At 67.5% G+C, this 57,671-nt stretch carries 48 protein-coding genes and 1 pseudogene (1 of these 49 running past the window's edge); 28 read left to right on the forward strand and 21 right to left on the reverse strand.

The features are described from left to right. Positions 1 to 1,495: 1,495 nt before the first annotated feature. Complete coding sequence (locus ACWF4Z_RS27370; protein ID WP_452246006.1) at positions 1,496 to 2,095, reverse strand: hypothetical protein; 600 nt, start codon at positions 2,093 to 2,095, stop codon at positions 1,496 to 1,498. 156 nt (positions 2,096 to 2,251) lie between these two features. Here ACWF4Z_RS27370 and ACWF4Z_RS27375 point away from each other — a divergent pair, with 156 nt between their 5' ends. From ACWF4Z_RS27375 to ACWF4Z_RS27420, 10 genes are all read left to right on the forward strand, one after another. Further along, entirely contained in the window at positions 2,252 to 2,716 is a 465-nt protein-coding gene (locus ACWF4Z_RS27375; protein ID WP_452246007.1) for a hypothetical protein, read from the forward strand. Between the two features lie 10 nt (positions 2,717 to 2,726). Next, the gene (locus ACWF4Z_RS27380; protein WP_452246008.1) at positions 2,727 to 3,476 is read left to right on the forward strand and encodes an acetoacetate decarboxylase; all 750 of its coding nucleotides are present in this window, start codon (positions 2,727 to 2,729) and stop codon (positions 3,474 to 3,476) included. Beyond that, positions 3,473 to 4,399 (forward strand): 3-hydroxyacyl-CoA dehydrogenase family protein, encoded by a 927-nt coding sequence (locus ACWF4Z_RS27385; RefSeq protein ID WP_452246009.1) that lies wholly within the window; start codon positions 3,473 to 3,475, stop codon positions 4,397 to 4,399. Before ACWF4Z_RS27380 ends, ACWF4Z_RS27385 begins: the two co-directional genes overlap by 4 nt. After that, positions 4,392 to 5,900, forward strand: coding sequence for a CoA transferase (locus ACWF4Z_RS27390; protein ID WP_452246010.1), 1,509 nt, complete (start codon positions 4,392 to 4,394; stop codon positions 5,898 to 5,900). The genes ACWF4Z_RS27385 and ACWF4Z_RS27390 overlap by 8 nt, the downstream gene beginning before the upstream one ends. Beyond that, complete coding sequence (locus ACWF4Z_RS27395) at positions 5,893 to 7,191, forward strand: aldehyde dehydrogenase family protein (RefSeq protein ID WP_452246011.1); 1,299 nt, start codon at positions 5,893 to 5,895, stop codon at positions 7,189 to 7,191. Before ACWF4Z_RS27390 ends, ACWF4Z_RS27395 begins: the two co-directional genes overlap by 8 nt. Before the next feature lie 159 nt (positions 7,192 to 7,350). Next, a complete protein-coding gene (locus tag ACWF4Z_RS27400) occupies positions 7,351 to 8,280 on the forward strand; it encodes a helix-turn-helix domain-containing protein (protein ID WP_452246012.1) in 930 nt (309 codons plus the stop codon). A 3-nt stretch (positions 8,281 to 8,283) separates the two neighbouring features. After that, complete coding sequence (locus ACWF4Z_RS27405) at positions 8,284 to 9,561, forward strand: APC family permease (protein ID WP_452246013.1); 1,278 nt, start codon at positions 8,284 to 8,286, stop codon at positions 9,559 to 9,561. Positions 9,562 to 9,667: 106 nt separating this feature from the next. Further along, positions 9,668 to 10,612, forward strand: coding sequence for an ABC transporter ATP-binding protein (locus tag ACWF4Z_RS27410; RefSeq protein ID WP_452246014.1), 945 nt, complete (start codon positions 9,668 to 9,670; stop codon positions 10,610 to 10,612). Continuing rightward, positions 10,612 to 11,973, forward strand: coding sequence for an ABC transporter permease (locus tag ACWF4Z_RS27415; RefSeq protein WP_452246015.1), 1,362 nt, complete (start codon positions 10,612 to 10,614; stop codon positions 11,971 to 11,973). Before ACWF4Z_RS27410 ends, ACWF4Z_RS27415 begins: the two co-directional genes overlap by 1 nt. Positions 11,974 to 11,978: 5 nt before the next feature. Beyond that, on the forward strand, positions 11,979 to 14,723 hold the full coding sequence (locus tag ACWF4Z_RS27420) for a bifunctional YncE family protein/alkaline phosphatase family protein (RefSeq protein ID WP_452246016.1): 2,745 nt from the start codon (positions 11,979 to 11,981) through the stop codon (positions 14,721 to 14,723). An 88-nt stretch (positions 14,724 to 14,811) separates the two neighbouring features. Here ACWF4Z_RS27420 and ACWF4Z_RS27425 read toward each other — a convergent pair whose 3' ends face one another. Further along, positions 14,812 to 15,651: an alpha/beta fold hydrolase gene (locus ACWF4Z_RS27425; RefSeq protein ID WP_452246017.1), complete on the reverse strand. Its 840-nt coding sequence runs from the start codon at positions 15,649 to 15,651 to the stop codon at positions 14,812 to 14,814. Between the two features lie 226 nt (positions 15,652 to 15,877). Here ACWF4Z_RS27425 and ACWF4Z_RS27430 point away from each other — a divergent pair, with 226 nt between their 5' ends. Beyond that, entirely contained in the window at positions 15,878 to 19,438 is a 3,561-nt protein-coding gene (locus tag ACWF4Z_RS27430; protein ID WP_452246018.1) for a choice-of-anchor D domain-containing protein, read from the forward strand. Positions 19,439 to 19,464: 26 nt separating this feature from the next. Here the strand turns inward: ACWF4Z_RS27430 and ACWF4Z_RS27435 are convergent, their stop codons facing one another. The 4 genes from ACWF4Z_RS27435 to ACWF4Z_RS27450 form a co-directional block, all read right to left on the reverse strand. Then, on the reverse strand, positions 19,465 to 20,442 hold the full coding sequence (locus ACWF4Z_RS27435) for a TolB family protein (protein WP_452246019.1): 978 nt from the start codon (positions 20,440 to 20,442) through the stop codon (positions 19,465 to 19,467). Beyond that, positions 20,439 to 21,683, reverse strand: a complete 1,245-nt coding sequence (locus tag ACWF4Z_RS27440) for an MFS transporter (protein WP_452246020.1) — start codon at positions 21,681 to 21,683, stop codon at positions 20,439 to 20,441. Before ACWF4Z_RS27440 ends, ACWF4Z_RS27435 begins: the two co-directional genes overlap by 4 nt. Positions 21,684 to 21,710: 27 nt before the next feature. Continuing rightward, complete coding sequence (locus tag ACWF4Z_RS27445) at positions 21,711 to 22,565, reverse strand: alkaline phosphatase family protein (RefSeq protein ID WP_452246021.1); 855 nt, start codon at positions 22,563 to 22,565, stop codon at positions 21,711 to 21,713. A gap of 172 nt (positions 22,566 to 22,737) precedes the next feature. Next, positions 22,738 to 23,181: a nitroreductase family deazaflavin-dependent oxidoreductase gene (locus tag ACWF4Z_RS27450; protein ID WP_452246022.1), complete on the reverse strand. Its 444-nt coding sequence runs from the start codon at positions 23,179 to 23,181 to the stop codon at positions 22,738 to 22,740. Positions 23,182 to 23,366: 185 nt separating this feature from the next. On the opposite strand from ACWF4Z_RS27450, the gene ACWF4Z_RS27455 reads away from it, so the two are divergent. Both ACWF4Z_RS27455 and ACWF4Z_RS27460 read left to right on the forward strand, forming a co-directional pair. After that, on the forward strand, positions 23,367 to 23,732 hold the full coding sequence (locus tag ACWF4Z_RS27455; RefSeq protein ID WP_452246023.1) for a hypothetical protein: 366 nt from the start codon (positions 23,367 to 23,369) through the stop codon (positions 23,730 to 23,732). 63 nt (positions 23,733 to 23,795) lie between these two features. After that, a complete protein-coding gene (locus ACWF4Z_RS27460; RefSeq protein WP_452246024.1) occupies positions 23,796 to 24,134 on the forward strand; it encodes a hypothetical protein in 339 nt (112 codons plus the stop codon). Between the two features lie 52 nt (positions 24,135 to 24,186). Here ACWF4Z_RS27460 and ACWF4Z_RS27465 read toward each other — a convergent pair whose 3' ends face one another. The 9 genes from ACWF4Z_RS27465 to ACWF4Z_RS27505 all read right to left on the reverse strand — a co-directional run bounded on the left by ACWF4Z_RS27465 (position 24,187) and on the right by ACWF4Z_RS27505 (position 35,949). Then, entirely contained in the window at positions 24,187 to 27,141 is a 2,955-nt protein-coding gene (locus tag ACWF4Z_RS27465) for a helix-turn-helix transcriptional regulator (protein WP_452246025.1), read from the reverse strand. Between the two features lie 133 nt (positions 27,142 to 27,274). Further along, positions 27,275 to 28,147: an amidohydrolase family protein gene (locus ACWF4Z_RS27470; protein WP_452246026.1), complete on the reverse strand. Its 873-nt coding sequence runs from the start codon at positions 28,145 to 28,147 to the stop codon at positions 27,275 to 27,277. Then, complete coding sequence (locus tag ACWF4Z_RS27475; protein WP_452246027.1) at positions 28,144 to 28,959, reverse strand: HpcH/HpaI aldolase family protein; 816 nt, start codon at positions 28,957 to 28,959, stop codon at positions 28,144 to 28,146. Before ACWF4Z_RS27475 ends, ACWF4Z_RS27470 begins: the two co-directional genes overlap by 4 nt. Then, positions 28,956 to 29,693, reverse strand: a complete 738-nt coding sequence (locus ACWF4Z_RS27480) for an ABC transporter ATP-binding protein (RefSeq protein ID WP_452246028.1) — start codon at positions 29,691 to 29,693, stop codon at positions 28,956 to 28,958. Before ACWF4Z_RS27480 ends, ACWF4Z_RS27475 begins: the two co-directional genes overlap by 4 nt. After that, a complete protein-coding gene (locus ACWF4Z_RS27485; RefSeq protein WP_452246029.1) occupies positions 29,690 to 31,507 on the reverse strand; it encodes a branched-chain amino acid ABC transporter ATP-binding protein/permease in 1,818 nt (605 codons plus the stop codon). Before ACWF4Z_RS27485 ends, ACWF4Z_RS27480 begins: the two co-directional genes overlap by 4 nt. After that, complete coding sequence (locus ACWF4Z_RS27490) at positions 31,504 to 32,388, reverse strand: branched-chain amino acid ABC transporter permease (RefSeq protein ID WP_452246030.1); 885 nt, start codon at positions 32,386 to 32,388, stop codon at positions 31,504 to 31,506. Before ACWF4Z_RS27490 ends, ACWF4Z_RS27485 begins: the two co-directional genes overlap by 4 nt. After that, the gene (locus tag ACWF4Z_RS27495; protein ID WP_452246031.1) at positions 32,385 to 33,638 is read right to left on the reverse strand and encodes an amino acid ABC transporter substrate-binding protein; all 1,254 of its coding nucleotides are present in this window, start codon (positions 33,636 to 33,638) and stop codon (positions 32,385 to 32,387) included. The genes ACWF4Z_RS27490 and ACWF4Z_RS27495 overlap by 4 nt, the downstream gene beginning before the upstream one ends. Continuing rightward, positions 33,635 to 34,858 carry a DUF5624 domain-containing protein gene (locus ACWF4Z_RS27500; RefSeq protein WP_452246032.1) on the reverse strand — a complete coding sequence of 408 codons (1,224 nt, stop codon included), beginning with the start codon at positions 34,856 to 34,858 and terminating at the stop codon, positions 33,635 to 33,637. The genes ACWF4Z_RS27495 and ACWF4Z_RS27500 overlap by 4 nt, the downstream gene beginning before the upstream one ends. Continuing rightward, positions 34,858 to 35,949 carry a hypothetical protein gene (locus ACWF4Z_RS27505; protein ID WP_452246033.1) on the reverse strand — a complete coding sequence of 364 codons (1,092 nt, stop codon included), beginning with the start codon at positions 35,947 to 35,949 and terminating at the stop codon, positions 34,858 to 34,860. The genes ACWF4Z_RS27500 and ACWF4Z_RS27505 overlap by 1 nt, the downstream gene beginning before the upstream one ends. A gap of 84 nt (positions 35,950 to 36,033) precedes the next feature. On the opposite strand from ACWF4Z_RS27505, the gene ACWF4Z_RS27510 reads away from it, so the two are divergent. Both ACWF4Z_RS27510 and ACWF4Z_RS27515 read left to right on the forward strand, forming a co-directional pair. After that, the gene (locus ACWF4Z_RS27510; RefSeq protein WP_452246034.1) at positions 36,034 to 36,942 is read left to right on the forward strand and encodes a LysR family transcriptional regulator; all 909 of its coding nucleotides are present in this window, start codon (positions 36,034 to 36,036) and stop codon (positions 36,940 to 36,942) included. 96 nt (positions 36,943 to 37,038) lie between these two features. Continuing rightward, complete coding sequence (locus ACWF4Z_RS27515; RefSeq protein WP_452246172.1) at positions 37,039 to 37,281, forward strand: FAD-dependent monooxygenase; 243 nt, start codon at positions 37,039 to 37,041, stop codon at positions 37,279 to 37,281. Between the two features lie 106 nt (positions 37,282 to 37,387). Here ACWF4Z_RS27515 and ACWF4Z_RS27520 read toward each other — a convergent pair whose 3' ends face one another. Next, entirely contained in the window at positions 37,388 to 40,015 is a 2,628-nt protein-coding gene (locus tag ACWF4Z_RS27520) for a beta-mannosidase (RefSeq protein ID WP_452246035.1), read from the reverse strand. 23 nt (positions 40,016 to 40,038) lie between these two features. Next, on the reverse strand, positions 40,039 to 41,334 hold the full coding sequence (locus tag ACWF4Z_RS27525) for an MFS transporter (RefSeq protein WP_452246036.1): 1,296 nt from the start codon (positions 41,332 to 41,334) through the stop codon (positions 40,039 to 40,041). Positions 41,335 to 41,447: 113 nt separating this feature from the next. Between ACWF4Z_RS27525 and ACWF4Z_RS27530 the strand changes: the two genes are divergently transcribed. Further along, entirely contained in the window at positions 41,448 to 41,996 is a 549-nt protein-coding gene (locus tag ACWF4Z_RS27530) for a TetR/AcrR family transcriptional regulator (RefSeq protein ID WP_452246037.1), read from the forward strand. On the opposite strand, the gene ACWF4Z_RS27535 is transcribed toward ACWF4Z_RS27530, so the two are convergent. Together ACWF4Z_RS27535 and ACWF4Z_RS27540 are read right to left on the reverse strand one after the other, a co-directional pair. After that, entirely contained in the window at positions 41,956 to 43,065 is a 1,110-nt protein-coding gene (locus tag ACWF4Z_RS27535; RefSeq protein WP_452246038.1) for an SGNH/GDSL hydrolase family protein, read from the reverse strand. The two genes, ACWF4Z_RS27530 and ACWF4Z_RS27535, sit on opposite strands and share 41 nt — an antisense overlap. Then, positions 43,065 to 43,769, reverse strand: a complete 705-nt coding sequence (locus ACWF4Z_RS27540) for a cupin domain-containing protein (RefSeq protein WP_452246039.1) — start codon at positions 43,767 to 43,769, stop codon at positions 43,065 to 43,067. Before ACWF4Z_RS27540 ends, ACWF4Z_RS27535 begins: the two co-directional genes overlap by 1 nt. A gap of 82 nt (positions 43,770 to 43,851) precedes the next feature. On the opposite strand from ACWF4Z_RS27540, the gene ACWF4Z_RS27545 reads away from it, so the two are divergent. The 5 genes and pseudogenes from ACWF4Z_RS27545 (at position 43,852) to ACWF4Z_RS27565 (ending at position 49,716) form a co-directional block, all read left to right on the forward strand. Then, positions 43,852 to 44,712 (forward strand): sugar phosphate isomerase/epimerase family protein, encoded by an 861-nt coding sequence (locus ACWF4Z_RS27545; protein WP_452246040.1) that lies wholly within the window; start codon positions 43,852 to 43,854, stop codon positions 44,710 to 44,712. A 27-nt stretch (positions 44,713 to 44,739) separates the two neighbouring features. Beyond that, positions 44,740 to 46,293, forward strand: a complete 1,554-nt coding sequence (locus ACWF4Z_RS27550) for a GMC oxidoreductase (RefSeq protein ID WP_452246041.1) — start codon at positions 44,740 to 44,742, stop codon at positions 46,291 to 46,293. Between the two features lie 50 nt (positions 46,294 to 46,343). Beyond that, positions 46,344 to 47,564, forward strand: a complete 1,221-nt coding sequence (locus ACWF4Z_RS27555; RefSeq protein WP_452246042.1) for an alpha/beta hydrolase — start codon at positions 46,344 to 46,346, stop codon at positions 47,562 to 47,564. A gap of 618 nt (positions 47,565 to 48,182) precedes the next feature. Then, positions 48,183 to 48,494, forward strand: a pseudogene (locus ACWF4Z_RS27560) (LysR substrate-binding domain-containing protein); the annotation flags it as partial. 55 nt (positions 48,495 to 48,549) lie between these two features. Beyond that, on the forward strand, positions 48,550 to 49,716 hold the full coding sequence (locus ACWF4Z_RS27565) for a 4-hydroxybenzoate 3-monooxygenase (RefSeq protein ID WP_452246043.1): 1,167 nt from the start codon (positions 48,550 to 48,552) through the stop codon (positions 49,714 to 49,716). On the opposite strand, the gene pcaD is transcribed toward ACWF4Z_RS27565, so the two are convergent. Then, entirely contained in the window at positions 49,700 to 50,458 is a 759-nt protein-coding gene (gene pcaD, locus ACWF4Z_RS27570; RefSeq protein ID WP_452246044.1) for a 3-oxoadipate enol-lactonase, read from the reverse strand. The two genes, ACWF4Z_RS27565 and pcaD, sit on opposite strands and share 17 nt — an antisense overlap. A gap of 9 nt (positions 50,459 to 50,467) precedes the next feature. Continuing rightward, entirely contained in the window at positions 50,468 to 51,223 is a 756-nt protein-coding gene (locus ACWF4Z_RS27575) for an IclR family transcriptional regulator (RefSeq protein ID WP_452246045.1), read from the reverse strand. Between ACWF4Z_RS27575 and pcaH the strand changes: the two genes are divergently transcribed. The 7 genes from pcaH to ACWF4Z_RS27610 form a co-directional block, all read left to right on the forward strand. After that, on the forward strand, positions 51,224 to 51,952 hold the full coding sequence (pcaH, locus tag ACWF4Z_RS27580; protein WP_452246046.1) for a protocatechuate 3,4-dioxygenase subunit beta: 729 nt from the start codon (positions 51,224 to 51,226) through the stop codon (positions 51,950 to 51,952). Next, positions 51,949 to 52,536 carry a protocatechuate 3,4-dioxygenase subunit alpha gene (gene pcaG, locus ACWF4Z_RS27585; RefSeq protein ID WP_452246047.1) on the forward strand — a complete coding sequence of 196 codons (588 nt, stop codon included), beginning with the start codon at positions 51,949 to 51,951 and terminating at the stop codon, positions 52,534 to 52,536. Before pcaH ends, pcaG begins: the two co-directional genes overlap by 4 nt. Continuing rightward, positions 52,520 to 53,680 carry a lyase family protein gene (locus ACWF4Z_RS27590; RefSeq protein WP_452246048.1) on the forward strand — a complete coding sequence of 387 codons (1,161 nt, stop codon included), beginning with the start codon at positions 52,520 to 52,522 and terminating at the stop codon, positions 53,678 to 53,680. Before pcaG ends, ACWF4Z_RS27590 begins: the two co-directional genes overlap by 17 nt. Before the next feature lie 2 nt (positions 53,681 to 53,682). Further along, entirely contained in the window at positions 53,683 to 54,048 is a 366-nt protein-coding gene (locus tag ACWF4Z_RS27595) for a carboxymuconolactone decarboxylase family protein (RefSeq protein ID WP_452246049.1), read from the forward strand. A 116-nt stretch (positions 54,049 to 54,164) separates the two neighbouring features. Continuing rightward, on the forward strand, positions 54,165 to 55,841 hold the full coding sequence (locus ACWF4Z_RS27600; protein WP_452246050.1) for a tannase/feruloyl esterase family alpha/beta hydrolase: 1,677 nt from the start codon (positions 54,165 to 54,167) through the stop codon (positions 55,839 to 55,841). An 82-nt stretch (positions 55,842 to 55,923) separates the two neighbouring features. Beyond that, positions 55,924 to 56,880: an AraC-like ligand-binding domain-containing protein gene (locus ACWF4Z_RS27605; protein ID WP_452246051.1), complete on the forward strand. Its 957-nt coding sequence runs from the start codon at positions 55,924 to 55,926 to the stop codon at positions 56,878 to 56,880. A 139-nt stretch (positions 56,881 to 57,019) separates the two neighbouring features. After that, a protein-coding gene (locus ACWF4Z_RS27610; RefSeq protein ID WP_452246052.1) for a hydantoinase/oxoprolinase family protein crosses the window boundary here: on the forward strand, positions 57,020 to 57,671 show its 5' portion. Its footprint extends 1,232 nt past the window's final position; 652 of the gene's 1,884 nt are visible here — the first part of the coding sequence; it begins with the start codon at positions 57,020 to 57,022; the stop codon falls past the right edge of the window.

The raw sequence follows: 57,671 nt of genomic DNA on the forward strand, positions 1-57,671 counted from the left end.
TTCGGCGTCGCTGCGCGATCTTCGACCCTTGACCCACACCACCGCGACCAGGGAAGGATCGCAGCTGTCCCGGAGCCGCTGACCCGAGTGGTCGCGTGCTGGGTGTGATCACGGGGGCGGAATCTGGTGTGGTCTTCGGGTCCGGGGGGCTGGGTGTGGTGGGGCTGCCGGGTCGGTCTGGTGGCGCCGCGGTGTGATCACAGCAGTGGACCGTGGTGGGGCTGATGCTCGTGGTCGGTGTCGGGTGGGGGGTGATCACGGCGGGGGATATCCCCGCGAGTTGGGGGTTGTCTGCTGGTACTAGAGGGGTGAACCCGCAACTCACGAGGTTATCCCTTGGTAGTGGGCCGGTTGGGAGGTGGATCGTGGTGGGGTGGCGGTCCGGGGTGGCGCTGGCCAGGCCCTCGGGGCGTCGGTCGATGACGTGGTGAGGTTGCCCCGCCCGGGGCGGTGTTCATCTCATGGGTTCTCCGCTGAGTTTGTCCGTTCTCCCACCGGGATTTCACCGGAGAACCGGCCATCTCGTGGGAGAACCCTTGAGGTGGTGGCCGGTCGGCGGCCGGGGGGCGGGGTGGGTCTCGGGATGTGGGCGGGTTTGTCCGGGTGGCGGGATTGGCCTGGCAGGGAAGGGGGCCGGGAGGATCTTCTACCCGCAACGGGAAGAGATCCACCCCAGTCCGCGAGTCGCGGGCTGCTGGACCGGCGGGTGGATGAATCTGCCCGGGTCGTGAGATCCCAAGCCGGGGACAGCCCCTCGCGCGACTGATACGTGCACACCGATAGACCAGGATCGGCCGGTCCACCGGATTCTGCACCGAATCACTCCGAACCTGACCAGCCCGGCACCACACCGACCAACCGGATCCACATCACCTGGCTCATAGCTCCCCGCGGGATCCGCGTAGCTGCGTCTTTGCCTGGTCGCGGTGGTGTGGGTCAAGGGTCGAAGATCGCGCAGCGACGCCGTAGGCGCCCTTGACGCACGCCGCCGTGACTAGCACACTCACGCAGCGGAGACCGCGAACCACAGTTCCTCCGCAAGGCCGCCCGAACCACAGTCCGCTCGGCGCACACCACCTGAGCGGTGGATCCGGGATTCGCGCCCCGCCGAAGGCGGCAACAGGCTGCCGCCGCGAAGCGGTGTCCGCTTCGCCTGTACCTGGCGTGGTCATGCAGCGGGCCGGCGGGGCCACAGTCGCTTCGCAAGGCGGACGACACTACAGGCGTCTGCGCACACCACCTGAGCGGTGGATCCGGGATCCGCGCCTCCGCCGAAGGCGGCAACGGGCAGCCGCCGCGCAGCGGTGTCCGCTTCGCGTGTGTCTGGCGTGATCACGCAGCGGGGCCGGGACCACAGTTGCTTCGCAAGGCGGGCGACACTGCGGGCGTCTCTGCGTACATCGCCGGAGCGGTGGATCCGCGCACCGCTGAAGACGGTAACGGGGAGGCGCCGCGGAGCGGTGTCCGATCTGACGTCGTGCGTTTGACTAGTTGGTTAGTCGCAGGTGTCGCAGATGCCGTTGGCGGGGGTTTGGAGGTTGCACTTGGGGCATTTGTTGATGGGGCGGTCGGCGATTGCGGCCTTGCGGGCTCGGGTGCGGGCGGCGCCGAGCTTCGGGGGGATCACCGCGCTGCCGCCGTCGGCGGGCAGGCCTGCGGCCTCGAAGTGGCGGTACGCGGCCAGGCGCACCTGGGCGGCGTGCGCGTCCGGGTCAGCGGGGTTGGTGCCGGTCGCGGCCTCCACGATCGCTGCGTATCCGTCGAAGACGCTCTCGTCGGGGTTGACGCACAGCGCGGACAGCATCGGCTCGTCCCGCCGCAGGCTCTCTGCGGAGACCTCGGCGAGTACGCCACCGATCCATTGTCGGGCCGGCTGCTTGGTGCGAAGGTGGGTCAGCTCCTGGACACCGGTCGCGATGTCCTTCTGCTGCACGAGCGACTGGTACTTCCTCGCGGCGACCAGCAACATCTCGCGGGCGGCAGTTGCCCATTCGACTCGCGCGGCGGCCACGCCTACTTCGGACACATCACGCCAAGCGCGTTCTTCAAGATCCGACAGTTCGTACTCTGACGCGGCAACCTCAGAAACAGACACACCAGAGACAGTAACCGCCACACCCTGAAGCAGCGAAACCCGGTCAGCGCAAGAGCGAGCGGACTACCCAGATCTTGCCGTTGGGAGCGGCCGTCGTACGCCGTTCCTGACACTCTGCGGCCGACGGGATCGAGTTGACGATGCTGACCTCGATGGGTGAAGTCCGGGGTGGACGACAAGGCGGTGGCGACGCGGTCGGCCAGGTCGACGGCGGAGGTCGCCGGTACGACGAGAACCTCGACGTGGCCGGGGGTGGTCTGGACCAGCCGGAACAGACGCACTCCGTCGACGGGATGGATCAACGAGCCGACCGTGACGGACGCGACCGTCAAGGGTGTGCAGCTGGTCGAGGGTACGGCCGATCACCTGGCTGACGATTTGGGTGCTGAACGTCGTACAGCTGCAGGTGTCGGGGACGATCGCGTCGGTCGAGTGGAGGTGCAGGAAGCCCTCTGGGCAGGTGCGTGCGATTGTGTGGGTCTCGACCGATGCGTGAACTTCGTTGCCCACAGCATCGAAACACTCGAGGACGTCGGCGCGTGCCGCCGGCGTGACCTTCTCGCGGCGAAGATCACGCCGCGTACGTCGTTCGGCCGGTGGTTGGTCACCGCGGTGGCTTAGCATGCGAAATATGGTCATGTCCGAGGACGAGGTCAGAGCCCAGCTCACCACCCCGCTCGCATCACCGGCGTTTCCCCGCGGGCCCTACCGTTTCACCGACCGGGAGTACCTCAACATCACCTACCGGACCGATCCGGACGCGCTGAACGCGTTGGTCCCGGCGCCGCTCAAGGTGGCCGAGCCGTTGGTCCGGTTCGAGGTGATGCGGATGCCGGACGTGACCGGGCTCGGCGACTACACCGAATCCGGGCAGGTCGCGCTGGTCGAGTACGACGGCGAGCCCGGTGAGTTCACGCTGGGGATGTACGTCGACAGCCTGGGCGCGATCGCGAGTGGGCGTGAGTACTCCGGCTTTCCGAAGAAGTACGGGAGCCCGGCGCTGCGGGTCGACTCCGACACCCTGGTCGGCACGCTGGACTACGGGTCGATCCAGGTCGCGCTGGCGACCATGGGGTACAAGCACCGGGCGCTGGACGAGGCCGAGGCGCGCGCCGAGCTGACTGCCCCGACGTACATGCTCAAGCTGCTGCCCGGGTACGACCGGAAGCCGCGGATCTGCGAGCTGGTCCGCAGCCAGCTCAGCGACCTGACCATCAAGGGTGCCTGGACGGGTCCGGCCCGACTGCATCTGGTGCCGCATGCGCTGGCGCCCTTGGCCGATCTCCCGGTGCTGGAGATCATTTCGGCCAGTCACATCCTGACCGACCTGACGCTGGGCCCGGTCGCGGTCGTGCACGACTACCTGGACGGAGATCGATGATGAAGGCAACGATCGTCGGCGGTGGGGTGATCGGGGTTTCGTGGGCCGGCCTGATGGCGGCGTACGGGATCGACGTGGTGATCAGCGATCCGGCTGCCGGCATCGAGGACGTCGTACTGGCCGGGCTGGCCGAGTTGGCGCCGGCACTGGACGAGCTGGGACTGTCCAGCGCCGGATTGACCGACCGGATCAGCTTCGAGGCCGACCTGGCGCGCGCGGTGAACGGGACGGATGTGGTGCAGGAGAACGGGCCGGAGCGGCTCGACCTCAAGCACCAGATCTGGACGACGATCGAGGCTCACGCCCCGGATCACGCGCTCTTCCTCACCTCGACCTCGGGGATTCCGGCGACGGACATCGCGTCGGCGTTGCAGGCGCCCGAGAGGTTGGTGGTCGGGCATCCATTCAATCCGCCGCATCTGATCCCGCTGGTCGAGGTCGTTCCGGGGCAGCTGACCTCTCCTGAGGCTGTGGAGAAAGCCGTCGAGTTCTACCGGTCGCTCGGGAAGAAGCCGATCGTGCTGGCGAAAGAGGTCCCGGGGTTCGTCGCGAATCGGTTGCAGGCGGCAATCTTCCGCGAGTGCGTGAGTTTGGTGGCCGACGGTGTGGTGACCGAGCAACAACTGGACGAGGTGGTGACGTCGTCGCTCGGGCAGCGCTGGGCGGTCAGCGGTCCGTTCCTGAGCTTCCACCTCGGCGGCGGGCCGGGCGGGTTGCCGCACTTCCTCGAGCACCTTGGTCCGGGGTTGCAGAAGCGGTGGGGGCAGCTGGGGACTCCCAATCTCGACGAGCCGACGATCGCGTTGCTGAGCAAGCAGGCGGACGACTTCGGTGGCACTGTCGCAGAGCTCGCCAAGGCTCGCGACAGTGCGCAGATCGCGATCATGAAGGCGTTGGGGACGGCCCCGGTGAAGGATGACTGACGTCACCGCGCGGGTCCGTGCGGCGCTGGACCATCCGATTCGGTCCGAGGCCGATGACCACTTCGACATCCACGCCGCGTTGGGTGAGGTGTTGGCCGACGTCGGCTTCACCGCCGACGACTGTGGGGGCCGGGTCGAGTTCGTCGGAGCCGATCCGATCGTGCCCAGCGCCGTACGACTCGGGGCCGCTCCGGCCATCGGCCTGGTGGCGAAGTCCGTGGGTCTGGCTGCCTTGTGGCGGCATCGGGGTGGAGCCGGCCAGGACATCTCGATGGATCTGCGGAAGGCACCCCATCGGTTGTGCCCGTTCTACGACAAGAAGTGGGAGCTGGTGAACGGCCTCCCGCCGACCAACACCGCCGACCCGGGCAGCCCGCTGACGCTCGCCTTCTACCGCGCGGGCGACGGCCGCTGGGTGATGCCGCTCAACATCTACCCCAAGCTCAAGTCGAAGACGCTGAAACTGCTCCGCACGTACGACGACGCGACGGCGATTGCGACTGCGATCGCGCGATGGGATGCGGCCGAGCTGGAAGAGGCAGGCGCCGAGGCGGGCATCGTGATGCCGATGGTTCGCAGTACAGACGAATTCCTGGAGACCGCGCAGTACCGGGACGTCCTGGCCGGACTGCCGTTGATCGAGATCGAGAAGATCGGTGAATCCGCGCCGGAGCCGTTGCCTGCGGGAGCGCTGCAGCCGTTGGACGGGATCCGGGCGCTCGGGCTCGGGCATGTGATCGCCGGGGCCGGGATCGGTCGCGCGCTCGCGCAGCATGGTGCTGATGCGTTGAATCTGTGGCGGCCTACCGAGTGGGAGAACCCGGTCGTCTACTTGACCGCGAATGTCGGCGTCCGGTCGGCGACTCTCGACTACGCGCGGAATCCGGCCGCTCTCGAGACGGTGCGCGACCTGCTCCGAGGTGCGGACGTGTTCTACGCGAACCGGCGGCCGGGGCAGGTGTCGTCGTTCGGACTGTCGCCGCAGCAGGCGGCGGCGATCCGGCCGGGGATCATCCATACGACGGTCTCGCTGCATGGTGAATACGGGCCATGGGCAACTCGGGTTGGCTTCGATCAGACGGCCGGCTGTGTGACCGGGATGATGACGCTGGAGGGTTCGGCCGATCAGCCGGTGTTGCCGTACATCGGGGTCGTCAACGATTACTTGGTGCCGTGGCTGGCGACTGCGGGGATCTGTTCGGCGCTGATTCGTCGGGCGACCGCGGGCGGCTCGTACCGGGTGCACATCTCGCTGACCCGGATCGCGCTGTGGATCATCAGCCTCGGGGTGTTCGATCAGAACTTCGCGCGCGCTATGGCGGGGAGTGGTGGCGACCATGCCTACCTCGATCCGGACACGTTCACCGCCGAGACCCCACTCGGCTTGTATCAGGGTGTCACCGACCAGGTGCGGATGTCCGGAACTCCCGGCGACTTCCGCACGATTCTCGTCCCGCGCGGCTCCGGCCGCCCCGAATGGCAGGACTTACGTCATGGCTGATATTCCCCAGCTCGTCACCGACCTTCGGGCGACCTTCGAATCCGGTGTCACGCGTCCGGTCGAGTGGCGCCGGGCGCAGCTCGCCGCGCTGAAGTCCATGCTGCTGGAGCAGGACGAGGACTTCGTCAAGGCCCTGTACGCCGACCTCGGTAAGCCGGCCGACGAGGCACGCGGGACGGAGTTGATGTTCGTCGTCAACGAGATCGACCACACTCTGGAGCATCTGGAGGCGTGGCTGGCGCCGGAGCCCGCGCCGCTGCCGTCGAAGCTGCTGCCGGGCACGGCGCAGGTGATCCGGGAGCCGTTGGGGGTCGCGCTGGTGATCGGGCCGTGGAACTATCCGTTGCATCTGGCTCTGGCGCCGATGGTCGGGATCATTGCCGCAGGCAACGTTGCGGTGGTGAAGCCGAGTGAGTTGTCGCCGACCGTGTCCGCGGCGATCGGGCGGCATCTTCCGGCGTACCTGGATGCTTCGGCGTTTGCCGTCGTTCAGGGTGGGATCCCGGAGACAACCGAGCTGCTGGAGCAGCGGTTCGACCACATCTTCTACACCGGCAACGGTGCGGTTGGCACGATCGTGATGACTGCAGCGGCCAAGCATCTGACGCCGGTGGCGCTCGAGCTGGGTGGGAAGAGTCCGGTGATCGTGGATCCTGCTGCCGATCCGGCGTTGGTTGCCGGGCGGCTGGTGCGGGCCAAGTTTCTGAACGCCGGGCAGACCTGTGTTGCTCCTGATTACGTGCTGGCGATCGGGGACTCGGGGCCGTTGGAGGCGGCACTGACGGCTGAGGTACGACGGAAGTTCGGCGACGACCCGTCCGTGAGTCCGGAGTACGGCCGGATCGTGAACGAGCGGCACTTCGATCGGCTCTCGGGGTTGCTTGGCAGTGGCCGCGTCGTGACCGGTGGCGAGACGGACGAGGAGACGAAGTACATCGCGCCGACGGTGCTGGCCGACGTCGCTGCGGACTCGCCGGTGATGGGGGAGGAGATCTTCGGGCCGATCCTGCCGATCCTGACCGTCGCGTCGCTGGACGAGGCGCTCGCGTTCATCCGCGACCGCGACAAGCCGCTCGCACTGTATGCCTTCACCGACTCCGACGAGGTCAAACACCGCATCCTCACCGAAACCTCCTCGGGCGCCGTCGGCTTCGGCCACCCGGTCGTCCACCTCACCGCCACCGACCTCCCCTTCGGCGGCGTCGGCGCCAGCGGAATGGGCCGCTACCACGGCAAATACTCCATAGACACCTTCAGCCACCTCAAAGCAGTCCTAGACCGTCCCCTCTAACACACCGGCCTGCGGCCGGAGTAAAAGGCGGAGGGGTGGTGGGCGGCACCTCAAAGCAGTCCTGGACCGCCCCCTCACCTAACAGACCCCGCGACCAAAGACGAGGGTTGCGCAAGTTTGATCAAGTGGGGGTGGGGGGTGGGGGTGCAGAGTGGGGGCATGGCGGATGTGTTCGAGGAGTTTGTGGGTGTGGTGGCCGAGGGGATGGCCGGTGCGGGGGAGGGGCGGCTCGACGGGGTTGGGTTGGCTGGGCGGATGCATCTGTCGCGGTTTCATTGTGATCGGGTGATTGCGGCGGTAGCGGGGGAGTCGCCGTTCGCGTTTCGGCGCAGGGTGTTGCTGGAGCGGGCGGCGTACCGGTTGCTGGCCGAGCCGGTCGGGGTGCTGGAGGTTGCCGTCGAGGCGGGGTACGGCTCGCACGAGGCGTTCACGCGAGCGTTCGTGCGGGCCTATGGCATGGCGCCGCGGGACTGGCGGCGGGAGGCGTCGCGGGTGTTCTTCCTGGCGGCGCCGAGTGGGGTTCATTTTCAGCCGCCGGCAGGCCTTCGCCTGCCGGCTCGAAGGAAGGTGCGCGGCATGGACGTCTTGGTGAAGATGGTCGAACATCATGTCTGGCTGACCGGCGAGCTGATCGAGCGCGGCGGCCGGCTGGACGCGGCGACGCTGGACCGGCCGATCGAGCTCTCGGTCGAAGGGATCGACGACGACATCTCGATCCGGTACCTGCTGGACCGTCTGGTCTGGCAGGAGGAGATGTGGCTGGCCTCGGTGGAGGACCGCCCGTTCCAGGTACCCGAGTGCGGGCGGCAGGTGGTCACCCCGATCCCCGAACTCCGCGACCGGCACGCGCGGGCCGGTTCGCGTTTCGTTGCCCTGGTCAACCAATTGAACGACGACGGCCGCTTCGACGAGAGCTTCGTCGACACCACCTGTGAACCACCGCGCGTCTTCACGTACGGCGGCATGGTCGCCCACGTCCTCACCTTCGCGGCCCACCGCCGTGCCCTGCTGATCGGCGCCTTCCACACCGCCGGCATCACCGACCTCGGTTTCGGCGACCCCATGCGCTACATCGCCGAAACCGCCTAGATCTTGCCGAGCCCACCGAGTCCACCGAGCCCATCGGGTGCGCGGCTGGAGCGCAGGCTAGGCGTTGTCGATGCCGTGGTGATCGGCCTGGGGTCGATGATCGGCGCCGGCATCTTCGCCGCGGTCGGCCCGGCGGCCGCGGCTGCTGGTTCCGGACTGCTGCTCGGGTTGGCGCTGGCCGCGATCGTCGCCTATTGCAACGCGAACTCGTCAGCCCGGCTCGCGGCACGGTATCCGTCGTCGGGCGGGACGTACGTCTACGGCCGGGAACGGCTCGGCGACTTCTGGGGCTACTTGGCCGGGTGGTCATTCGTCGTCGGCAAGACCGCGTCCTGTGCGGCGATGGCGCTGACCGTCGGCGTCTACGTCTGGCCGGCCTACGCCCACGCCGTGGCTGTCGCGGCCGTGGTTGCACTGACAGCGGTGAACTATCTAGGCATCCAGAAGTCTGCCTGGCTGACCCGGACGATCGTCGCCCTTGTACTCGCCGTACTCGCGGCAGTCGTCGTGGTGTGCCTCACCGGACCGACAGCCGACATCGCCCGCCTCGCCCTCGGCACCGACCTCAGCGTCGGCGGCGTACTGCAAGCCGCCGGACTGCTGTTCTTCGCGTTCGCCGGCTACGCCCGCATCGCGACCCTGGGCGAGGAAGTACGTGACCCGGCACGAACCATCCCGCGGGCCATTCCGATCGCGCTCGCCATCACGCTGCTCGTCTACGCCGCCGTCGCGATCAGTGTCTTGGTAGTCCTCGGCCCACAACGACTAGGGGCGGCAACGGATCCGTTGGCCGAGGCCATTCGCGCGGTCGGGGCGACCTGGATGCTCCCAGTTGTCCGCACCGGCGCCGCCGTCGCGGCCCTGGGATCTCTGCTCGCCCTGATCCTCGGAGTTTCCCGGACGACGTTCGCGATGGCGCGCGACCGGCATCTCCCATCTGTTCTGGCCGCGGTTCATCCACGCTTCGGGGTCCCGCACCGCGCCGAGCTCGCCGTCGGGGCGGTCGTCGCTGTCGTCGCGGCGACGAGCGACGTACGGTCCGCCATCGGCTTCTCGTCGTTCGGCGTGCTGATCTACTACGCGATCGCCAACGTCGCTGGCTCGACCCTCACCGCAGCGGAACGCCGACCGCCTCGAGCCGTGTCGTTCATCGGACTCGCGGGCTGCCTGGTCCTGGCGTTCGCCGTGCCGCTGACCTCGGTCGTCAGCGGACTGATCGTCCTCGCGATCGGCGCCGTTGCCTACGGCGTCCGTCGTGCGGTCGCAGCGCCGAGAGACTGAACCTACAGACTGTCGGAGTTGTTCTTCGATCGTTCAACTTGGCGTTCCTCCTTCCGTTGTATTCCTTTCTAATGTTCTTCTGTTGGGAAACCGCCCGAAGGGAACCATGGACACCTCTCTCGCAGTCCGCGCGCGCGGAATCACCAGGTCCTTCGGCGAGGTGGTCGCTCTCGACGGGATCGACCTGGAGGTCGCGCAGGGGCAGCTGCACGGACTGGTCGGTCCGAACGGCGCCGGCAAGACAACTCTGCTCGGTCTGCTGCTGGGCTTGGCGGTCGCCGACAGCGGCAGTCTGGAGATCTTGGGTACGCCGGTCGGCCGGGCGCTCGCGGTCCCGGAAGGCGTCGCCGGTTTTGTCGACGGTCCTGGGCTTTACCCGTCGTTGACGGCCAAGCAGAACCTGGCGGCACTGGCCGCGCTGCGTGGCGACGCTGCGCACCTGATGGGGATCGACGACGCGCTGCACGAGGTCGGCCTGACCGACGTCGCTGACGACCGCGTGCGTGGGTTCTCGCTCGGGATGCGCCAGCGGCTCGGCCTCGCCGCCGCACTACTCACCAAGCCCCGGCTGCTGGTCCTCGACGAGCCCTCCAACGGCCTCGACCCAGCGGGCAAGAAGCACGTGTACGGCGTACTCACCCGGCTTGCGGCCGATGGTGTGGCGGTCGTGATGTCGAGTCACCGGATGGATGACGTCGAGTCGCTGTGCGACGAGGTCACGATCCTGTCCACCGGCCAAGTCGCCTTCTCCGGACCGCTGGCCAAGCTGGCCGCCGCGAACGACGAACTCGAGTACCGCCTCGCCACCTCGGACTCGGCGGCGGCGAGGAAGTTGGCCGGCGCGACGCCAGGGATCCGAGTCGTCGACGACAGCGACGTACGACGAAGCACCGAGATGCTCGTGGTGAGCGCGACTGTGCCGGCTCTGGACGAGTTGGTGAAGCAGCTCGTCCACGCGGGGATCGCGGTGCGGGAGTTGGCACCCGTGGTGTCACCCCTGGAGGCGGCCTTCCTCGCACTCACCGAACACGACGACTCGGAGCCGAACTGATGACCGCGACCGTCGTCGAGCGAGACACCCCGGTGGTGGTCCACCGGGTGTCGGTAGCTCGCGCCTATCGATTCGAGCTCGTGAAGCTGGTCTCGCAGTGGCGAGTGCGGTTGCTGCTCATCGCGTGCTGGCTCGCGCCTGCGGGCTTCGTCGCCGTGATCAGCCAGCAGGCAGCTCTCCCGGCCGACACCCTCTTCGGCCGGATGATGCACGCAACCGGCTGGGCCGGACCGCTGGTGATCCTCGGGTTCTCGGGTTCGTGGGCGCTCCCGTTGCTGGTGTCGCTGGTCGCGGGCGATGTGTTCGCCTCGGAGGACCGGCTCGGCACCTGGCGCCACCTCCTGGTGGCGGTCCGGTCGCCGCGACGGATCTTCGCGTCGAAGAGCCTCGCGAGTCTGACCGTGATCCTGGTGCTCGTGATCGGGCTGGTCGTTTCGAGCACGCTCAGCGGACTGGCCGTGATCGGCAACCGGCCTCTGATCGGACTCGACGGTCATGTGCTGTCACCCGGGGACACGGCCGGCCGAGTGTTTCTCGCGTGGGCCTGCGCGCTCGCCCCAACCCTTGCGTTGGCCGCGATCGGTCTCCTTGGGTCGGTCGCCTTAGGACGTTCGCCAATGGGTCTGCTGCTGCCCGCGGTGGTCGCGTTGGCGATGCAGATCCTGCAGCAGCTGCCGCTCCCGGTCGCCGTACGCCTGGCCCTGCCGGGCTATGCGTTCATCTCCTGGAACGGCCTGTTCACCAGTCCGACCCAGCTCCGGCCGTTGCTGATCAGTATCGTGGTCAGTCTGGTCTGGGCCGTCGTCGCGACTGCTCTGGCGCTGTTCCTCTTCCTACGTCGCGACTTCACCAACCCGGTCCACGACGGGTCCGGCAGGCTGGCGATCACGGCCGGGCTGGTGCCGCTCGTCGTACTGTTCGGCCTCACCGCGGCGGTCGTCGCTCCGGCGTTCGGGGCCACCGGCTCGGGGATCGATCAGGACAAGGTGCAGCGGTCGGCCGCAACGGCGTTCGCGCACCTGTATCGCTTGCAGACCAAGGAACTCAATCGACCCGAGGTGACCGAGGAGCAGCTGCAAACATCGGCTGCTTGCACCAAGGGTGGCGACCAGGTCGCCGCGCAAGGCCCTGGCAACGACTGGCGGTGCGTCGTGACCTGGCACCTGCCCGGCGTCGAGGCCGCGGGCTCTGCCATCTACCAACTCGACATCAATCCACTCGGCCGGTACGTCGCCGACGGGGACGGACCAAAGGAAGTCAACGGCTTCTTCCTGGTCCGTACGCCGTCCGGTGACGAACCGAACCCACTATGGCAGTTCGACGGCAACATCGAACTGCTCCCGTCCACCTCGAAGGGATAGCCCCCATGCAGGTAACACGCCGCAGGCGTGAGACCAAGGGCCTCACACGGCATCTGCGCAGCCGGCTTGGTTTGGTCACGGCAGGCACCACCGCCTTTGCCGTAGCCCTCGCCGGTACAGCGGTCGCGTCGACGCACCAGTTCGGCAACGACCAGGTCGGCCAGGTCACCGACAAGGGTCAGGTGATCTCCAGCGACCAGTACATCGCGCCGTACGGCGACCGCCTGGTGCTCCAGAAGGGCAAGATCATGTCGTCCGCGGTCAGCCCGGACGGCAGCCACCTGGCCGCCGCCGTGACCGACGGCGGGATGGCGCTGGCGATCGTCGACCTGAAGAATTGGAAGGTCCAGCAGTACGTCGGCAACAACGCCGCCGCGGACCTCAGGATCCCGGGCAACGACATCGGCCAGGAAGGTCCGACGTACTCGCCGGACGGTTCACAGCTGTGGCTCGGGCAGACCGACGGCTACCGCAGGTTCACCGTGAACCCGGACGGCTCGCTCGCGAACCCGACGTTCGTCGCGATCGCCGCCGACGGCGCGAAGCACGCGCTGGCCAGCGAGGCCGTGTTCTCGCCGGACGGCTCGACCGTGTACTCCGCGGTCAACGGCCAGAACCGCGTGGTCGCGATCGACACGGCGACTGGGACCATCAAGCAGAGCTGGGCAGTCGGCAACGCCCCGCGCGACCTGGTTCAGTTCGGCTCGAAGCTGTACGTCAGCAACGAGGGTGGTCGTACGGCGAAGCCCGGCGACCCGACCATCAATTCGTACGGCACCCAGGTGGTGGCGTCGCAGATCACCGCGGCCACGACGACCGGCACGGTGAGCGTGATCGACCTCGCGAAGCCGACCGCCGCTCCGGCGAGCATCGCCGTCGGCCTCCACCCGACCGCGCTGTACGCCAAGAACGGTGCCGTCTTCGTCGCCAACACCGCGACCAACAACGTCTCCGTGATCGACACCAAGCGCGAGCGGGTGGTGCAGACCATCGCGACGCAGCCGTGGCCGGAGGCATCGGTCGGCTACGAGCCGAACGGCGTGACACTCACCGATGACGGGCACCTGCTGGTAACGCTGGGCCGCGCGAACGCGGTCGCCGTCTACAAGTACCGCAGCCCGCTCGAGCCCGTGAGCTACGTCGGCCTGCTCCCGACCGACTACTTCCCGGCCGAGATCGCCACCGTCGGCAAGGACATCGTCGTCTCCAACACCCGCGGTGTCGACGCACGCCGTACGACGACGGCCGCCGGCCACGGCACGCACGACACGACGTCGAGCCTGACCAAGTTCCAGCTGCCGGACGACCACGCGATCAAGGCGCAGACGGCCAAGGTGTTCCAGCAGAACGGCTGGACCCGCGACTCGCTGCAGGCCGCCACCAAGCACGGCCACCAGCCGAAGCCGGTCCCGGTGCCGGTCAAGCTCGGCGACCCGTCGACGATCAAGCACGTCTTCCTGATCGTCAAGGAGAACCGGACCTACGACCAGGTGTACGGCGACATCCCGGAGGGCAACGGCGACCCGGCACTCGCGCAGTACGGCGAGAACGTGACGCCGAACCAGCACGCGATGGCCAAGCAGTTCGGCCTCTACGACAACACCTACGACGTCGGCACGAACTCCGCCGAGGGCCACAACTGGCTGATGCAGGCCGACAACCCCGAGTACACGGAGTCCTCGGCCGGCGAGTACCTGCGCAGCTACGACACCGAGAACGATGCCCTCGGCCACCAGAAGTCCGGCTTCATCTGGACCGGAGCCCAGGCGGCCGGCAAGACCGTCAAGGACTACGGCGAGTTCCAGTCGATCGAGAGCAAGCCGGCCGGCGCGACCTGGCAGAACCTGTACTGCGACACGAAGAACATGGTCGCGACCGGACAGAACACGGCGTACCCGATCCAGACCGGCTCGGCGATTCCGTCGCTGAACGCGGTGTCGGTCCCGGGCTTCCCGCTCTTCGACACCGATGTCCCGGACATCTACAAGGAGCAGATCTGGAAGCGTGACTTCGAGAAGAACGGTCCGGCCAACCTGAACATGTTCTGGCTGTCCAACGACCACACCGGCGGCCCGCCGAGCGGCGCCGCCCAGGTCGCGGACAACGACCTGGCCACCGGCCAGATCGTCGACGAGATCTCGCACAGCAAGTACTGGAAGGACTCGGCGATCTTCATCGTCGAGGACGACTCGCAGGCCGGTCTCGACCACATCGACGGCCACCGGGCGCCGATCCAGATCATCAGCCCGTACGCCCAGCACGGTGTCGTCGACAGCCACTACTACACGCAGATCACGATGATCCGGACGATCGAGCAGATCCTCGGGATGCAGCCGATGAACCAGAAGGACACCGCGGCCACGCCGATGTTCGGCGCGTTCACGTCCCGTCCGAACTACACGCCGTTCAAGGTGCTGCCGAACCGGACCTCGCTGACCGCCGGCTTGTCGACGCTGCCGACCTGCGGTGCGGACGTGCCGGCCGCGCAGAACCCGAATGCGGCGCCGGCGCCGAAGGCCGTCGTACCGGCCGATCAGCAGGCGGTCGCCGCACAGTGGCAGACCTGGGTGTCGCAGCAGCGGACCACCGGCCCGAACGCCAAGGCCGACTTCGCCAACCCGGCCCAGATGAACCACTACGACTGGTACCAGGCCCACGACTGGTCCACGCCGTACCCGGGTGAGACGAAGATCGTCGCCCCGGCCGACGTGCCCGGCGCCCTGATCCCGTCCGCGGAGAACGACGGCTAGGAGCTCGACGGCCAAGAGTTCTACGGCTGGGAGTTCGCCGTACGGCGAAGCGCCGGATCGAGACCCGATCCGGCGCTTCGTCACGGCATCAGGCGGTTGCCTTGGCGGCGTCCAGGATCAGGTCCGCGACGGCCTGCGGGTGACTGATCATCGCGACGTGGGACGACGTACGTACCTCGACGACCTTGCGGAACTTGGCGCGGCTGTACATCCACCGCTCGGCCGCCGGCGGGATCGCCTTGTCCCGCCCCGCGACCAGACCCCACGACGGGATGGTCCGCCACGCCGCGGCCGTGGTCGGGAAGATGAAGGAGTCCGCGTCGAAGGGCCGCTGGGTGGCCTGCAGAACGCGGAACGTCTCGGTGGACACGTCTGCGGCGAAGGCGGCCTGGCCGTCCTTGCTCAGGTAGAGGTCGATCCCGGTGGTGCCGTCGGCCTTCGTGTAGGGGACGCCAACGCTCACCGGCCCGACCTCGCTGCCCGGGAACTTGGTGATGAGCTCGCCCTGCGTCTCGCCGACGTCCGGCGCGAACGCCGCGATGTAGACCAGCGCCTTGACGTTGCTCTTGCCGGCGGCCGCGTTGGTGATGACGGTTCCACCCATGGAGTGCGCGACCAGCACGACCGGCCCGCTGATCGAGTCCAGCAGGCTTCCGATGTACGGCGCGTCGGTGGGGATACCCCGGAGCGGGTTCGAGCCCGCGATCGTGGTGTAGCCCTGGTGCTGCAGCTTCGAGATGACGTCGTTCCAGCAGGACGAGTCGGCGTAGCCACCGTGGACCAGGACGATCGTCGGCTTGACCTTCGACGTCGGCTTGGCGCCCGTGGTCGCTGCCTCCGCGGCGAGCGGACTGGCGATCAACGCCGCCGACCCGGCCGCGGCCGCGCCGGCCGCCAGCACCTGGCGGCGAGTGACATTGGTACCCATGGTGATCTCCTCATCGGTGGTTCGTGCTGGGGATGTCGGTGACGCTAGGCGTGGGACCGCACTCACCACAGGCGGGAAAACCCTCGACCGCCCCGGTCCCGACCCTCGATACTTTCGGCGCTGATGCGGTTGGATTCTTGCAAAGATCGATCGAGATATTGCGTGAATGTGTCCGCAGCGTTACGGTCTGGCCACTGTCCGCCCCTTTGTCGAGAGCGAGCCGCCCATGTTCCGGTCCGTCACATCCTGGCGCGGGAAGCGGCGCCTCGGCGTCCTTGCCGCGTGCGGAGCACTGATCGCCGCCAGTCTTGCCGTGGTCACAGGAGCCCCGGCCTGGGCCGCCGCGTCCGGCGGCGTCGGCGCCACCTTGCCGTACGTCGAAGTCCAGGCCGAGAACGCGTCGACCAACGGGACGATCATCGGCCCGAGCGCCGCCTACAACACGCTGGCCGCGGAGGCGTCGTACCGCAAGGCAGTGACGCTGCAGGGCACCGGCAAGTACGTCGAGTTCACGACGCCCGCGGCGACGAACTCGATCGTCTTCCGCTACAGCATCCCGGACACCGGCGGCGGCTCGGTCTACACGCCGCAACTGTCCCTCTACGTCAACGGGACCAAGCAGCCCAACTTCACTTTGACCAACGCCTACAGCTGGTACTACGGCGGCTACCCGTTCACGAACTCGCCGGGGAGCAACCCGCACCACTTCTACGACGAGGTCCACCGGCTCTTCCCGACCAGCTACCCGGCCGGCACGAAGTTCCGGCTGCAGGTCGACGCCGAGGACACTGCTTCGTCGTACACGATCGACTTCGCCGACTTCGAGAACGTCGCGGGCGCACTGAGCCAGCCGGCCGGTTCGGTGTCGGTGACGAGCCAGGGTGCGGACCCGACGGGCGCCGCGGACTCCACGAACGCCTTCAACTCGGCGATGGCCGCGGCCGGATCCGGTGGCACCGTCTGGATTCCGGAGGGGACGTTCAAGATCCCGGGTCACCTGATCCTGAACAACATCACCTTCAAGGGCGCGGGCATGTGGCGCTCGACCGTGGTCGGTGCGGCGCCGGGCTTCTACGGCAACTACGCGCCGAACGCGAGCACCGGCGTACACCTGTCGGACTTCGCCATCTTCGGCGACGTCCAGGAGCGCAACGACGGCGCACAGGTGAACGGCATCGGCGGAGCGCTGAACAACTCGACGGTCGACCGGGTGTGGATCGAGCACGAGAAGGTCGGCGCCTGGATGGACGGGCCGTTCACCAACCTGGTGATGAGCGGGCTGCGGATCCGGAACGTCACCGCCGACGGCGTGAACTTCCACAACGGCGTCACCAACTCCAAGGTCACCAACAGCGACCTGCGTAACCTCGGTGACGACGGCCTGGCGACCTGGGCGGAGCAGAACGCCGACGCGAACGACTCGTTCGACCACAACACCGTGCAGTACCCGATCCTTGCCAACGGCATCGCGATCTACGGCGGTCACGACAACTTCGTCACCGACAACCGGGTCATCGACGCCGGTCTCACCCAGGGCGGCGGAATCCACGTCGCGCAGCGCTTCGGTTCGACGACGCTCGGGCGGACCGACGTGCTGCGGAACACGATCATCCGGTCCGGGGGACTGGATCCCAACTGGAACTTCGGCGTCGGGGCGCTGTGGTTCGACGCCCGCGACGGTGCGATGACCGGCCTGACCAACGTCGACAACATCCTGATTCAGCAGAGCCCGTTCGAGGCGATCCAGTTCGTCTCGGGCTCGAACATCAGCAACGTCAAGATCAACAACGCGACGATCCAGAACACCGGGACCTGGGTGGTCCAGGAGCAGGTCGGCGGCGCGGCGACCATCACCAACAGCACGGCCACCGGCACGCAGGCACCTGGACCGATCTACAACTGCGGCGTCGGCTTCACGCTCACCGACGGTGGCGGCAACTCGGGGATCTTCGGCGCGAACCAATGCCAGAACATCACCGCGCCCACCTTCCCGCCGTACCTGCCGGACAACGGTTCGCAGATCGCGGTCAGCCCGACTGCCCTGAGCTTCGGCTCGCAGGCGACCAACACGACGAGCACCTCGCAGGCCGTCACGGTGACGAACAGCGGCACTGCGGCAGCTCCGGTCAGCTCGGTGGCGACGACGGGTGACTACAGCCAGACCAACAACTGTGGCAGCAGCATCGCGGCCGGTGGGTCGTGCACGGTCAACGTCTCCTTCCGGCCGACCGTCGCGGGTGACCGAAGCGGCAGCCTGACGGTCGACGCCGCCGGCGTCACCAGCACCGTGGCGCTGTCGGGTACGGGCGTCGCACCCGGCCCGATCCTCAATCCGAACCCGAGCAGCCTCTCCTTCCCGGATACCGCGGTCGGAAGCGCGTCACCGACCCAGGCCGTCACGGTGACGAACTCCGGTACGGCGTCGGCCACCGTGTCCGGCGTCTCCGCGACCGGCGACTTCAGCCAGACCAACAACTGCTCGACCGTCGCGGTCGGCGCGTCCTGCACGGTCACGGTCACCTTCCGGCCGACCGCGTCGGGTTCGCGGTCCGGCAGCGTGACGGTGACGAGCAACGCCAACAACAACCCGACCACGATCGCCTTGACCGGCAGCGGAATCGGGACCGACACCAACCTCGCCCTCAACAAGCCGGCGACGGCTTCGAGCCAGGTCAACAGCACCCAGGCAGCGACCACTGCCACCGACGGAAACGCCAACACCTACTGGGAGAGCGCGAACAACGCCTTCCCGCAGTGGCTGCAGGTCGATCTCGGTTCGGCGCGCAGCATCGGCAAGGTCACGCTGAAGCTTCCGCCGTCCTCGGCATGGGGTACGCGGACGCAGACGTTGTCGGTCCAGACGAGCACCGACGGATCGTCGTTCAGTACGCCGGTGGCCTCCGCGACGTACACGTTCACCTCGCCGACCAACGTCGTGAACATCACCGTGCCGACGACCACCGCCCGGTATGTGCGGGTCAACATCACCGGCAACAGCGGTTGGCCGGCCGGGCAGGTCTCGGAGTTCGAGGTGTACCCGAGCGGCGGTACGCCGATCAACACCCCGATCCTGAGCACCAGCCCGTCGTCGCTCACGTTCGCGTCGCAGGCGCTCAACACGACCAGCGCGGCCCAGGCGGTTACCGTGACCAACACGGGCAGCCTGGCTGCGTCGGTCTCGAGCGTCGCGGTCTCCGGTGACTACACGCAGACCAACAACTGCGGCAGTATCGCGGTCAACGCATCCTGCACGGTCAACGTCAGCTTCCGGCCGACCGCGTCCGGGACTCGCGCAGGGACGGTGACGATCACCAGCAACGCGACCAACAGCCCGACCACGGTCGCGCTCTCGGGCACCGGCGCCGGTAGCACGAGTACCAACCTGGCCGCGGGCAAGCCCACCAGCGAGTCCAGCCACAACGACGTCTACCAGTCGAGCAACGCGACGGACGGCAACCAGGCGACGTACTGGGAGAGCGCGAACAACGCCTTCCCGCAATGGGTCCAGGTCGACCTCGGCGCCGCGGCCAGTGCCGGCCGGATCGTCCTGCAACTGCCCGCCGGCTGGGGCGCCCGCACCCAGACCCTGTCGGTCCTCGGCAGTACCAACGGCACCTCCTTCAGCACCATCGTCGGCTCCGCGGACTACTCCTTTGCCCCAGGCAACAACAACACCGTGACCATCACCTTCACCCCGACCACAGCCCGCTACTTCCGCCTCAACGTCACCGCCAACACCGGCTGGATAGCCGGCCAAATCTCCGAATTCCAGATCTGGACCTCCTGACCACAACCCAGCCGTCCCCCGTCCCATCAGTCCAGTGGGGCGGGGGATTCGGCGTGGGGGATGAGGAGGGTGGGGTGGCCGGTGCCGTTGGCTGGGGTGGTCCAGATGTTGGCGTCGGAGGGGCCATTGGGGATGGCGTAGGCGATGGTGGTGGGGTCCAGCCAGGTGGGCTGGTCGTCGACGGTGCGGGTCTCGGCGAGTGGGGTTCTGGTGCCGGTGGCCAGGTCCAGGACGGTGAGGCGCCAGCCTTTGGCGGGGTTGCCGTTGATGGCTGACTTGAAGGCGATGTGGCGGCCGTCGGGGGAGAGCGACGGGCACTCGACGTTCTCGGTGATGGTGTGGACGGTCTTCGCGGCGATGTCGCCTTCGACCAGGTAGCGGTGGCCGGCGGTGGACATGGTGGCGTAGAAGTGGTTGTCGTCGGCGGTGAAGGTGATGCCCCAGAAGTTGAGGTCGGCGGCCTGGTAGGGATGACCGTCCAGCGTCACCGACAGGAACTCCAGCGAGTCGATCATGTCCAGCGTCTTCAGGTCGATCAGTCCGGAACGGGTGGAGAACCGGCCGTTGTTGTAGGAGTCGCCTGCAACGAACACGGTCCACGCCGCCATCCGCCCGTCGGCGGAGACCCGGGTCCGGTTCGGTACGCCGACGAGCGGAATCGCCTTCTGAATTTGGAGATTCTTGTCCAGGATCGCGATCTGGAACGTCGTCAGCGCGCCGTCCTGCCGTAGACACGTGCCGATGCCACCAGCCGCATAGACCCGCAGGCAACTCAACGCCGACACCTCACGCGGACCGCCTGGGTCGCCCTTCGCAACCATGGCCAGACGACCCTTGCTGCCGGGATCCGTACTACGGAACATGATGCGCGGACCGGTCAGACTCAGGCCGTCGGCTGCGGCTACCGGCGTACGGTCGTGCGTCGTTGTCAGCACGCTGTAGGTGACGGCGACCGCGGCCAGGACAAAGGCCCCGAGGAGTGCGATCACCACCCGTCGCGTCACGCCGGCTGCTCCTTCGTCGGCGCGAGTCCGCGGAGGAGTACCGCGACCACGAAGACGGCCGCGACGACCAGTACGGCGGCGATCCGGCTCGCGCTCGCCGGTCCCCACACCGTCCAGGCCAATCCGAACAGGACCGACGATCCGAGATAGGACAGCGCCTGTCCGGTCTGGATGAGCGCGATCCCCGTCGTACGGAAGGCTTCAGGAAGCAGCGGGCCGGCCAATGCCATCAGTACGCCGTCCGTCGACGCGTAGAAGAGGCCGTAGAGACCCAGTACGACGACCAGCAGCGGCCAGCCACCGAACGGTCCGAAAAGCAGCAGGTACACCGCCACCAAGGCGGTGTAGCCGCCGAGGACCACTTTCAGTCGACCGATCTTGTCCGCCAGCACACCAAGCGGTGCGGCCAGCAGTAGGTACGACAGATTGGTGCCTACGGCAAGCAATGGGAACCAGCCGATGCTCAGGTCTTCTCGTCGCTGCAGCAACAGGTAAACAAAGCCGTCGCCGATGGTCACCATCCCGGCCACACAGGCGGCCAGCACCAACCGTCGTACGGGCCGTCGTCGGAGCAGTTCGCGCAGCGCCGAGGGAGCGACCATGTTCTTCCGTGGTTGCTCGTCGCGGTGATCACGGACAAACAGGACCAGCAAGAGTACGCCGAACGCCGCGATGCAGAAGCTCGTAACGAAGACCGCGTCGTACGCCTGCGCGGTCATGGTCAGCACGCCGACCGCGACCAGCGGGCCGGCGAACGCACCGATCGTGTCCATCATCCGGTGGACGCCGAACGCCCGGCCGTACAGCTTCGGTGGCGTGGAGAGCGTGATCAGCGCGTCGCGTGGAGCCGTGCGAAGGCCTTTGCCGGTGCGGTCGATCGCGATCACCGCGCCGATCGCGCCGACTGAGCTGCCTGCGGCCAGCAGGCCGAGCTTCGCTACCGCAGACAGGCCATAACCGAAGCCTGCAACGGCCTTGCGGCGCCGGGACCGGTCCGCGACGTACCCGCCGACGAGCCGGAGCAGCGCGGTCGCGCCGGTGTACGTGCCGTCGACCACGCCGTACAGGGCGGGACTCAGATGCAGGCCGATCATCAGGTACACCGGCAGGATCGCGGTCACCATCTCCGACGAGATGTCGGTGACGAGGCTGACCGCGCCGAGCGCGAAGACGTTGCCGCTCACGAGGAACAGCGCACGTCCGCGCCCGGTCCGCGGGCGGTCGATCGTGGACAGGTACACCGGCGTCGCCTCCAGGGCAGGTGGAGGTCAGTTCCAGATGTTGGTGATCTCGGCGGCCGAATTCAGGTGGGTCAGTCCGTACGAGCTCTCGATCGTGCTGAGCACGTTGTAGTGGTTGATTTGGTTGGAGAAGCTGCCGACCTGGGTGTGCGCGCCGACGAACGCGGTGAAGATGTGGTTCGACGAACCACCGTTGTCCTCGTCGAAGGTGATCACGAGCAGGCTGTTGTGCGTCTTGGCCCAGGTCGCGTACGCCGTCAGGTTGTTCTTCAGCCAGGTGTCACCGGTGCCGACCGAGCAGTCGTGCATGTCGTTGCACATGTTCGGAGTCACGAACGAGACGGTCGGCAGGGTGGCGTAGTTCGCCGAGGTCGGGAAGTCGCTGTACCGGAGGTTGTTCGCCGACGGCACGTTGCTGAAGTTGACCCAGCTGTTGTGCTTGCGCTGGTACTGACCGCTCGAGCAACCCGTGTACCCGGCCGACGGCATGCTCTCGGAGTAGCCCTTGAAAGTCTTGCCGGCCGAGATCAGCTGGTTGCCCAGGTTGTTGCCGCTGTACGTGTGCGGGCAACTGTCGCTGGTGAGGCCTTGCGTCGAGCCGGAGAAGATCGCCGCGTAGTTGGGCTGGCTCGGGTGCGTGACGCCGTACGCCTGGGTGAACTTCGCGCCCTGGCCGGCGAGGCTGTTGAACGTCGGTGCACTGGAGCTGCCGTTGACCTGCGAGTAGGCGTGGTTCTCGAACATCACCAGGACGATGTGATCGAACGTCGGCACCGCCGTCGCCGCCTGCGCACTGGGCGATCTACCGGCGACGACCGCTACCACCGACGCGGCCACAACGGCCGCCGCCACCAGCATTACCGCAACGCGTTTCCGGATCACGATGCCTCCTGTCAGGACCGGCTACGACCCTGACTGTGACAGGGCCGTCACCCATCGTCGGGAGTCACGCCCAACACCGCCAGTCCCGGCAGATGTGCGAAAGATGAACAGACCGTCACCTTAGCGCGACGTGGAGTGATGCCGCGACCCTTAGGCACACCCGCCGCAGGCTCTACTCGGAAGGTGCAACCGGCTCCAGGACGAAGACCGGGAGAATCCGGTCGGTCTTGGTCTGGTAGTTCGCGTAGTCGGGCCAGGCCTCGACGGAGCGGTCCCACCACAACTCGCGCTCCTCGCCCTCCAGTTCGCGTGCGACGAACTCACGGGTGACAGCGCCGTCCTGCAGCGTGAGCCGCGGATCGGCCTTCAGGTTGAAGTACCACACCGGGTGCTTCGGCGCACCGCCGAGCGACGCGACCACGGCGTACAGACCGTCGTGCTCGACCCGCATCAACGGCACCTTACGAATCTTGCCGGACTTGGCGCCACGCATCGTCAAGAGCACAACACCCTTGCCGTGGTCGATCACCGCGGTCGTCCCGGCCTGCTCGATCTTCTCCACCATGTCCGACACAAACGCCATCGGGCTGGGCACATATTCAGCTTCAGTTGACATGTCAACCAGCATACTAGTGACACATCATCAATACCAGCTGTCCTCGGCGCGCCGTGACGGTGAGCTGCGCGATCTAAGGCACTGCCCGGTGCTTCTGAGGTAGCGCGGTCGATGTGGCCAGGTGGTCTGTGAACCGACTGTGAGATCAGGCGGCAATCCTGCCGCAGCAGACTCATGGAGGAATCATGAAGCACACGTACGCAGCCCTCACCACCGCGGCTTTTGCCTTGGGCGCTCTCGTCCTCACCACGCCCGCCGCGTCGGCCATGGTGAAGGATCCGGACGGCTCGTCGTCGCCATCGGCGAGCGCGACCGTCTGGCCGGATGAAGGCTCCGGTTACCCAGGCTTCGCGACTACGAGCCCGGAGTACAACTATCCGAATTACGACCCCGCCTACGAGGTCGTTACCAATCAGGCGCCGGCCGAGCAGAGCTCTTCGCAGGACGACGACTCCGAGGCGCCTCGGCTGGGAGCCGCAGCTCTCGGTGGCGCAGGCGTGGCATTCGGTTCCTTGTGGCTGTACCGACGCCGTCAGCTCCCCGCGGGCTGACGACCCCGATTCGGACAGGTGGTGAGACCGATGGTCATGGTCGGATTGGTCGCTGCCGCAGCGATGATCGCAATCGTATGCACGCTGGTGATCGCCAGCCGCTTCGTCTGGCGTGCCGGCAGTTCGGCCGAGCTGGACGAGCATGCCGATTGGAGACGTGCGGACGCGGAGGTGATCTCGATCCTGCGAGTCGCCGATCGCACGTTCCTGCGGGTCCGATTCTCGGTGGGGACCTCGCTCGTTCAGAACGACGTGCTCTACCCGCTTCCTGACGTGGTCCTTCACGTCGGGCTGCGGGTCCCGATCAGGTACGACCCGGCAGCACCGGCCCGCGTGGTGTTCGATCTCAGTCCGAGCACCATTGAGCCGTTCGAGCTCGGTCATGTCACGACGAGCAGCTGAACGCAGTAGCCAGTGCACCGGATCTGGAAGCAGGTCCGGTGCACTGGTCCCCTCAACTCCGACGAGTTGCGCCCAGTCGCTCGGCCAGTGCCGCGGCTTCTACCCGGCTCGAGGTGCCGGTCTTTCGCAGGATGTTGGAGACGTGGACGCTGACGGTCTTGATGCTGAGCACGAGCGCCCGGGCGATCTCACCGTTCGACCGGCCCGCCACAAGGAAGGCCAGGATCTCCCTCTCCCGTGCCGTAAGCCCGGCCAGTGCCGCTGGAGGATCAGTCTCATTGCCCAGCGGCATCGGTTCGCGAAGGTCGACCCGTGCCAGCCTGGCGAGGGTCTCGACCTTGTGCCGCAGGGGCTCTGCTCCCAGCGCCGTCGCGTGCCGGTGCGCGTCCCTCAAGAGTCCGCTCGCCTCAGAAGCTGGAGCGCCGGCGGCAAGCATCGCCTCAGCGCACCGGACGCTCGCCACAGTCTGGTCCCAGGGGAAGCCGGCGACACGGCTCGTGTCGATGACGCGTTGCCACAGTTCGGCTTGGTGCGGCTCTCCCTTGCACCGTGCAACCTCAGCCTCGAACACCGCCTTCAGCACGGCTGCATCCTCGGGATCGAGGCGTTCCTCGGAGTACGGCGTCGTTGGCCACTTGTCGAGCAGGTCGTCGAGCGCGGCGATGGCCCACGCCACGCCCTCGTCGTCGCCGACGTCCCGGGCAGCCTGTGCGGCCTCTGCAGCGGCATTCGCGAAGGATGGAAGGCGGTCGTCGTCGACGGTGGTCGCGACTCCCTCCGGTACGAGAAGGTCGCGCTGCAACCAGCGCAGTGCCTGCTGTGGTTCACCTGACTCGATCAGAACCTCCGCATGGACGAGCGTCAGGAGTCCACGAAGCCCGGTGAAGTCTCCCGACATCACTTCGAACGCCCGGTCGACGTGGAGCCTCGCTTCCCGTAGACGCCCTTGCCGGATCGCCAGTTGTGCTGCCGTCAACCGGATCGACGCCCCGGGACGCCCTCCGGGCCTCGCGGCCAAGGCTGTCCGCAAGACCCGACGACACTCTTCCCAACGCCCCAGATCCAGCAACCCCATCGTGCCGAGTCCCGCGAGCAGGTACCCCGAACCGGTCTCGCGCACCTCCTCGAAGACACTCAGCGCGACGGTTGTGGACTCGTCGGTCCGGCCGAGCCCTGTCAGGCTGTGAACGCGCCAGGTTGCCGCGTCGACGAGCCATTCGGTGGAACCGCACGACCGGGCCAGACGCTCAGCCTCTTCGGCATCCGCGAGCGACCTTCCGTCGGTGAAGACGTGGGCGAGGGCGCGAGCGCTGAGCGCGACGGCGAGAGCGAGTACCGAGCCGGATCGTCGCGCGACCAGCACTGCTTCGTTTGCGTGGGCCACGGCATCGGAGTACAGCGAATCCCACTGTTCGGCGACCGCAAGTGCGGCCAATGCCTGAGCACGTTCGGAGCTGTCGGGGAAGGCTTCGGTGAGTCGCAAGGCTTCGATCAGCTCGGAGTCGACGGCCTTGGCCAGCGCTGGGCGTGGCAACGACAATCTGCGCCGGGCCAGGAGCAGCGTGCTCTTCAACAGTGGATCCTGGTCCGCGTCGACCAGTTCGAGAGCCTGGCCCGCCAGGTCGATGGCGGTGGCAACCCGACCGACTCGCCCGCACACTTCACTCGCTCTCCGCAGCAGGTCGACGTTTTCGGATGCGGGACCGCGGACATCCGGTGAGACCTCGTCCCACAGCGAACAGGCACGCTCCAGGTGCACGGCTTCCTCACCCGCAGCACGCAGGACCGCCGCTTGGTCTGCCGCCGCAACAGACCATCGGTACGTCTCGTCGGCGCTACCGGCTCGACGATTGTGCACCGCGAGATCCGCTGCGCGTCCGGGCGCACTGACCGGGAGGGACTGCAGAACGCGTACGTAGGTCGCGTGCACACGTGCGGCATCGGCGGGTGGCATCGCGTCGTACAGGACCTCGGCCAGCAGCGGGTGGCGGAACCACGGGCGGCCGTCCTGGGCGAATCGTACGACGCCGTGATCCTGAGCTTCGGTCAAGCAGCCGGGCAGAAGGCCGGGCTCAACTCCATGTGCGGCCGCCACTCCGGCCAACAACTCCACATCGGCCGGGCGTCCGCCGACCGCGAGGACACGAGTTGCTTGGCGCGCTTCGGCGGACAGACCGTGCCAGCTGGCGAGGAGTGCGTCGCGGAGCGCTGCAGGTGCAGCCGCCGGAAGCTCCGTCTCGTCGCCGGACAATGGGCCGACCAGGAGCTCGGTGAGGTAGGGGTTGCCGGCCGACCGCTCGTGGACCTGGGCTGCGAGCTCGATATCCACCCCTCGGCCGAGCAGCCCCTGGATCTGGGTCTCGGTCTCCGTCAGGTCCAATCGGTCCAGGTGAATGTCGGAGAACAGCGGCATCCTGCGCATGTCGGCCAGCCAGCCGTGCAGTGGATGTCCTTCGCCTCGATGTTCGTCGCGGCAGGTAGCCAGCAGGGCCAGACGTTGCCGGCGGAAGCCGGTGATCAGATAGGCCAGGACATCCAGCGACGTACGGTCGGCCCACTGCAGATCGTCGATCACTACCACGGTAGGCCGCTTGTCTGCCAGGCGATTGAAGACCAAGTCGATCAACGGCAACAACCGTCCCGATCCGGCCGAGTCGCTGGTACCGAGCACGGGCAGTACTGTGCCGAGCTCACCAGCGCCGGAGAGAACCTCGGCACGTTCTTGGGCGTCGGCACGTTCCATCCAGGACTGGATCGCACCGGTGACCGGGGCGAACGGCACGGATGCTTCACCGAAATGCACACAGGTTCCCCACAGCATCTGGACCTCGGCACTCGAGAGGTCACACGCCTCGCGGACCAGCCGCGTCTTGCCCGCGCCCGCCTCGCCATGCACCACAACGGCGCACGGCTGACCGCTCGCGGTCGACTTCAGAACCTCCGCAAGATAACGCTGCTCGGACGTGCGACCAACCAGCAGGCTCGGTCGCGACGGCGCCCCATCCACGTCCCGATTGTCCACCTGACCGTCGCGCCTGTCTCCAGCATTACCGAGGCGCCGTGGACCGCCGGAGGAGTGGTTGCTGCCGGGGTCGGATGCCGTGGCCCACTTGGGCGGCTGTGCCGAGCGGAAGCCGGAGTTAGTGGTTGAAGAAGAGGTGGTTGGGGGAGGTTACGAGGATTTTGTGGCGGTCTTGGGGGGAGGGGGACCAGTCGGCCAGGAGGTTGAGGAGTTCGCCGGTGTTGCGTTGGCCGTCGGGGAGGTGGGGCCAGTCGGAGCCCCAGAGGAGGCGGTCGGGGTTGGTGCGGACCAGTGCGGTGCCTAACTCTTGGACGGAGCTGAGGGCCTTTCCGTTGGCGACGCGGTAGGGGCCGGAGAGTTTGATCCAGCAGTTGCCGTTGTCGCGGAGGACGTCGAGCAGGCGGTCGGCGTCGGCGGAGGTCAGTCCGTCGGCCTCTTTCATGTAGCCCATGTGGTCGATCACGAAGGGCTGGTCGAAGTCGGCCAGGAACGGCAGGAGGTCGCGGACCACCCGGCCGGGTGTGTAGAACTGCAGGTGCCAGCCGCGGGCAGCGGTGCGCAGAGCCATCCGGCGGACGTACGCGATGATGTCGGCCGTCGGCAGGTCGGCGCGGGCGAACAGGTCGAGTCTGATCGCGCGGACGCCGAGATGGTCGTAGCGATCCAGTTCCGCGTCGGTGACATCCTCCTCCACCCGGACCACCGCGCGGCACCGATCGCCGAGGAGGCGAAGGATGTCGAGGGTCAGGCGGTTGTCCGTGCCGTAGAAGGTGGGCTGGACCAGCACCATCCGGGAGATGCCGAGGAAGTCGGTCAGCGCGAGGTACTGCTCCAGCGTGCCGTCCGGGAAGGTGTACAGCGGATTCGGGACGTGCGGATAGCCGGGCTCGAAGAGATGGAAATGCGCGTCGCAGCTTCCGTCCGGCAGCGTGAAATCGGGCCGGGTGTTGGACGACGCCGGGCGCATGGGTGTGGTCTGGAGAGTAGTCATGACACCTCATCGGTCGATCGGAGTACGGCGTCGGCCCGGGCCTGCACCGCGTTGAAGAGAAGGTCGGTGTCCATCCCGGTCAGGATCAACGGGCAGACGCCGAGCTCGGCGAGTGAAGCGAAGAGCCCGGGGTCGGAGATCCCACCGAGCATGAAGAGCTTTCCGTGAGCCGCGCACGCCTTGCCGACCTCGGCGACCGCGTCCCGGACCAGCGGGTGGTCGTACTGTCCCGCGATGCCCAGCTCCGCGGTCAGGTCGTTGGCGCCGAGCGCCAGCATGTCGACCCCGTCGATCGCGGCGATCGCTTCCGCGTTGCTGATTCCCAACGGCGTCTCGAGCAGGATCTGTACGACGGTCGCCGTGTCCAGGGTCGGATTGAGTACGGCGGCCGGCGTCGGCCGCATCCCGAGCGCGGGCACGCTCGCGAGCTGGGATCGCTGACCACGGGGAGGAAAGCGACACGCCCGTACGACGGTCAACGCCTCCTCGGCCGTCTCGATCCGGGGAGCGACGATGCCCAGCGCGCCCCCATCGAGTAGTCGACCGATGGCGCCGTACTCGCGTTCCGGCGTGCGAACGAACGGCATCACGCCGAGGTCGGCCGCGGCTGCGCACAACGAAGCCGCGGTATCGAGCGACATCGTCGAGTGCTCGAGATCGACCAGGACCGCGTGATGACCGGTCGCCTGAGCCACTCTGATGATGTCGGGTCCGCGGGATCCCCTGATGCCCAGCATGAGCGTCGTCCGGCCGGCACGGAGCCGGCCGAGGAAGTCGTTGCCGGCGTTCGTCTGCTGCACGAATCTGTTCATCGGACTCCAGGTCGCTGTGGGGCGGTGCCGGCGCCGAAGAAGAGCGCGGCCATGTCGGGTCGGGCGAGGAGTTCGTCGGCCGGTTCCGAGAGCAGGACGCGGCCACGTTCCATCACGACGCCGTCGCTCGCGAGCTGCAGGCCGAACCGAACGTTCTGTTCGACCATCAGGACGGTCACCCCGAGGTCGTTCATGGTCCGGGTGCTCTCGAACACCACCGCGCAGGTCTTCGGATCCAGCCCGAGCGTGGGTTCGTCCAGCAGCACCACCGTCGGCGTCGTGACCAATGCCCGGGCGAACTCGACGATGCGGCGTTGGCCACCGGACAGGTCGGCGGCCTTGTCGCCGGCCCGCTCTGTGATCACCGGGAAGGCCTCGGCCAGTTCGTCGAGCCGCCGTCTGAGTCGGCGCCGATCGCGGCGGATCAGATACCCGCCGAGCAGCATGTTGTCGCGAATCGTCAGGTTCCCGAACAGCCCGCCCTGCTGCGGCACCTGGGCGACGCCACTTGCGAGGACCTGGGCCGGGGACAGGTTGTGAACCGGCTTGCCGTCCACCAGAATCGTTCCCTCGCGTGGCTTCAACAGTCCGCTCAGAGTCCGCAGCAGTGTCGACTTGCCCGCGCCGTTCGGCCCGACGACACAGGTGATGCTGCCTCGGGCAACGGTCAATGTCACCCCCTGCAGCACGTCTCCACCGCCATACCCGGCCCGCACGTTCTCGAACTCGATCATGAGCGTGGTCCGATCGTCGTCGGTTCGAGGACGAAGTCGTCGCCGAGATACGCCTCCAGTACGGCGGGATCGGTACTCACCGTCGCCGGTTCGCCGGACGCGATCACCTTGCCGCGGGCAAGCACCGTCGCCTGGTCGGCCAGCGAGAGGACGAACTGCATGTCGTGCTCCACGACGACGAACGTTCGCCCGGTCGCGTTCAGCGAAGCGATGAGCTCCGCAAGCCGCTGCAACAGGGTCGGGTTGATCCCGGCCGCGGGCTCGTCCAGCAGGATGACGGCCGGATCCAGCATCAGCATCTGCGCGAGCTCGACGAGCTTGCGCTGACCGTAGGACAGCTCGGTCGCACGTGCCTCGACGTACTCGCCCAACCCGACGAACTCGAGCAGCTCCGTGGAGCGAGCGGCCTCGGCGCCCGAAACCGCCGAGTGCGTCAGCCGGCGGAGGCGGAAGCTGGAGTTGACCGCGGCAACGTTCTCCAGCACGGTCAGGCTGTCGAAGAGTCGTGGCAGTTGATAGGTCCGGCCGATTCCCGCGAACGCACGACCGGTTCGATCCAGTTTCGCCAGTGATTTGCCAGCTAGGGCGACGTCGCCGTGCGCGGGTGTATAGGTCCCGTCGATCACGTTGAAGAGCGTGGTCTTCCCCGAACCGTTGGGCCCGATCAGAGCCGTGATCGACCCCGCCGGCACCACGAGTGACACGTCGTCGAGGGCCTTGACCCCGCCGAAGCGGACCGTGACGTCCTCAACCTTCAGCACGTCCGTGCCGTCAGCGGCTGCGCGTGCACTTGCCGGCGCGGTAGGCACCGCGGTGTCAGCGAGTCGGGCACCGGTGAGGCTCGTCGCCCGTCGTTCGAGGAGCTGCCCGACCGACGGAATGATGCCTTTCGGCAGCGCCAGCGTGACCAGCAGAACGAGCCCACCGAACATGACGAGCCGCCACGCGCCCGCATCCACGCCACCAACTGAGGTGTTGGTGACCTCGCCGAGCAACACGACGATGAACGCACCGAGCACCGGACCCCAGACGGTCGCCCGGCCACCCAGCAGGACAGCCAGGACCACCTGCATGCTGAGGACGATGTCGAACATCGTGCTGACCGTCAGGAAGCTCACGTAGTACCCGTAGACGGCGCCGGCCACGCCGACAAGCACCGCACTGGCCATGAAGGCGACACTCTTGTAGACGGAGGTGACGACACCGATCCCAGCCGCCTTGTCCTCGTCATCCCGGATCGCGACCAGACCGAGCCCGAACTTCGAACGCCGGATCCCGGCAGTCATCACCAGACTGAGCAACAACAATCCGAGCAGCGCGTAATAGAACGGCCAGTTGTGAAACCGCACATCCCAGCCGGGCAACGGCATCAGCAGGCCTTGACTGCCGCCCGTCAGCGACGACCAGTTCCGCACGATCAGCCCGAGCAGTTCGAGCATCGCGTACGAGACGATCACGAACCCGACACCTCTGGTACGACGGGTGGTCCAGCCGAGCACCAACGCGACAAGCGCGGCCGCGACACCTCCGAGCGGCGCGACGAGGAACGGAGAGACGTCCCACTGTCCCGCCAGGATGCCTGCCGTGTACGCGCCGACACCGATGAACGCACTGTGCCCAAGACTCACATACCCCGTGAACCCCGAGATGATGTTCCATCCCGAGCCCAGTACTCCGAGCAGGAAGACCAGGATCAGCACGTTGTGGATATAGGAGCTCGGGGTGAGAAACGGGATCGCGGCAACGAACAAGATGCCGATGGCAACGACCGAACGGCGAGGGAACCGGCGACCGGCCCGCTCCGCGGCACTCATGGCTGCGCCCCGTCGGCCCGGACTCGCCCACCGAGCAGACCCTGCGGGCGGAGCAGCAGGATGGCGATGATCAGCACGTACGGGACCGCCGTCGCCCACCGCGTATCGACGTACGAGGACGTCAGGGCCTCACCCAGACCGAGGATCGCGGCCCCGAGTGCTGCGCCGACCAGACTGCCCAGACCACCCAGGATGACCACGCACAGGATGCGTCCGATCCAGATGTAGTGGGAGTCCGGCACGAACTGGTAGATCACCGCGAGGGCCGCGCCGCCGAACCCGGTGGTCGCCGCGCCGATGGCGAACATCTGCGCCATCGTCCGGTCCACGTCGACGCCGACCAGCGCGGCGCTGCTGCGATTCGTCGAGCAGGCGCGGATCGCGCGGCCGAGGAAGGTGCCGCGAAGCATCGCGGACAGAGCCCCGAGGATGGCCAGCGCACCGACGAAGGCATAGAGCTGGGCCCGCGGCACCACCAGCGAGCCGAGCTGGAACGACGTGTTGAAGTAACCAGGCGTCGCGGACCGCACTTCGGTACCCCAGATCAGTGACATCACCCCGCCGGCGGCGATGGCGACGCCGAACGACGCCACCATCGCGAGCTCGTGGTCGATCCGGTGGACCCGCGCGATCACGGTCCGGTAGAGGATCCAGCCCACGCCGTACATGACCGGGGTGATGACGATGCCGGCCAGCAGCGGATCGATCCCGGTGCGCGCCCAGATCCACCAGCTGAGGAAGGCGGCCAGGACGATCGTCGCCCCGTGCGCGAGGTTGATGATCCTCATCACGCCGAACACCAGGCTGAACCCCGACGACATCAGCGCGTACACGCCACCCACCAGGAGGCCGAGTACGACGGTCTGGAGGAGAAGCGTCACGAGCCACTCCAGCCCGGCTTGGTGAACAGGATGTTGGTCGAGGTCGCGGCCGACTCAGGGCTGACGATCTTGATCGTGCCGCCCTGGAACTGACCCAAGAGCATGTCGCCCTGCGGCCGGCCGGTCGCGTCCCAGCTCAGCGGGCCGACGATGGTGTCGACGGAGTTCTTGTGCAGCCAGTCCGCGATCGCGGTCTGGTCGAGCTTGCCGACCGCCTTCACCGCCGTCGCCAGCACCTGGCCGGCGGTGTAGGAGTTGGCCGCGTCCTCGCTCGGCGCTGTCTTGAACTGCTTGGTGTAGCCGGCCACGAATCCCGTGTTCGACGGGTACTTCGCCTGCGGGCTCCAGGCCAGGTAGGTGAAGATCCCCTCGGTGTTGGCGGCGCCGATCGACTTCGCGAACGCCGGGTCGGTCGGGGTGTTGAGTTGGTAGAACTGCTTCGGGGAGAAGTTGACCTTCTGGAACGAGCGGATCAGCGAGATGCCGTCGGTCGCGATCGAACCGTTGATGACGAGATCCGGCTTGGCCTGCTTGATCGCGTTGGCGATCGTGTCGAAGTTCGAGGTGTCCGGGGCGTAGGTCTTGTCGTACACGGTTGTGACGCCGAGCTTCCCCAGACGTTCGCCGAAGAGCTTGGCCGCCTGGGTGGTGTTCGGGTCGTCGAGCTGCACCAGCGCCAGCGTCTTCGGGCGCTGGTCGGCCGGCAGCTTGGCGATCAGATCGACGAAGCGGTCGGGCAGCTTCTGAGTGGTCGCGGGCTGGGCGAAGAACAGGTACTTGAAGTCGCGCGCGAAGATCTCGTCAGCCCCGCCGGACGGCTGGACATAGGCGTATTTGTACCGCTCGGCGACGGGTGCGACGGCGACGTTGAGGTCGGACGAGAAGGTGCCCAACAGCAGGTCCACCTTGTCCTGCGAGATCAGCCGGGTGTAGTCGGAGATGGCGGTCTGCTGGTCGAAGCTGTCGTCGAGCACCTTCAGCTCGACCTTGCGGCCGAGCAGGCCGCCTTGGGCGTTCAGCTCGTCCACCCAGTACTGATATCCCTCCATCCCGGGCTTGGCGCGGTCGGCGACCGGACCGCTGAGTGGCAGCGACATACCGATGACGATCGGCTTGCTACTGGCGGTGGACGAACTGGCGGCGGGCTTCTCGCCGGACAGACCGCAGGCCGAGGTGAGAGCCAGGACGGCGACGATCGCCGTACCGGTCGTGCGGACACGACCCGGGCGGCGGATGCTGGGACGACTCATGATGCCTCTCCTTCGTAGTCCCGTGAGTGGAAGTGATCGTGAGCAGGCGGGGTGGCGTGGACCGGATACGGTTCGCCGTCCAGGCCCGGGACGAAGATCTTGGCGGGATCGTTGCCGTTGTCAACAAGTTGTTCGGCGGCGAAGTCGGTGACGGCGCCGGAGAGGAGTTGGCGTGGGTCCTCGAGCACCAGGCGGAGCCGCGAGGTCAGCGCGAACCAGTCGGTGGCGTCGGAGACGGCCGGCAGCTCGCTCACCGTCTCGATGCCGGGGTGGATGGGCCGTCGGCCCGGTGGAGGCGGCTCGAACCGCGGATAGCCGGCGAACATCTGCTCACCCAGTTCGCAGGTCGCGCGGACGCCGGACCACAGCCGGCGGTAGTCGGGCTCGAGGGCCGAGACCGCGTCGAGGTTGGTTCCGTCGTACGTCGGGAACACCGGTGCATGGGGTGCGATCAGGAGATTCCGCTCGGGGAGCCGGCCCCGGGAGGCCGCGTGAATCACTCCGGCGACGCTGTTGCTGTCCCTGGTCACGCCGGCGGTCGGGCGGCCCTGGCGGCCGGCGATGATCACCATCGTGTCCTCCCACGGCAGGCCCAGGCCGTCGAACCAGGTGACGAGTCGGTGCCCGAGGTCCATGCCGAACAGGTAGAAGGTCGCGACCATGATCCGGTTGAGCGGCACGGGTAGTTCGTCCGACGGGCCCTCGAGGTAGTCGCGTCGTACGGTCTCAACCGTCAGGTAGGACTCGTCCGTGAGCGATCGCTCGAGGATCCGTTCGGTGACCAGGCAGGCGTAGTCGACCATGGTGGCGATCGCGGGTTCACGTCCGGCGAAGCTCCCGATCTGGACCAGATCACGCCAGAGTTCGGTCGAGTTCGCCGCGCGGGTCTCTCGGGTTGCCGCCAGGAGTTCGGCGCCGGCCGCCTGCCACGGGCCGGTCGGGTTCAGTGCCTTGACCCTGGCCAGCGATGCGACGGCCGGCCCGAGGTGGGAGACGGCGGTCAGCTCTTTGAAGCCTCGGGTCGAGAGGCGGAAGCCTTCGATTGTCGGCGGTTCGCCGTGGCCGGGATAGAGCGCCAGATCGCCGTGGGTGGCGACGATCAGTGGGGCGTCGGCGTACGTGCGCTCGGAGGCGAGAGTGAGTTGACCGCCGATGCTCAGCGGGGATCCGGTGTAGGCGTGGAAGAGCCGGGTAAAGGCAGGTGACTCGTAGCCGGCCATCAGGCCTCGTCGGAGAATTGGTAGACGACGGTCTCGGCGGCGAACCGGAGGTCCGCGCTGAGGGAGTTGGAGACGGCGAACGAGATGCCGCCGTCCAGGCCGACCACTTCGGCGTCGGTGCCTCCTGTCGTCGGGAATTCCGCGATCGTGACGAAACGATCCTCCTGCCAGCGGTAGATCTGGGAGATCAGGGACGGCATCGGATCGGCCGGCGTACCGGTGATGAAGTTGACCCGGATCAGGTAGATCCGTCCGTCCTGCTCGACCACGCGGAGCTCACGGGCACCGAGCCCTTCGAGGTTGCCGACAGCAACGAATCGCTCGCCGTCCCAGCGTCGTACCGTCGGTGGTTCGGTGAGGGCGGCGGCGATGAGATAGGTGTCGTCGCCGTAGCGGAAGTGCGCGAAGGCCCGGCCGGCCTGCTCGAGCAGTGTCTGGTGTCGGACGTACCGCGATCCGTCCCAGCGGTAGAGGACGCTCTCGGCGACGTGATCGGCGTGCGCGACGAACTGCTGGTCGTCCAGAACGAACGGGTGCCAGTTGTACGCCCACTGCGACTCGATCAACTGGACCTGGACGAACTTGGTCCCGTCCCACTCGAAGATGATCGAGTCCCGGTTGTTGCCCGCGAACTGGGGGAGAGCGAGACCTTGCGCCAGGCCGAGGAAGTGGCGTTGGCCGATCGACCAGTGCTTCCACTGCTTGGCCGCGAACGTCGGGATCGCCTGGAAGAGCTCGAACCCGTCGCCGTTCCAGGCGTAGATGAGCGACTCGGTGGCGTACTCGTACGGGCCCGAGCCGGTGCGGATGCAGGCCACGGCGAGGAAGGACCGGGCACCGATGGTGAAGAACTCGGCGTCCTCACCACCGGGCGCCCGCAGGGTGGCGAACGGCGCGTATCCGCCGTGCTGCCGTTGCAGGACAAGTAGCTCGGTGTTGCTGTCACCGGCATTCATGCCGGCCGGAGTGCCGGGTACGTCGACCGCCAGTTGCGGGATCGCGAGCAGTTGCCGGCCGTCGATCGCGATCGCCTCGACGGCGCGGGCGCCCGAGGTCGGGATGCGCTGAAGTTCGGTCAGTTTCCGGGCCATGCCTAAGGGAACAAGCCCTGTCCTTCGCCCAGCAAGGGGCGTAGGTTGACGCTTGAGGTCATGGAGCGTTAACAGAGGTGACGCATGCTCGACACATCCAAACTCCTGGTTCTGCGTGCCGTGGCTGAGCACGGCTCGATCGCGGGCGCGGCGCGCGAGCTCGGGTACACCCGCTCGGCGGTGTCCCAGCAGATGTCGGCGCTGGAGCGATCGGCCGGCGTCTCGCTGCTGATCCGCGGCGGCAAGACCGTGACGCTGACGCCACTCGGGCGGCGGCTGCTCGAGCACACCGAGCGGATCCTGGTCGAGCTCCGGGCGGCCGAATCGGCCATGCGCCAATCGGACGGGGTGGCCGGGCGGCTGAAGATCGGGATCCCGTTCCGGGAGGGACCGCCGATCATGAGTACGGCGCTGACGAAGGTCCGGCAGCGGTATCCGCGACTCGAGGTCTCCCTGGTGGCGATCTCGGATCAGCAGGGTGCCGAGGAGGTGAAGCGCGGCCGGTTGGACGTGGTGATCCTCTCGACGTTCGGGGCCATTCCACCGCTGCCCGAAGCCGGTCTACGGCAGTGGATCCTGGGGTGCGACCGGTTGAGTCTGTGTACGCCGTTGCAGCACCCGCTCGCCGATCTGGAAAGCTGCCGGATGGAACAACTGAGGGACGAGTCTTGGGTCGTCTATCAGAACCATCCGCTCAGCACGGTCCTGCTGGGATTGTGTTCTGGCTCCGGCTATCGCCCGCGGGTGGCGGCTACGGTGGGGGACGTCGCGACCGCGTTGGGGCTGGTCGGAGTCGGCTGGGGGCTGACGATCGCGCCCGACCTGACTCCCGGTGCGCCGGAGAGTTCGATCAAGCGCATCGCGCTCGACGGTGTCGATGCGAAGCGGTACAGCGTGCTGGTGTGCCGCGACGGTGAACAGGACATCCCGGAGATCGAGGCCGTCGTCACCGCTGTCCATACCGTCACTGCTCGTACCTTCACGGTGTTGTAGACCGGCTTCCGCCTGGTGGAAGTCGGGTCGCGGTCCGCTCGCGCCTCGGGCACCCTGCAGGGACACTCGGAGAGGGGCAGCGGCGTGCGGACACAGGTGGCGATCGTCGGTGCCGGACCGGCCGGGCTGGTGCTGTCGCACCTGCTGCAGTTGCGCGGGATCGAGTCAGTCGTCGTGGAGAGGCGCAGCCGCTCGTATGTTCCCCTGGGCTGGCTCGAAACGTGGGTTGCAACCTTCGCCCTGGCAGAACTCGCCGAGCGTGCCGGCCTCCTCGCGCCGGCCGGTTGTCGATCTCGATCCACGAGCTGCCGCCCAGCAGCACCCCCTACGCCGTGTTGACGACAACGACTACCCTCTGCCACGCCACCCAAGGGACTGCGTGTCAGCGTCGGCCGAGATTTTGATCTCATTGATGCCACGATTCCGTGGATGGCGGGGACAGTGGCTATGCATCGTGGTCCTGGCCGGCGTAACGGTCTACGCGCAGCGACGCGGCGTCGAAGTCGTCTGGCAGGCCGGTGACGCGGATCGTTGCTGCGTCTCCGTCGCGCAGGTCGAGGTAGTTGGCGCTGAACGAGACCCCGGGTGTGGGGCTGGCGATCCTGCTCATGTAGCAGTATCCGGACGCGCGCAGCTCCATGACGGCGCTGGTGCAGTCGGTTTCGATGACCCGGGACTCGAGGCGGCCCGCACCGAAGTCGAGATCCTTGAGTGCTGCGAAGAACATGCGGTTCTGCTGGATGACCCCGTCGCGGTCGGAGACCCAGGCGAACCGGTCGGTTGCCGGTTCGATGACGCTCGCCGCCGCGCTCCACACGATCCGCGACTCGTAGGCGTCCATGGTTACCGGGACGGTGTCGTCGGCCAGGTGCTTGCCTGCGAAGGTCGCGACCTCTGCGCGCAGCTGCAGGGTGACCGGATTCGGGCTGCTGTTGGTGACCCAGAGCCGCACACCGCCGTCTTCGGCCCGTGCGAAGCTGGCGAGCACCGGTTGGTACGAGCGCTGCACGAAGTAGTAGCCGGCCTTGGCGATGAGGTCGTAGTCGATGATCGACCAGCTCATGCCGGGCCACGCGTCGTTGAGCTGCCAGACGAGGGTGCCGCTGTTGTGGGGCTGGCGGCGGCGATAGTGCTCGATGCCGAACTTCAGCCCTTCGGCCTGGGTGGCCATGGAGAAGTCCAGGTACTCGCGCAGATCGGTAGCCAGGCCGGTTTCGACGGCCATGAGGTCGTCGCCCTTGTTCTTGGGCATGTCCTTGTTGCGGTTGAGCAGCTGAGGGCTGCCGAGGGTGAGGGTGCCCGGTTCGGTCCAGCGTTCGAGGGTGGCGAGCTCCGGCGCGGCGTGAATGCCGAATTCGCTGATGAATTTGCCGTGGTCGTAGGCGTAGCGGCGGAAGTGGACGGCTTCGCCGTGGGTGGCGAACTCGGTGGGTCCGCCTGCGCCGACATCGACGCCGTGCCACACCTCCCAGGCGTGCCGGTCGCCGTCACGCACGCCGTTGACGCCGCGCGGGTCGTCCTCCCCCCAGGGGCTTCCCGGCCAGTACGCGATCTCGGGGCAGTTGCGTGCGACGGCGTCGGGCAGGACTTCGTGGAAGAACGCGTATCCCCAGTCGCCCGGGGCGCAGGACGGGTCGAGGATGCCGTGGATGGCGTGCACCTCGTTGTTGCCGCACCACAGGGCGAGGCTGGCGTGGTTGCGCAGGCGGCGGGTCTGGAACTCGGCCTCGGCCGCCACCTCGGCACGCAGCGTCGGGTCGTCGCTCGGGTACTCGGTGCAGGCGAACATGAAGTCGTGCCAGAGCAGGATCCCGGCCTCGTCGCAGGCCGCGTAGAAGGCGTCCTGTTCGTAGGTCCCGCCGGCCCAGACGCGCAGCATGTTCATGCCCGCGTCCTTGGCCTTCGCGACAAGCGCGCGGCAGCGTTGCGCAGTGACCGAGCCGATCATCGTGTCGGCCGGAACCCAGTTCGCTCCGCGTGCGTAGGTGGGGGTCCCGTTGACACTGAAGCGGAAAAGCCGACCTCCCTCTTCAGGGTCCGGGGATCGGTCGAGGGTGACGATGCGAAGTCCGAGGCGTCCAGAGGCCTCGTCGAGCACCGTGCCGTCCGGACTCTGAAGTCGGATGAGGGTGTCGTAGAGTCGCGGCTCGCCGAGGTCGTGCGGCCACCAGAACTCCGCGTCGTCGACCTCGATCGTCGCGGTCGCCTGCCTGTTCCCTGGAGTCCGGTCGCCCACCAGTTCGAGCCGACGCTCGATGCTCGCGCCGGACGTCGAGGTCAGCCGGACGACGGCGGTGACCGGCTGAGGGTGGGCGAAGGCGTCCACATCGAGGTCGACGGCCACGGTGGCAGTGCGTGCGGCGAGGTCGATCGCGGTCGAGCGGATGTGTTGGCCGGTGATGACGGCGCCGCGTTCGACATGCAGTTCGACCGGGCTCAGCACACCGACGGAGGGGAGCCGCGGGGCGAAGTCCCACCCCCAGGAGAACGTTGCTTTGCGACGGAGGGTGAGTGCGAGGTTGCCGTGGACGCCCGGGAGATGCTCGTCCTCGGCCGCCGGCTGTTTTGCGGACGGCTTGTCGGAGCCCATCGCCCCGGCGATCAAGGCACTGATGAGTTCGCCGTTCTTGACGATCGACTCGGGCGGCGTCAATCCTTCGAGTGGGGGACTGAACCGCACGATGAGCTCGTTGTGCTCGGCTACCACGCCGGTGACGTCGAATCGGGCCGGGCGGAACTGGGAGGTGTGCCGTCCGAGCAGGGTTCCGTTGAGCCAGACGGAGGCCACGGTGTCGAGGGTCGGGCACAGCAATGTCAGCCGTTGGCCGGTCGCGGGTCGGGCGGCGGTGAATCGGGTGCGGTACCACCAGGTCCGGCGTTCGACCCATCCAGCAGCCGCGTCGTTCATGTCGTGGTACGGGTGGGCGATCCGGCCGGCCGCGACCAGACTCTCGTGTACACCGCCGGGGACGCGCGCGGGCAGCCAGTCTGCGTCGGCGAGGGCGGCGTCGGTCGGTTCGAGGACGGTGGAGTCCGTGCACGCCAGGTCGAAATCGTGAAGGAGGGTCGACATCGGGTGGTCCCCTTTCGGGTCGGTCAGTGCACGCGTCGGATGGCGCTGACGAGGCCGCCTCCGATGGTCGCGACGAGGACGGTGAACAGGAACAGGGAGTGGTACCCGAGCGTGCTCACGAGAGCGGTGGCGATGGCGGGCGCGATGAGGGCGGGGGCAGCGTTGGCGACGCTGAGCATGCCCAGTTCCTTCGCTTCGGCGCCTGCTGTCGGCAGCACCTCCACCATGAGCGCCGAGTCCACTGACAAGTAGAGCCCGTAGCCCACACCGCTGATGGCGTAGAAGAGGGTGAGGCTTTCGACGGTGGGGGACAGCATCACCGGCACTGCCGCGGCCGCGATGCACAGTGAGGCCGCTACGACCAGCATCTTGCGTCGCCCGAGGCGGTCAGAGAGCAGGCCGCCGCCGATCGCTGCGAGCAGCGCGGTCACGCTGAGTATCAGCATGCCCGTGGCGATGTGCGCGGCGGCGGACGTGGTCCCGATGCGGAGGTAGTCGGTGTAGATGTACAGCTGGTAGTAGACGACGACGGTCAGACTGAGGATGACGCAGAAGCGTCCGGCGAACGCGAGCAGGAAGTCGCGGTCGCACGGCGGGACGAGCGACCGCAGGACCGCACGCGCCGAAGTACTGTTCGGCGGGATGTCGTCACTCGGCCGCCCGTTCATGCACACGACCAACAGCAGCGCCGTTGCGGCCATCAGCCACGGCAGGACGGCCAGGCCGGCGCCCGGCGATCCGATCGCAGCCGCGGCCGCGATTCCACCGAATGCGGTACCGACCAGGTATCCCCCTGCGAGGTACGCCGACGCCCTGCCCAAGGCAGCGCCGCTGACCCGGTCGGGGAGCAACGCCGTCGATGCGGCCTGCATGGCGTTCAGCCCGCCCTGGTAGAGCATGAATCCGAGCAGTTGCAAGGGCAGCGTCGGCAAGAGGCCGGTCATGGTCAGGCCGCCCGCGGAGGCTAGGGCTCCGCCGAGGATCCACGGGTTGCGACGGCCGAACCGGCTTCGAGTGCGGTCGGAGAGCGCGCCGCCGATGACGGTGCCCAGGATCGCCAGCACGGCACCCGCGGTCGTGATCGCAGTGAGGGCCCCCAGCTTGCCCTCAGCGCCGTAATCCCTGGCCAACAGTGCCTGCAGGAGCGTGCCGGCGGCCGCCGACGGCAGGGCCCAGCCGATGTTGAGGATAGCGAGCAGCGGGCCCAGCCGGCCAAGCCGCGCACTGCGTGGAGCCGCCGCGCCCGCATCCGGGTGTGGCTTGCGCTGCACCCGAGCGGGGGCCAGTGCCCCGCTCTGCGGAATGGGTTCATCGGACATGGGCGACCTCGCCTGATGCGTCGTTGCGGAAGGTTGCTTTCGCACCGTACGCCCAAAAACCTAGTAAGACTAGCTTTTCGGATCGCGGCCTCAGCCTGGCTAGACTCAGCGACATGCCTGCCGAGACGAAGCGGGGTCCGTACGCGAAAGGGCTGGCCCGACGGGCGCAGATCCTCGAAGCCGCCTTGAAGGCGTACGCGTACGCCGGGCCTCAGGGCCCCTCGCTGCGCAGCATCGCGGAGAGCGTGAACCTCACCGAGGCGGGCGTGCTGCACTATTTCGGGAGCAAGGAAGAGCTCTTCGTCGAGATCCTCCGGGCACGCGACGAGGCGGACGCGGCCGCGCACGACATGACCACGTTCGAGGGCGTGACCGAGATCATCGAGTCGGGCATGCGCACGCCCGGGCTGATCAAGCTGCTGCTGGAGATGGTGGCCGCCTCCACCTCGCCCGAGCACCCGGCGCACGCGTTCATGCAGGAGCGCAGTGCGAAATTCAAGGCGATCGTCGCGAGGTTGTACGAGGACGGCGACCCGTGGAAGGGCCGGATCGCGCTCGCGGCCACCGAGGGGCTGATGGCGCAGTGGCTGCGTGATCCGTCCTTCGACGTGATGACCGACCTCAGGAGGTTGAACGTCCTGCTCCAAGACGCTCCGAGGTGACGCCGACGGAGGCCAGTGCCGTGGCGAAGCGCTTGCCGATCAACGGCTGCGCCTCGGGCCCCGGGTGGATCCCATCGTGGAGCAGGTCGGCCTCGTCGACGCCCAGCACGGTCAGGCCATCGACATAGTGGATCGCGGTGTCGCCCGCGATGGTGCGACGTGTGACCACGCGCTCCACGATCTCGCGCACGCGTCGCAGTGTCAGCCCGTGCGCAGTTCCGTCGCCGCCGGTCTCCTCCCACCGGGGACAGGCGAGGGAGGAAGCGACGATGAGCGGAGTTGCGGGGTGGCCCTCGCGAATCGTGTCGAGGAATCCGTCGAGAGCGGGGGCGAACACCCGCTCGGTCATCGTGGATTGCTCGACGATGTTCGCGCCGACCTCGAGGCTGACCAGGTCCGTCGGCAGATCCCTGATCGTGCGCGCGACGAACGGGTCGAGCATCGCGTTGCCGGAGTAGCCGAGCGACGTCAGCGCGAAGCCGGCGGTGTCCGCGCAGATCGCGGCCCAGGTACTGGTCGGTCCGTCGGCGTTGGCCGACTGGCTGACCGAGGATCCGTAGTGGACCCAGCGCGGCGCCCGCGACGGCGTCGGGGCCTGCAGTTCGCGGTCTGAGCTCAACGAGATCAGATCGCAGGCGGCCGCATGCGGTAGCCAGAGTTCGAGTTCCTTCTCGCCCTCGGGTAGCCCGTCGAACCGCACGGTGCTCGGTCCCGCCGGGATCGTCTGGAGGCCACCACCGGTCAGCACCAGCCTGGTCCCGCCGTCGACGATCTGGCGCTCGTGCAGGCGCCCACCGATACGGAGATCGAACACGGGTTTGAGCTCACCCGTGCCGGGGACCTCCACGTGCATCGTCGCGACGGTGAGTTCGATGATGCGGGCCTGCGTCCGGGTGCGGAGTCGTATGCCGGTGGCGGCATCGACGACGAGCTTGAAGAACGCGTCCGGCACCTGCGCCAGCGCCCATCGCGGCAACCGGCTGGGCCGCAGGCCGGTCGGCTCGGCGCGGAGGTCGACGGCGCCCTCGATCGCGATGGACGGGGACGGAAAGGTCTCGGTGAACATCATCAACACGACTCCGTGATCGGGTAAGGGGCGAGATAACCGCACATGCCGAGGGCGTTCTCCGTTGGCGCGTCGATCTTCATCACGGCCGCCGACCGCAGATGCCGGGTGTCTGCCCGGCGCAACGCCGCGATCTGCGCACCTGTCGCCGCGGCGGCGGCCAGTGCATGGTCGTGCCAGGACGTCTCCCACGCGTCGAGCCGATCGGCGACGAGCGCGGCGGCTGCCGCGTAGAAACGTTCGAGTGCGGCCCCACCGCGCCGGTGGTCCTCGATCAACGCCAGATAGCCCTCGATCGCGAGGTCCCGTCGGCGCCGCGCTTGTGCTTCCGTGCCGACGGAAGCGGCTTCCGCGTAGATCTGCGGGCTGGCGAGATGTGCAGGTGGGAAGGTCAGCACCGCGTCACCGGCCTCGGGCAGCCCCGCGTTCTGCATGATCACCTGGACACGCAGGTCTCCGGCGCCGACGGCCCGGTGGATCGTCCCAGGAGTGAACCAGACCACGTCACCCGCCGCGAGAGGGAGGACGCGGTGGCCATCCGGCGTGAGCGTGTGCAGTTCGCCCGTGCCGTCGAGCACGACGTAGCACTCGGTGCAGGTGAGGTGTAGGTGCGGCGACCCGCCGTGCCGCGCGTCCGTTGTTCGCCATGGATAGACCCGCAGCCGGGACATGCCGATGGCGCCGGGCAACGCAGGAGTGCCGCTCACCATGTCCTCCCAACTGGTGGGGTATCCGTCGCCACCAAAACCTAGTATAACTAGGTTTTGGAGCACAGGGAAAGGAGCCGCCGTGCCGCGCATCGGCCTACAGGCAATGATGATCAAGAAGAGTGTCGAGCGGGTCGGCGCGTTCGCGAGCCTCGCCCGCGCCGTGGACATCGGGTACCGGAGCTTCGAGCTCTCCCAGATCTCGTTGACCGATTCGACGCTCGCCGAGATCACCCGCGCCCGCGAGGAGCTCGGCATCAGCGTCGAGGTGGTCTCGGCCCTCTTCACGCCGATCCCCGGCGTTGCGGAGCCGACCCTCGACCGCGACTACGACACCGTCGTCGCGCGGACCTGCGGCCTCGGCGCGGGCTTCGTCCGGCTGCCGCTTCCGCCGTTCGCCGCGGTGCTCTCCACCCAGCAGCTGCTGGAATTCGCCGATGCCGTCGAGGCCATGGCGAAGCGGCTCGCTGCCGACGGCCTGCACCTGTGCTACCACACCCACCATTTCGACTTCGCCCATTTCGACGGGGTCAGCCAGTTCGACCTGCTCCTCGAGCACGCCCCGTCGCTCGGGTTCGAGCTCGACGTGCACTGGGCCTACCGCGGCGGGGCAGACCCGATACGCCTGCTCGGCCAACACCCCGACCGCATCAAGCTGGTTCACCTGCGCGACTACCGCGTCGAACGCATCCGACCGGAGCACCTGTCGGCCGCCGCGTCCGGGGACCTGCTAACGCTGCGCACCGTGCTGGCGGGACTCGTCCAGGACGCGGAGGTCGGCGAAGGTGCCCTGCCGATGGGCGCAATTGTCGCCGCGGCCCTCGACGCCGGAGTGAGCCATCTGTTCGTCGAGCAGGAGGACCTGCGCGGGCAGGACCCCTACGAGTGCATCGCGCTCTCGCACCGCAACCTCGTCGCCCTCGGCTACGCCGAGCACTTCTGACCATCGTCCATCGAGGAGTGTGATGCTGTGTTCCACGAAGAGGTGGACGTGCTGATCATCGGCAGCGGACCGGTCGGTTCAACCTTCGCCCGGGTGATCGCCGATCACGCTGTAGGCGCCCGGATTCTGATGATCGAAGCCGGCCCCGTGCTCAGCGCTCGCCGTGGCGAGCACGTTCAGAACCTGCCCGCGACCGAGCGGCCACGGGCCCGCCGGCTGTCGCAGGGGCCGGACGCGGACGCCGACCACGTCGAGCCGCCGTTCTACCAGGTGGCGCGGGGAGTCCGGTCCGGGGCGGATCCGGCCCTGTTCCAGCGATCCGGACTCTTCCTGGCCCACCGAGGCCCCGACGTGCGCGCACACGGCGAGTTCGGCCTGCCCGCGGCGAGCATGTCCAGCGGCGTCGGAGGGATGGGCGTGCACTGGACGGCCTCGGTACCACGCCCGAGCGGCGTCGAGCGCATCGGCTTCATCCCGCACGCCGAGCTCGAGGCCGCCTACACCGAGGCCGACCGGCTTCTTCGCGTCTCGCGGGACCTCGACGGGGGCGATCCCCTGTTGGCGAAGGTGCTCGAACTCGTCGCAGGCGCCTTCGACACCGGCATCGTGGATGCGCCGCCCGTGCAGTTGACCCCCTTCGCGGTGACGAACGACGCTCGCGGCACGCGGTTCTCAGGCACCGACGTGATCCTCGGCGATCTGTCCGAAGCGGACACGGCCGACTTCGAGCTACGCGCGCAGACCGTCGCTCGCCGCGTTCTGCTGGACGCATCGGGCGGCCGAGCCGTCGGGGCGCTCCTGCTCGACCGGCGCACCGACGCTCAGTACGCGGTCCGCGCGAGCCAGGTGGTCGTTGCAGCGGACGCTCTGCGCACACCGCAACTGCTGTACGCCTCAGGCATCCGTCCACCGGCTCTCGGGCGCTACTTGAACGACCATCTGAAGGTGGTCGGGGCGTTCCGCCTTGATCCGCGCTTCTCCAGCGAAATCCCCCAGCTCGAAGCTGGGCCGCGCCCGCTCGGTGCCGTTCTGATTCCCTATATCGACGAGGTACGCCCGATCCAGGGCCAGATCCATCTCGCGAGCCGCAGTCCCATCGCCGTCACCTCCGACGAGTACGCGGCGCGGGATGCGCTACAGCCGGACGCCGCGCTCGCCTGGTACGGGGCGAAAGAGCTTCGCCACGAGGACGCGATCGAGTTCAGCGACACCGAGTCGGATACGTACGGTCTGCCGAACATGTTGCTGCGATACGGCCTCACCGACGCCGACTGCAGCACTGTTGGCAGAATGCGCGAGGACGCGATCAAGGCCGCGCGACTCCTCGGCGAACTCGTCGTCGGCGAACCCCAGTTGATGCCCGGCGGCTCTTCGCTGCACTACCAGGGAAGTACTCGGATGGGGGCCTTCGACGACGGCGCGTCGGTCTGCGATTCCTATGCGCGGGTCTGGGGCGTAGATGGCCTCTACCTCGGTGGAAACAATGTCATACCCACTTCGACCGCTTGCAATCCGACGATCACCAGCGTCGCCCTTGCCGTCCGCTCGGCCGGACACCTGGTGCACGAAGCCGGCCGTTGACAAATCGGGGAGAGTCCATGTTGAAGGGTTCTTGCGGAGAGGACAAGCCTGTGGAGGCCGTAGATGAGCCAGCTGACGAGGCGCGTGCACGACGACGCCGGGTGGGTTCGGTCGTCTGGTTCGTCGGAACCGCGGTTGCCCTCGTCCTTGCCCTCCTGGTGGTTCTTGTAGACCTGGGTGCCGCCGTGCCGGTGGGACTGCTCGGTGCTGCAGCCGCATTGATCGTGCCGACGCTCGGTCCGCTGCTCGTGATCGCGGCCCTGCCCGCGCTCGTGATCGGGCTGTGGCGGATCCGTCGCGGTCTCACATGGACCGCGGCCGCCGCAAGCGGACTCGGTGCGCTGGGGACTCTGACGAGCGCGGTCCTCGTCGTGGTCATGGTGGCGGCAATCGGTGACGCCGGCGGCTCGGTGAACGTCTTTCGCGCGCTCGCCCCGTCGTCGATGGCCGCGGCGAGCGCTGATGTCCACGAGGTCTACACCGTTGCGGGTGGCCAAGCGCTGTCGGTGGCTGTGTACAAACCGTCGCCCACTCCGCAGCCTGCCCCGACACTCGTCTACGTCCACGGCGGTGGTTGGATCTCCGGCACCGAGGACAACATGCCCGTCGACATGCGGTGGTTCGCAGATCACGGGTGGCTCGTCGTCAGCGTCCAATACCGCCTGGCGAACAACACCGAACACACGTGGGACCAAGCACCGGCGGACGTCGCCTGCGCATGGGCATGGACCGCACACAACGCCGCCCGCCTCGGCGGTGATCCAGCTCGGCTGGCCATTCTCGGCGAGTCCGCAGGCGGCAACCTGGCGCTCAACCTCGCCTACGGAATCTCCGCAGGCCGAGTGAACTCCCCCTGCGGTACCGTCCCCGTTCCACGGGCGGTCGTCGCCGAATATCCCGCGGTGGATCCAGCGGCCGTCTACGCCAACCACTTCTCACTCGGCTCACTGTCCGACGAGGACATGGTCCGCAAATACCTGGGCGGCAGCCCTCAGGAGTACCCCGAGCGCGTCGCAGCGACTTCGTCGGCCACGTACATCACGGCCAAGGCGCCGCAGACTCTGGTGATCCAGGGGGAGCGCGACAATCTGGTGCCCCCGGACTCTGTCTACGACTTCGTCGACAAAGCCCGTGCGGCCGGAGTGGATATCACGTTGGCGAAGGTGCCGTTCGCCAACCACTCCTATGATCAACTGGCTGCGAACTCTATCGGAAATCAGGCGTTCCTGACGATGTCACAGAACTATCTGCTGGCGCGGGTTCGATCCTGAGAACAGGCCCATCGTCGGACCAAGCCCGGCCATTCACGATTGATCCGGCGTGTCGAGTGCCCGGACAGACGAAAGTGCCCACTACCAGGGCAAACCGTGCTTGCTGAGCGCGCAGTGCGACCTGCATGATCTTCGAGCCCGACACAACCAGCGGCGGGAGCCACCGACGGAACAGCGGACCGGTCAGTTCGCCATTGCTCAGCCGCCGGACAACCCTCGCGCAGACCACAAGCTCAATTGCAAGATCAACCGGCAGCTTCGTGAATCACCGGGGGCCAGCACCTGCGGGCCAGTCGCTGCGCCTTCGCCGCCGTGGATCGATCTTGATCCACGAACTGATCCACGAACGGCTGTGGTGGCCTGCCACTCATGCGCACCTGGATGCCCGTGATGCTCGGCGAACCGCAGGTCGACTGCGGTGCGTGGGTCAGCATGCCGACTACGGATCAGTCTGACTAGCCTGCCTGCCAGCACCACGGACGATCACCGTTGTGCCCGCGAAGGCACGCGATCCGCTGCTCGACCTCGGCCCGGATTGCTGGATCCTGGGCAGCCTTGTTCGCGAGCCAGCTTGTCATCCGCAGTTCCCGCACATCCCGGAACAGCGGGTGCGACCGGTTGAGCCTGTGTACGCCGTTGCAGCACCCGCTCGCCGATCTGGAAAGCTGCCGGATGGAACAACTGAGGGACGAGTCTTGGGTCGTCTATCAGAACCATCCGCTCAGCACGGTCCTGCTGGGATTGTGTTCTGGCTCCGGCTATCGCCCGCGGGTGGCGGCTACGGTGGGGGACGTCGCGACCGCGTTGGGGCTGGTCGGAGTCGGCTGGGGGCTGACGATCGCGCCCGACCTGACTCCCGGTGCACCGGAGAGTTCGATCAAGCGCATCGCGCTCGACGGCGACCGGCTTCCGCCTGGTGGAAGTCGGGTCGCGGTCCGATCGCGCCTCGGGCACCCTGCAGGGACACTCGGAGAGGGGCAGCGGCGTGCGGACACAGGTGGCGATCGTCGGTGCCGGACCGGCCGGGCTGGTGCTGTCGCACCTGCTGCAGCTGCGCGGGATCGACTCAGTCGTCGTGGAGAGGCGCAGCCGCTCGTATGTAGAGAAGCGGGTGCGAGCCGGAGTGCTCGAGCAGGGCACCGTCGACCTGCTTCGGACCGTGGGGGTGAGTGAGGGACTCGATCGGGACGGTCTGCCGCACCACGGGATCGAGTTGCTGTTCGACGGGGTGTCGCACCGGATCCCGCTGACAGAACTCAGCGGCGGCCGGTCGATCACCATCTACGGTCAGCAGCGGGTGGTGCACGACCTCACCGAGGCGCGGCTCGCGTCCGGCGGACAGGTTCACTTCTCGGCTGAGGAGGTTGTTGTCGACCCTGCCGTGCCTCGGGTCTCCTTCACGCAGGACGGTCGCCGGATCGAGCTGGACTGCGATTTCATCGCCGGGTGCGACGGGTTCCATGGCGTGTGCCGAGATCAGTTGCCCACGGCAACGGCGTACGATCGCGAGTATCCGTTCGTCTGGCTGGGCATCTTGGCCGACGTCGCGCCGTCGAACGACGAACTCATCTATGCCCGGCACGACCGTGGCTTCGCCCTGCTCAGTCTGCGCTCGCCGACAGTCAGCCGACTGTATCTGCAAGTGGATCCGGACGAGGACCTCGCTGACTGGCCGGACGAGCGGATCTGGGATGAGCTGCACCTCCGGCTCGCCCACGGCGGCTGGTCGCTGAAGGAGGGGCCGATCCTCGACAAGGGCATCACGCCGATGCGTAGCTTCGTCTGTGCACCCATGCAGCACGGTCGGCTGTTCCTGGCCGGCGACGCCGCGCACATCGTCCCGCCGACCGGGGCCAAAGGACTCAACCTCGCTGTCCACGACGTTCATGTCCTGGCGGAGGCCCTGGGGGACTGGTACTTCGCCGGTCGCCGTACCGGCCTCGATGCGTACTCCCAAACCTGCCTGCGGCGGGTATGGCGGGTGCAGCATTTCTCTTGGTGGATGACCTCGATGCTGCACAACTTCCCGGGCGACGATCCCTTCCAGGAACGCTTGCAGCTCTCGCAGCTCGAGTACGTCGTGAGCTCGTCCGCCGCGGCCACGACCTTGGCGGAGAACTACGTGGGACTGCCGTTCACTCCAAGTGCTTGAGGAGTGCCGCCGTGACCAAGTCTGGCTGTTCGGCGTTCGCGAGATGGGCAGCATTCGGTACGACGAGCAGGTTCGCACTGGGGATCGTCGCCGCGATGCGTTCGAGGTGATCGGGCGGTGTCGCCACGTCGTCCGCGCCCGCGATCACCAGAGTGGGTGCGGTGATTCGGGGTAGGTCGGCGGTCAGATCCATCGCCGCGATCGCCTCGCAGCATGCCGAGTAGCCCTGTGGCGGTGTGGAGGCAACCATCTGCCGGGCCGCGGCGATCACCTCGGGATGCCTTTCCTGGAAGGGTTTTGTGTACCAGCGGGCAACCACCGCCTCGGCCACGCTCGCCGTACCGCGCTCCCGCACGAGGGCGGCGCGCTCGTGCCACATCGAGGCAGGGCCGAGCAACGCCGAGGTACACAACACCGCAAGGCGATCGACTCGGTCAGGGTGTTGTGCGGCCAAGCGCATCCCGATCATGCCACCGAGAGACAGGCCGACGTAGTGCACCTTCTCGAGCTCCAGGTGGTCGAGCAACTCGCGTACGTCGTCGGCGAGTTCGTCGATCGTGTACGGACCGGGCGGTACCGGCGAGCCGCCGTGTCCCCGCGTGTCGAAGCGGACCACGCGGAACGAGCGGGCGAGTGGCTCGAGTTGTGGTTCCCACATCCGCAGGGTCGCGCCGAGCGAATTCGCCAGGACCACCACTGGTGCGTGTTCGGGCCCGGCGAGTCCGTAATGCAGTCTCGACATGCGCCAAGGTTAGGGCCCCTTCTTGGTTCCGTTGAAGCCGAGGGCGCGGGAGATGGCCGATGCCGTAGTCGTTACCAGCGGGATCAGCACTTGTTTCGTGCCCGGTTCGGCTTTGGCGACCACGGAGACCGCTGCCACGACTTCGCCGTACCGGTTGCGGATCGGTGCCCCGACGGAGATCGCGTCGGCGGTCACCTGGGCCTCGTCGGCCGCGACCCCTTGACGGCGTACGTCGGCGAGCAGGCGGCGGAGCCGTTTGGCGTCGGTGATCGTGTGTGGGGTGTAGGCGTGGACTGGCTCGGTCAGGATCTTCTCGACGACGTCGCGTGGCGCGTGGGCGAGGAGTACGCGGCCGCCCGCGGTGGCGATGCCGCTCAGCCGGCCGCCGACACGGGTGCGGGTCTTGACTGCGCGTCGACCGGAGAGGCGCTCGACGAAGACCACCTCGTCGCCGTCGAGGACCGACAGTTGCACGTTCTCGTGGGTGGCCTCGTAGAGGTCCTCGAGGAACGGCAGCGCGGCTTCGCGCAACGGCAGGCCGCGTGGGGCCAGCGAGGCGAGCTCCCACAGCCGTAGGCCGATCCGATAGCGCGCGTCCGATCCGCGTTCCAGTGCGCCCCAGGTGACCAGCTCACCGACAAGGCGATGCGCTGTACTGAGGGGGAGTGCGGCGACGGCGGCGATCTCCGTCAGCGTCAGCGCAGGTCGCTCCTCGGTGAACACGCTCAGCACGGACAGGAGCCTGCTCGCCGCGGTGCCTTCCATGTGACGGAAGTGTGGTCGTCGTACGCCGTGGTGGCAAGCGAGCATGTGGGCATGACGAACCCGGCGCTGGACCCGCCGTACCTGTTCCCGGACTATGCCTCGACCGTGGTTCGCTCCCCGGCGAAGGCCCTGGTGATGCCGCCACCCGGGTACGTCGAGCTGACCGGGCCGGTGTTCGGATCGGCTGATGTCAGTGCCACCGATGCCGATCTCACTCTGCACGGCGCCGCCGAGCCGATCGGCGAGCGGCTGATCGTGCACGGCCGGGTGACCGACACCGTTGGACGCCCGGTCGGCGGGACCCTGGTCGAGCTGTGGCAGGCCAACGCGGCCGGACGGTACGCGCACAGCCTGGATCGGCATCCGGCTCCGCTGGACTCGAACTTCACCGGTACGGGCCGGTGCCTGACCGATGCCGATGGCAACTATCGGTTCGTCACGATCAAGCCGGGACCGTACCCGTGGCGCAACCATGACAACGCCTGGCGGCCGGCGCACCTGCACTTCTCGCTGTTCGGACGCGCCTTCACGCAGCGGCTGGTCACGCAGATGTACTTCCCGGGGGATCCGCTGTTCTTCCAGGATCCGATCTTCAACTCCGTCCGCGACGAACGTGCTCGGCTACGGTTGATCGCGTCGTACGACCATGGTGCGACCCTGGCGGAGTGGGCGACGGGCTATCGCTTCGACATCGTGCTCGGCGCCACGCCGTTCGAGGGACCGCAGTGAGTTTCGTCTACCCGGTCAGCGAGGTCGCGGCATCCGCGGGGCCGACACCCTGGCAGACGGTCGGGCCGTTCTTCCACGACGCGTTGCCGTACGACGCGGGTCCGCAGGTTGCCGGCCCGTCGGTGCCGGGGCGGGTGCGACTCGCCGGCATTGTGTACGACGGCGCGGGGGAGCCGATCCTGGATGCGTTGGTCGAGATCTGGCAACCGGATCAGTCCGGCCGGTTCGTGACGTCGCCGGGGATCTATGCGGTGCCCACAGGGTTCCGCGGGTTCGGGCGATCGGCGACCGAGGGCGGCGAGTACTCGTTCGTCACGGTGAAGCCGGGGGCGGTGCCGACGGTGGACGGGCGATCCCAGGCGCCGCACATCGCGATGTCGGTCTTCGCCCGGGGCATGCTGCGGCGGGCCGTCACCCGCGTCTATTTCCCGGACGACGGGCTGGATGACGATCCGCTCGTCAGCTCGCTGCCGCAGTCCCGCCGGGCGTCGCTGGTGGCCGTGGCGGCGGCCGACGGATACCGGTTCGACGTACATCTGCAGGGCGATCGGGAGACGGTGTTCCTCGATGTCGGCGACCGATAAGTCCGGGGACTTCGGGTTGTTGAGCCCGGTCTGGGCCGGCAGCCGGGCTTCGGTGCTGACGAGCGATGCTGCGTTGGTCGGGGCCTTGGTGCGGTGCGAGGCGGCGTTGATCCGGGCGCTGGTGCAGGTGGGGATCGCACCCACGTCGGCGCTGGAGGTGGCGTCGTACGTCGACGGCGTGTTGATCGATCCTGGACCGCTGGCGGTCGACGCCGTTGCCGGAGGCAACCCGGTGATCCCGCTGGTGGAGCGGTTGCGGGATGTGGGCGGCGAGTGGATTCATTACGGCGCGACCAGCCAGGACATCCTGGACACGGCGATGATGCTGCTGGCTACCGACGTCCTCGCGGCGGTTGCCGACGATTTGGATGCTGTCGCCGGCAAGCTGGCAGACCTTGTCGACCTCTATCGCGGTCTGCCGGTTGTCGCCCGGACCCTTGGTCAGCAGGCATTGCCGACGACCCTCGGTCTGCGGGTGGCCGGCTGGCTGACCGGTACGCGAGATGCCCTGGACTCGATCCGTGCCCTGCATCCCCTGCCGGCGGCACTCGCAGGACCGGTCGGGACGGCTCATGCGTATGGTGCCGACGGTCCCGCCGTACTGGATGCCTTCGCCGATCAGCTCGGCCTGTCCGCGCCGGCTCTGTCCTGGCACACTCGCCGTGGCGCGGTGCTCGGCCTGTCCAACGCTCTCGTGCTGACGGGCGCCGCGGCCGGCAAGATCGCCGCGGACGTCGTGGTGATGAGCCAGACAGAAATCGGCGAAGTGCGTGAGTCCACCGGCGGTCCGTCGTCGTCGATGCCCCACAAGTCGAACCCCGTCCGATCAATTCTGATCACCTCTTCGGCCCAGCAACTCCCCGCACTCGGAGCGATCATCGCTGCATCGGCCATCGCCGAGCAGGAACGCCCGGCCGGTGCGTGGCACGCCGAATGGCAACCCCTCCGCACGATGCTCCGCCTGGCCGGAGGAGCCGTCGAACTCCTCCGCGACCTGGTCGAGGGCCTGATCTTCGACGAGGACGCACTTGCTCGCAACCTCGAGCACCTTCGCTCCACGCTAGGCGCCGACGAAACCTGGACGGCTCCCCACCTCCAGGCCGCCAACGTCTGGATCGACCGCGCCCTGACGAGAGGGGACTGACCATGTCCTGGACCGACCCGTACGACGAGGGCCTGCGGATCCGCCGCGAGATCCTGGGCGACGCTCACGTCGACGCCGCGCCAAACCCTCTCAACGAGGGCTTCCAGGACCTCATCACCCGCTACGCCTGGGGCTCGGTCTGGGCCCGAGACGGCCTGGACCGTCGTACCCGCTCCGTCATCACGCTGACCGCCTTGGTCGCCGGCCACCACTGGTCCGAACTCGAATTCCACCTCAAAGCGGCCCTCACCAACGGCCTGACCCCAGCGGAAATCTCCGAACTCCTCCTCCAGTGCGCCATCTACTGCGGCGTCCCAACCGCGAACACCGCCTACACCATCGCCGCCCGCGTCCTCCCCACCGCGTAAGCCCGATCGAAGGGTTGGTGTGCCGGTCTGCGGAACGGTGGGTTTTGGCGTCGGGAGGGCGCTTCTAGGGTCGGCGGGGAGGGGGTGGTGCAGGTCGGCTGTGGAGGAATTGGCGCATGGGTAAAGCACGTCGTTTGCTGGGGAATCGTCGTGGGATTGTGGGTGTGGTGGTCTCCGGTTTGGTTGCGGCGGCCGGGGTGGTGGCGTTGGCTCCGGCATCGGATGCTCGGGCGGCCGGGTGTGTTGAGCTGAGCGAGTTCGCTCAGGCGCACAAGGCGGAGACGGCGTCGGCGGAGGTGGTGCCGGCCGTGGCCGGGGTGACTGCGTTCTGCCGGGTGACGCTGGTGCAGAAGCCGGCGATCACTATTCGGGTGACGCTGCCGCTGAGCGGCGCGGACGGCGGACAGGGCGGATCGGTCACCGGTTCCTGGAACGGCGCAGTCGTGAACGAAGGCGGCGGTGGATACCAAGGTCAGGTCACCGACCCGCTGGTCGGCCTCTCGCGCGGCTATGTGGGTTCGCTGACGGACACAGGCCACAGTGCAGCCTGGTGCAACGCGACCAACGCGAAGACCGGCAAGCCCAACAGCCAGCTGAACTGCGGGCTGGCCGGTGGCGGGTTCGTGCTCGACGCGGACAACAACCTGATGGGTTGGCAGGTCGAGGACTTCATGAAGGACAGCCTGCACGCGCAGACCTTGTGGGCACTCGACCTGGCCAAGGCGTACTACGGCCACGCCGCCGACCACAATTACTGGTACGGAACCTCGACCGGTGGCCGCCAAGGCTGGCAGATGGCACAGAGCTACGGCGATCTGTTCGACGGGTTCGTCCTCGGCATGCCGGCGATCAACTGGAACCGGTTCATCATCGGGGAGGCGTGGCCCGCGGTCGTCGTGAACGAGCTGCTCGGATCCGGTGGGCTCGCGCCGGCCAAGAGCGCTGCGGCCAACGCGGCGGCTGTTGCGTCCTGCGACGGGGCTGACGGCGTACTGGACAAGACGATCGGTGATCCGCTGTCCTGCACCTACGATGCGAAGCAGTTGCAGTGCGACCAGGCCGGCGCAGTCACGGCCACCTGCTTGACCGCGACCGAGGCACGGGCTGTCGACCTGATCTGGGACGGACCGCGTGATGCCAAGGGCACCCGTCTCTGGGGCGGTTTGATGCGCGGGACGCCGTTCGACCTGCTGCTGCCCGGTGGGAAGAACCTGGGCGCCCTGAACGAGACCTACGTGGCCAACTGGCTCAACGAGGATCCCGGCTACAACTGGCGCACCGATCTCACGATGGCGAAGTTCACCGCCACGTTCGAGGCGTCGTTCGGCAAGTTCGAGGGTACGGCGTCGACGGACAGCATCGACCTGAGCAAGGTCGTTGCGAGCGGCGCGAAGATCATCTTCTGGCACGGGCTGAGCGACCCGCTGATCACGCCGTTCGGCTCGTACAATTACCTGCAGCGTCTCTACGAGCGGTACGGCGAGCGGCAGTCCCAGAGCTTCATCCGTACGTTCTTCTTCCCGGGTGTCGGACACATGCCGCCGGCCCTCGCCGGGACGGGCTCCTCGGCCGACCAACTGCTCGACGCCTTGGAGACCTGGGTCGACGACGGCGTCGCCCCGACAAGCTTCCAGCAATCCTTCGGAACCGGGCAGACCCGAACAGTCTGCGCGTATCCGAGTCGCGTGACGTCTGCAGGCACGTGCCAGGCCGGGGCGGTCACCCCGGAGCGCGCAGCTGCCGTCAAGACGGCCTACGACCGCCCGGGTGGACTGATCCGGGTGCCGAAGTAGCGTCTGTTCCGCCTGGCGGCACTCGGCGCGCGACGGTTCAAGGAGTACGGCGGATAATGCCCGATGAGAGGGCGTGGTCGGCATGGGCGAGCTGTTCGATACGCGTCAGGCGCCGCGGAAGGATCGGATGGCGTTCTGGCTGGACACCGTGTGTCAGCAGATCCTGCCGGTGAAGATCGACCCCCGGCACGACGCGCAGCCCGAGGCGGCGATGGGCTGCCGTCGGCTGGGGGATCTCGCGATCCGTGAAGTGGTCGGCGGGGATCACGTCTACGTACGTGACGACAGCGACGTCCGCCGGGGTGATCCGGGCACGGTGCAGATCGGGATCCCGACGGGCGGCGCCTCGATTCTCGTCCAGGACGGGCGGGAGGCGGTGCTGAACGCCGGGGACATGGTGCTGTACGACAGTTCCCGGCCGTTCACGCTCGTCATGCAGAACCGCTTCCACTGGCACGTGTTCCTGTTGCCGAAGCACAAGTTGCGGCGATCCGACCAGGAGCTCCGCACGCTGACGGCGACCGCGATGCGCGGCGACGGCGGCGTGTCCGCGATCGTCTCGCAGTTCCTGCTGAACCTCGCCGCGAGCGGACGCGAGTTCGAGCGGCAGCCGACCGCCGCGGCGCTGGGGGAGAACGCCGCCGACCTGATCGGCACCCTGGTGCAGACCGAGTTCGGCCGGCCGTGGACCGTCGGCGATCCGGAGCAGGTCCTTCGGCAGCAGGTGCTGCACCACCTCGAGGCCAACCATCACGACGCGATGCTCGATCCGGCGGCCGTCGCGGCAGCCGTCGGCATCTCGGTGCGGAGCCTGCACGCCCTCTTCGGTACGACGGGGGCCACCGTGATGGAGCGACTCAGGTCGACCCGCCTGACCGCGATCCGGCGTGACCTGAGCGATCCGCGGCTGGCGCATCGATCGATCGGACGGATCGCGGCCGCGCACGGACTGCCGAACGCCACCGTGTTCACCCGGATGTTCAAGACGGAGTTCGGTGTGACTCCCAGGGAGTTCCGCAGCAGTGAGCTCTCGCTCTGACGGTTGCTACGTCGACCTGTTTCAACCTTCAGCGCGGCGCTTTCGACCGTGAGCGCAACCTCCCCGGGCAGACCTTGAGCGCCGGTCACAGCTGCCCGAGTCTCGTCACATCTGAACCTAGCGACGGGAGTACTCATCGATGTACAACGTCGACATCGACACCGGCGGGACCATGACGGATGGTCTCGTCAGCGGCGAGGGACGAGTGCTGTCCCTCAAGGTGGAGACCACCCCGCACGACGTCACCATCGCCTTCCTCGACGTGCTCGAGGCGGCGCGTGACCAGCTCGGCTTCGACACCCTGGCGGCGTTGCTGCGGCAGGTCGAGATCATCCGGTGGTCGTCAACGATCACCTCCAACGTGCTCGCGCAACGGGTCGGCCCGAAACTCGGTCTGCTGGTCAGCAAGGGCCACGAGCAGGACCTGTACGACGCGACCGCCGCAGCGACCGTTGTCGGCACTCTGGTGGCTGCCGACGACATCACCGGCATCGACGCGGACGCCGACGAGCAGCAGGTCCGGCTGGCCGTGAAATCCCTGCTGGACAAGGGAATCCGGCGCATCAACATCAGCCTGGCCGGGGCTTTCCCGGACGGCGACGCCGAGACGCGGATCGTCGAGCTGGTCGGGCAGGACTACCCGGACCACTTCCTCGGATCCATCCCGGCGCTGTCCGGGACCGAGGTGATGCTGCGCCCCGACGACAGTACGCGGACGATCGCGAGCCTGATCAACGCCTACGTGCACCCGTCGCTGGCCTCGACCCTGTACCGCGCCGAGGAGATCGTCC

This window comes from Kribbella sp. NPDC055071 (assembly GCF_053608045.1).

What these genes read in the sequence shown, in the direction of transcription:
- ACWF4Z_RS27390 (WP_452246010.1), top strand. Translation starts at nt 4,392, where the DNA reads ATGACTGACGTCACCGCGCGGGTCCGTGCGGCGCTGGACCATCCGATT.
- ACWF4Z_RS27455 (WP_452246023.1), top strand. Translation starts at nt 23,367, where the DNA reads ATGAAGCACACGTACGCAGCCCTCACCACCGCGGCTTTTGCCTTGGGC.
- ACWF4Z_RS27460 (WP_452246024.1), top strand. Translation starts at nt 23,796, where the DNA reads ATGATCGCAATCGTATGCACGCTGGTGATCGCCAGCCGCTTCGTCTGG.
- ACWF4Z_RS27480 (WP_452246028.1), bottom strand. Translation starts at nt 29,693, where the DNA reads ATGATCGAGTTCGAGAACGTGCGGGCCGGGTATGGCGGTGGAGACGTG.
- ACWF4Z_RS27495 (WP_452246031.1), bottom strand. Translation starts at nt 33,638, where the DNA reads ATGAGTCGTCCCAGCATCCGCCGCCCGGGTCGTGTCCGCACGACCGGT.
- ACWF4Z_RS27595 (WP_452246049.1), top strand. Translation starts at nt 53,683, where the DNA reads ATGTCCTGGACCGACCCGTACGACGAGGGCCTGCGGATCCGCCGCGAG.
- ACWF4Z_RS27385 (WP_452246009.1), top strand. Translation starts at nt 3,473, where the DNA reads ATGATGAAGGCAACGATCGTCGGCGGTGGGGTGATCGGGGTTTCGTGG.
- ACWF4Z_RS27485 (WP_452246029.1), bottom strand. Translation starts at nt 31,507, where the DNA reads ATGAGTGCCGCGGAGCGGGCCGGTCGCCGGTTCCCTCGCCGTTCGGTC.
- ACWF4Z_RS27450 (WP_452246022.1), bottom strand. Translation starts at nt 23,181, where the DNA reads ATGTCAACTGAAGCTGAATATGTGCCCAGCCCGATGGCGTTTGTGTCG.
- ACWF4Z_RS27380 (WP_452246008.1), top strand. Translation starts at nt 2,727, where the DNA reads ATGGTCATGTCCGAGGACGAGGTCAGAGCCCAGCTCACCACCCCGCTC.
- ACWF4Z_RS27410 (WP_452246014.1), top strand. Translation starts at nt 9,668, where the DNA reads ATGGACACCTCTCTCGCAGTCCGCGCGCGCGGAATCACCAGGTCCTTC.
- ACWF4Z_RS27400 (WP_452246012.1), top strand. Translation starts at nt 7,351, where the DNA reads ATGGCGGATGTGTTCGAGGAGTTTGTGGGTGTGGTGGCCGAGGGGATG.
- ACWF4Z_RS27520 (WP_452246035.1), bottom strand. Translation starts at nt 40,015, where the DNA reads ATGTCGACCCTCCTTCACGATTTCGACCTGGCGTGCACGGACTCCACC.
- ACWF4Z_RS27415 (WP_452246015.1), top strand. Translation starts at nt 10,612, where the DNA reads ATGACCGCGACCGTCGTCGAGCGAGACACCCCGGTGGTGGTCCACCGG.
- pcaD (WP_452246044.1), bottom strand. Translation starts at nt 50,458, where the DNA reads ATGTCGAGACTGCATTACGGACTCGCCGGGCCCGAACACGCACCAGTG.
- ACWF4Z_RS27605 (WP_452246051.1), top strand. Translation starts at nt 55,924, where the DNA reads ATGGGCGAGCTGTTCGATACGCGTCAGGCGCCGCGGAAGGATCGGATG.
- ACWF4Z_RS27510 (WP_452246034.1), top strand. Translation starts at nt 36,034, where the DNA reads ATGCTCGACACATCCAAACTCCTGGTTCTGCGTGCCGTGGCTGAGCAC.
- ACWF4Z_RS27590 (WP_452246048.1), top strand. Translation starts at nt 52,520, where the DNA reads ATGTCGGCGACCGATAAGTCCGGGGACTTCGGGTTGTTGAGCCCGGTC.
- ACWF4Z_RS27575 (WP_452246045.1), bottom strand. Translation starts at nt 51,223, where the DNA reads ATGGAAGGCACCGCGGCGAGCAGGCTCCTGTCCGTGCTGAGCGTGTTC.
- ACWF4Z_RS27530 (WP_452246037.1), top strand. Translation starts at nt 41,448, where the DNA reads ATGCCTGCCGAGACGAAGCGGGGTCCGTACGCGAAAGGGCTGGCCCGA.
- ACWF4Z_RS27505 (WP_452246033.1), bottom strand. Translation starts at nt 35,949, where the DNA reads ATGGCCCGGAAACTGACCGAACTTCAGCGCATCCCGACCTCGGGCGCC.
- ACWF4Z_RS27475 (WP_452246027.1), bottom strand. Translation starts at nt 28,959, where the DNA reads ATGAACAGATTCGTGCAGCAGACGAACGCCGGCAACGACTTCCTCGGC.
- ACWF4Z_RS27395 (WP_452246011.1), top strand. Translation starts at nt 5,893, where the DNA reads ATGGCTGATATTCCCCAGCTCGTCACCGACCTTCGGGCGACCTTCGAA.
- ACWF4Z_RS27535 (WP_452246038.1), bottom strand. Translation starts at nt 43,065, where the DNA reads ATGATGTTCACCGAGACCTTTCCGTCCCCGTCCATCGCGATCGAGGGC.
- ACWF4Z_RS27600 (WP_452246050.1), top strand. Translation starts at nt 54,165, where the DNA reads ATGGGTAAAGCACGTCGTTTGCTGGGGAATCGTCGTGGGATTGTGGGT.
- ACWF4Z_RS27420 (WP_452246016.1), top strand. Translation starts at nt 11,979, where the DNA reads ATGCAGGTAACACGCCGCAGGCGTGAGACCAAGGGCCTCACACGGCAT.
- ACWF4Z_RS27525 (WP_452246036.1), bottom strand. Translation starts at nt 41,334, where the DNA reads ATGTCCGATGAACCCATTCCGCAGAGCGGGGCACTGGCCCCCGCTCGG.
- ACWF4Z_RS27425 (WP_452246017.1), bottom strand. Translation starts at nt 15,651, where the DNA reads ATGGGTACCAATGTCACTCGCCGCCAGGTGCTGGCGGCCGGCGCGGCC.
- ACWF4Z_RS27430 (WP_452246018.1), top strand. Translation starts at nt 15,878, where the DNA reads ATGTTCCGGTCCGTCACATCCTGGCGCGGGAAGCGGCGCCTCGGCGTC.
- ACWF4Z_RS27500 (WP_452246032.1), bottom strand. Translation starts at nt 34,858, where the DNA reads ATGGCCGGCTACGAGTCACCTGCCTTTACCCGGCTCTTCCACGCCTAC.
- ACWF4Z_RS27470 (WP_452246026.1), bottom strand. Translation starts at nt 28,147, where the DNA reads ATGACTACTCTCCAGACCACACCCATGCGCCCGGCGTCGTCCAACACC.